The 56,444-nt window shown below is 68.0% G+C and carries 51 protein-coding genes, 1 tRNA gene, 1 pseudogene and 1 riboswitch (1 of these 54 running past the window's edge); of the genes and pseudogenes, 28 read left to right on the top strand and 25 right to left on the bottom strand.

Annotated features, from left to right (window positions below):
• The 7 genes from flhA to metF form a co-directional block, all read left to right on the top strand.
• On the top strand, window positions 1-1,484 hold the 3' portion of the coding sequence (gene flhA / locus FOZ70_RS02665; protein WP_021162676.1) for a flagellar biosynthesis protein FlhA. It extends 616 nt beyond the left edge of the window; 1,484 of the gene's 2,100 nt are visible here — the last part of the coding sequence; its start codon lies off the left edge, out of view; its stop codon occupies window positions 1,482-1,484.
• Entirely contained in the window at window positions 1,481-3,238 is a 1,758-nt protein-coding gene (gene flhF, locus FOZ70_RS02660) for a flagellar biosynthesis protein FlhF (protein WP_111998728.1), read from the top strand. Before flhA ends, flhF begins: the two co-directional genes overlap by 4 nt.
• The gene (locus FOZ70_RS02655) at window positions 3,231-4,049 is read left to right on the top strand and encodes a flagellar synthesis regulator FleN (protein ID WP_021163904.1); all 819 of its coding nucleotides are present in this window, start codon (window positions 3,231-3,233) and stop codon (window positions 4,047-4,049) included. Before flhF ends, FOZ70_RS02655 begins: the two co-directional genes overlap by 8 nt.
• A gap of 22 nt (window positions 4,050-4,071) precedes the next feature.
• Window positions 4,072-4,806: an RNA polymerase sigma factor FliA gene (locus FOZ70_RS02650; protein WP_006484033.1), complete on the top strand. Its 735-nt coding sequence runs from the start codon at window positions 4,072-4,074 to the stop codon at window positions 4,804-4,806.
• Window positions 4,807-4,905: 99 nt separating this feature from the next.
• Window positions 4,906-5,031, top strand: a riboswitch (S-adenosyl-L-homocysteine riboswitch).
• A gap of 32 nt (window positions 5,032-5,063) precedes the next feature.
• Window positions 5,064-6,482, top strand: a complete 1,419-nt coding sequence (ahcY, locus tag FOZ70_RS02645; RefSeq protein ID WP_027788633.1) for an adenosylhomocysteinase — start codon at window positions 5,064-5,066, stop codon at window positions 6,480-6,482.
• A gap of 162 nt (window positions 6,483-6,644) precedes the next feature.
• Complete coding sequence (locus FOZ70_RS02640) at window positions 6,645-6,998, top strand: phage holin family protein (protein ID WP_006477367.1); 354 nt, start codon at window positions 6,645-6,647, stop codon at window positions 6,996-6,998.
• Between the two features lie 25 nt (window positions 6,999-7,023).
• The gene (gene metF, locus FOZ70_RS02635; RefSeq protein WP_021164275.1) at window positions 7,024-7,854 is read left to right on the top strand and encodes a methylenetetrahydrofolate reductase [NAD(P)H]; all 831 of its coding nucleotides are present in this window, start codon (window positions 7,024-7,026) and stop codon (window positions 7,852-7,854) included.
• A gap of 89 nt (window positions 7,855-7,943) precedes the next feature.
• Here metF and FOZ70_RS02630 read toward each other — a convergent pair whose 3' ends face one another.
• Window positions 7,944-9,425, bottom strand: a complete 1,482-nt coding sequence (locus tag FOZ70_RS02630) for an amidase family protein (protein WP_059649939.1) — start codon at window positions 9,423-9,425, stop codon at window positions 7,944-7,946.
• A gap of 81 nt (window positions 9,426-9,506) precedes the next feature.
• Complete coding sequence (locus tag FOZ70_RS02625) at window positions 9,507-10,199, bottom strand: dienelactone hydrolase family protein (protein ID WP_027788631.1); 693 nt, start codon at window positions 10,197-10,199, stop codon at window positions 9,507-9,509.
• Between the two features lie 281 nt (window positions 10,200-10,480).
• Here FOZ70_RS02625 and FOZ70_RS02620 point away from each other — a divergent pair, with 281 nt between their 5' ends.
• Window positions 10,481-11,560, top strand: a complete 1,080-nt coding sequence (locus FOZ70_RS02620) for a nitronate monooxygenase (protein ID WP_193094105.1) — start codon at window positions 10,481-10,483, stop codon at window positions 11,558-11,560.
• A 415-nt stretch (window positions 11,561-11,975) separates the two neighbouring features.
• Complete coding sequence (locus tag FOZ70_RS02615) at window positions 11,976-13,118, top strand: branched-chain amino acid ABC transporter substrate-binding protein (RefSeq protein WP_027788629.1); 1,143 nt, start codon at window positions 11,976-11,978, stop codon at window positions 13,116-13,118.
• 104 nt (window positions 13,119-13,222) lie between these two features.
• On the opposite strand, the gene FOZ70_RS02610 is transcribed toward FOZ70_RS02615, so the two are convergent.
• Entirely contained in the window at window positions 13,223-14,440 is a 1,218-nt protein-coding gene (locus tag FOZ70_RS02610) for an MFS transporter (protein WP_219704894.1), read from the bottom strand.
• 240 nt (window positions 14,441-14,680) lie between these two features.
• On the opposite strand from FOZ70_RS02610, the gene FOZ70_RS02605 reads away from it, so the two are divergent.
• The 3 genes from FOZ70_RS02605 (at window position 14,681) to FOZ70_RS02595 (ending at window position 17,400) form a co-directional block, all read left to right on the top strand.
• Window positions 14,681-15,340: a pyridoxamine 5'-phosphate oxidase family protein gene (locus FOZ70_RS02605; RefSeq protein WP_021164269.1), complete on the top strand. Its 660-nt coding sequence runs from the start codon at window positions 14,681-14,683 to the stop codon at window positions 15,338-15,340.
• 365 nt (window positions 15,341-15,705) lie between these two features.
• Window positions 15,706-15,999, top strand: coding sequence for an H-NS histone family protein (locus FOZ70_RS02600; protein ID WP_006491875.1), 294 nt, complete (start codon window positions 15,706-15,708; stop codon window positions 15,997-15,999).
• A gap of 243 nt (window positions 16,000-16,242) precedes the next feature.
• Complete coding sequence (locus FOZ70_RS02595) at window positions 16,243-17,400, top strand: cation diffusion facilitator family transporter (protein WP_124590511.1); 1,158 nt, start codon at window positions 16,243-16,245, stop codon at window positions 17,398-17,400.
• A gap of 45 nt (window positions 17,401-17,445) precedes the next feature.
• On the opposite strand, the gene FOZ70_RS02590 is transcribed toward FOZ70_RS02595, so the two are convergent.
• The 3 genes from FOZ70_RS02590 to FOZ70_RS02580 form a co-directional block, all read right to left on the bottom strand.
• Entirely contained in the window at window positions 17,446-17,916 is a 471-nt protein-coding gene (locus tag FOZ70_RS02590; protein WP_006477376.1) for an Lrp/AsnC family transcriptional regulator, read from the bottom strand.
• A 79-nt stretch (window positions 17,917-17,995) separates the two neighbouring features.
• Window positions 17,996-18,655 (bottom strand): glycerol-3-phosphate ABC transporter permease UgpE, encoded by a 660-nt coding sequence (locus tag FOZ70_RS02585; protein WP_021158625.1) that lies wholly within the window; start codon window positions 18,653-18,655, stop codon window positions 17,996-17,998.
• On the bottom strand, window positions 18,652-19,296 hold the full coding sequence (locus tag FOZ70_RS02580; protein ID WP_124467899.1) for an MBL fold metallo-hydrolase: 645 nt from the start codon (window positions 19,294-19,296) through the stop codon (window positions 18,652-18,654). Before FOZ70_RS02580 ends, FOZ70_RS02585 begins: the two co-directional genes overlap by 4 nt.
• A gap of 657 nt (window positions 19,297-19,953) precedes the next feature.
• Between FOZ70_RS02580 and FOZ70_RS02575 the strand changes: the two genes are divergently transcribed.
• Window positions 19,954-20,565, top strand: coding sequence for a septal ring lytic transglycosylase RlpA family protein (locus tag FOZ70_RS02575; protein WP_027788623.1), 612 nt, complete (start codon window positions 19,954-19,956; stop codon window positions 20,563-20,565).
• Window positions 20,566-20,673: 108 nt separating this feature from the next.
• On the opposite strand, the gene rsmI is transcribed toward FOZ70_RS02575, so the two are convergent.
• Window positions 20,674-21,555 carry a 16S rRNA (cytidine(1402)-2'-O)-methyltransferase gene (gene rsmI / locus FOZ70_RS02570; RefSeq protein ID WP_048025325.1) on the bottom strand — a complete coding sequence of 294 codons (882 nt, stop codon included), beginning with the start codon at window positions 21,553-21,555 and terminating at the stop codon, window positions 20,674-20,676.
• Between the two features lie 46 nt (window positions 21,556-21,601).
• Between rsmI and FOZ70_RS02565 the strand changes: the two genes are divergently transcribed.
• The 5 genes from FOZ70_RS02565 (at window position 21,602) to FOZ70_RS02545 (ending at window position 24,057) form a co-directional block, all read left to right on the top strand.
• On the top strand, window positions 21,602-22,030 hold the full coding sequence (locus tag FOZ70_RS02565) for a YraN family protein (protein WP_042974155.1): 429 nt from the start codon (window positions 21,602-21,604) through the stop codon (window positions 22,028-22,030).
• A 126-nt stretch (window positions 22,031-22,156) separates the two neighbouring features.
• On the top strand, window positions 22,157-22,741 hold the full coding sequence (locus FOZ70_RS02560; protein ID WP_042974154.1) for an SIS domain-containing protein: 585 nt from the start codon (window positions 22,157-22,159) through the stop codon (window positions 22,739-22,741).
• A 17-nt stretch (window positions 22,742-22,758) separates the two neighbouring features.
• Entirely contained in the window at window positions 22,759-23,556 is a 798-nt protein-coding gene (locus tag FOZ70_RS02555; RefSeq protein WP_059678267.1) for a BON domain-containing protein, read from the top strand.
• Complete coding sequence (locus FOZ70_RS02550; RefSeq protein ID WP_060054122.1) at window positions 23,553-23,915, top strand: c-type cytochrome; 363 nt, start codon at window positions 23,553-23,555, stop codon at window positions 23,913-23,915. The genes FOZ70_RS02555 and FOZ70_RS02550 overlap by 4 nt, the downstream gene beginning before the upstream one ends.
• A gap of 66 nt (window positions 23,916-23,981) precedes the next feature.
• Window positions 23,982-24,057, top strand: a tRNA-Ala gene (locus FOZ70_RS02545).
• Window positions 24,058-24,179: 122 nt separating this feature from the next.
• On the opposite strand, the gene FOZ70_RS02540 is transcribed toward FOZ70_RS02545, so the two are convergent.
• The 3 genes from FOZ70_RS02540 to FOZ70_RS02530 all read right to left on the bottom strand — a co-directional run bounded on the left by FOZ70_RS02540 (window position 24,180) and on the right by FOZ70_RS02530 (window position 27,416).
• Window positions 24,180-24,491 carry a hypothetical protein gene (locus FOZ70_RS02540; RefSeq protein WP_060054120.1) on the bottom strand — a complete coding sequence of 104 codons (312 nt, stop codon included), beginning with the start codon at window positions 24,489-24,491 and terminating at the stop codon, window positions 24,180-24,182.
• Window positions 24,492-24,615: 124 nt separating this feature from the next.
• Window positions 24,616-26,013 (bottom strand): enolase C-terminal domain-like protein, encoded by a 1,398-nt coding sequence (locus FOZ70_RS02535; RefSeq protein ID WP_219704893.1) that lies wholly within the window; start codon window positions 26,011-26,013, stop codon window positions 24,616-24,618.
• Between the two features lie 62 nt (window positions 26,014-26,075).
• A complete protein-coding gene (locus tag FOZ70_RS02530; protein WP_059649924.1) occupies window positions 26,076-27,416 on the bottom strand; it encodes an MFS transporter in 1,341 nt (446 codons plus the stop codon).
• Between the two features lie 199 nt (window positions 27,417-27,615).
• On the opposite strand from FOZ70_RS02530, the pseudogene FOZ70_RS02525 reads away from it, so the two are divergent.
• The 3 genes and pseudogenes from FOZ70_RS02525 to FOZ70_RS02515 form a co-directional block, all read left to right on the top strand.
• Window positions 27,616-27,789, top strand: a pseudogene (locus FOZ70_RS02525) (glutathione S-transferase); the annotation flags it as partial.
• Window positions 27,790-27,912: 123 nt separating this feature from the next.
• Entirely contained in the window at window positions 27,913-28,539 is a 627-nt protein-coding gene (locus FOZ70_RS02520; protein WP_219704892.1) for a DUF2239 family protein, read from the top strand.
• 17 nt (window positions 28,540-28,556) lie between these two features.
• The gene (locus tag FOZ70_RS02515; RefSeq protein WP_219704891.1) at window positions 28,557-29,888 is read left to right on the top strand and encodes a carotenoid oxygenase family protein; all 1,332 of its coding nucleotides are present in this window, start codon (window positions 28,557-28,559) and stop codon (window positions 29,886-29,888) included.
• Window positions 29,889-29,907: 19 nt separating this feature from the next.
• Here FOZ70_RS02515 and FOZ70_RS02510 read toward each other — a convergent pair whose 3' ends face one another.
• The 4 genes from FOZ70_RS02510 to FOZ70_RS02495 are packed head-to-tail and all read right to left on the bottom strand — an operon-like array spanning window position 29,908 to window position 34,170.
• Complete coding sequence (locus FOZ70_RS02510) at window positions 29,908-31,074, bottom strand: ABC transporter permease (protein ID WP_193094101.1); 1,167 nt, start codon at window positions 31,072-31,074, stop codon at window positions 29,908-29,910.
• 8 nt (window positions 31,075-31,082) lie between these two features.
• Entirely contained in the window at window positions 31,083-32,237 is a 1,155-nt protein-coding gene (locus FOZ70_RS02505; protein ID WP_027788610.1) for an ABC transporter permease, read from the bottom strand.
• A 21-nt stretch (window positions 32,238-32,258) separates the two neighbouring features.
• A complete protein-coding gene (locus FOZ70_RS02500; protein WP_027788609.1) occupies window positions 32,259-32,957 on the bottom strand; it encodes an ABC transporter ATP-binding protein in 699 nt (232 codons plus the stop codon).
• Between the two features lie 7 nt (window positions 32,958-32,964).
• Entirely contained in the window at window positions 32,965-34,170 is a 1,206-nt protein-coding gene (locus FOZ70_RS02495; protein WP_219704890.1) for an efflux RND transporter periplasmic adaptor subunit, read from the bottom strand.
• 371 nt (window positions 34,171-34,541) lie between these two features.
• Between FOZ70_RS02495 and FOZ70_RS02490 the strand changes: the two genes are divergently transcribed.
• The gene (locus FOZ70_RS02490; protein ID WP_021158594.1) at window positions 34,542-34,775 is read left to right on the top strand and encodes a hypothetical protein; all 234 of its coding nucleotides are present in this window, start codon (window positions 34,542-34,544) and stop codon (window positions 34,773-34,775) included.
• A 79-nt stretch (window positions 34,776-34,854) separates the two neighbouring features.
• Here the strand turns inward: FOZ70_RS02490 and FOZ70_RS02485 are convergent, their stop codons facing one another.
• Window positions 34,855-35,625, bottom strand: coding sequence for a Mut7-C RNAse domain-containing protein (locus FOZ70_RS02485; protein WP_069253144.1), 771 nt, complete (start codon window positions 35,623-35,625; stop codon window positions 34,855-34,857).
• Window positions 35,626-35,634: 9 nt separating this feature from the next.
• Between FOZ70_RS02485 and FOZ70_RS02480 the strand changes: the two genes are divergently transcribed.
• Window positions 35,635-36,591 (top strand): NAD(P)-dependent oxidoreductase, encoded by a 957-nt coding sequence (locus tag FOZ70_RS02480; protein ID WP_346656380.1) that lies wholly within the window; start codon window positions 35,635-35,637, stop codon window positions 36,589-36,591.
• Between the two features lie 74 nt (window positions 36,592-36,665).
• Complete coding sequence (locus FOZ70_RS02475; protein ID WP_021158591.1) at window positions 36,666-37,307, top strand: LysE family translocator; 642 nt, start codon at window positions 36,666-36,668, stop codon at window positions 37,305-37,307.
• A gap of 75 nt (window positions 37,308-37,382) precedes the next feature.
• On the opposite strand, the gene FOZ70_RS02470 is transcribed toward FOZ70_RS02475, so the two are convergent.
• Window positions 37,383-38,678 (bottom strand): MFS transporter, encoded by a 1,296-nt coding sequence (locus tag FOZ70_RS02470; protein WP_219704889.1) that lies wholly within the window; start codon window positions 38,676-38,678, stop codon window positions 37,383-37,385.
• 97 nt (window positions 38,679-38,775) lie between these two features.
• Between FOZ70_RS02470 and FOZ70_RS02465 the strand changes: the two genes are divergently transcribed.
• Window positions 38,776-39,705, top strand: a complete 930-nt coding sequence (locus FOZ70_RS02465) for a LysR family transcriptional regulator (protein ID WP_219704888.1) — start codon at window positions 38,776-38,778, stop codon at window positions 39,703-39,705.
• A gap of 184 nt (window positions 39,706-39,889) precedes the next feature.
• Here FOZ70_RS02465 and FOZ70_RS02460 read toward each other — a convergent pair whose 3' ends face one another.
• From FOZ70_RS02460 to FOZ70_RS02430, 7 genes are all read right to left on the bottom strand, one after another.
• On the bottom strand, window positions 39,890-40,723 hold the full coding sequence (locus FOZ70_RS02460; protein ID WP_042974143.1) for an OmpW family outer membrane protein: 834 nt from the start codon (window positions 40,721-40,723) through the stop codon (window positions 39,890-39,892).
• Between the two features lie 18 nt (window positions 40,724-40,741).
• Window positions 40,742-41,992 carry a DUF2957 domain-containing protein gene (locus tag FOZ70_RS02455; protein ID WP_048025340.1) on the bottom strand — a complete coding sequence of 417 codons (1,251 nt, stop codon included), beginning with the start codon at window positions 41,990-41,992 and terminating at the stop codon, window positions 40,742-40,744.
• Between the two features lie 139 nt (window positions 41,993-42,131).
• Window positions 42,132-43,559, bottom strand: coding sequence for a DUF2957 domain-containing protein (locus FOZ70_RS02450; RefSeq protein ID WP_048025341.1), 1,428 nt, complete (start codon window positions 43,557-43,559; stop codon window positions 42,132-42,134).
• Window positions 43,560-43,996: 437 nt separating this feature from the next.
• Window positions 43,997-44,947, bottom strand: coding sequence for an N-acetyl-gamma-glutamyl-phosphate reductase (argC, locus tag FOZ70_RS02445; protein ID WP_021158583.1), 951 nt, complete (start codon window positions 44,945-44,947; stop codon window positions 43,997-43,999).
• Window positions 44,948-45,100: 153 nt separating this feature from the next.
• On the bottom strand, window positions 45,101-45,673 hold the full coding sequence (locus tag FOZ70_RS02440) for a flavodoxin family protein (RefSeq protein ID WP_021158582.1): 573 nt from the start codon (window positions 45,671-45,673) through the stop codon (window positions 45,101-45,103).
• A 245-nt stretch (window positions 45,674-45,918) separates the two neighbouring features.
• Window positions 45,919-46,539 (bottom strand): YbhB/YbcL family Raf kinase inhibitor-like protein, encoded by a 621-nt coding sequence (locus FOZ70_RS02435; RefSeq protein ID WP_219704887.1) that lies wholly within the window; start codon window positions 46,537-46,539, stop codon window positions 45,919-45,921.
• Window positions 46,540-46,779: 240 nt separating this feature from the next.
• Window positions 46,780-47,466 carry an orotate phosphoribosyltransferase gene (locus FOZ70_RS02430; protein WP_011546659.1) on the bottom strand — a complete coding sequence of 229 codons (687 nt, stop codon included), beginning with the start codon at window positions 47,464-47,466 and terminating at the stop codon, window positions 46,780-46,782.
• Window positions 47,467-47,924: 458 nt separating this feature from the next.
• Here FOZ70_RS02430 and FOZ70_RS02425 point away from each other — a divergent pair, with 458 nt between their 5' ends.
• Window positions 47,925-50,195 carry an NADP-dependent malic enzyme gene (locus FOZ70_RS02425; RefSeq protein WP_059493973.1) on the top strand — a complete coding sequence of 757 codons (2,271 nt, stop codon included), beginning with the start codon at window positions 47,925-47,927 and terminating at the stop codon, window positions 50,193-50,195.
• A gap of 144 nt (window positions 50,196-50,339) precedes the next feature.
• Here FOZ70_RS02425 and FOZ70_RS02420 read toward each other — a convergent pair whose 3' ends face one another.
• The gene (locus FOZ70_RS02420) at window positions 50,340-53,930 is read right to left on the bottom strand and encodes an indolepyruvate ferredoxin oxidoreductase family protein (protein WP_060054110.1); all 3,591 of its coding nucleotides are present in this window, start codon (window positions 53,928-53,930) and stop codon (window positions 50,340-50,342) included.
• Window positions 53,931-54,259: 329 nt separating this feature from the next.
• Here FOZ70_RS02420 and FOZ70_RS02415 point away from each other — a divergent pair, with 329 nt between their 5' ends.
• Complete coding sequence (locus FOZ70_RS02415) at window positions 54,260-54,454, top strand: hypothetical protein (protein WP_175890202.1); 195 nt, start codon at window positions 54,260-54,262, stop codon at window positions 54,452-54,454.
• Window positions 54,455-54,586: 132 nt separating this feature from the next.
• Here FOZ70_RS02415 and hppD read toward each other — a convergent pair whose 3' ends face one another.
• Window positions 54,587-55,684: a 4-hydroxyphenylpyruvate dioxygenase gene (gene hppD, locus FOZ70_RS02410; protein ID WP_021158576.1), complete on the bottom strand. Its 1,098-nt coding sequence runs from the start codon at window positions 55,682-55,684 to the stop codon at window positions 54,587-54,589.
• 212 nt (window positions 55,685-55,896) lie between these two features.
• Between hppD and FOZ70_RS02405 the strand changes: the two genes are divergently transcribed.
• Complete coding sequence (locus FOZ70_RS02405; RefSeq protein ID WP_021158575.1) at window positions 55,897-56,421, top strand: Lrp/AsnC family transcriptional regulator; 525 nt, start codon at window positions 55,897-55,899, stop codon at window positions 56,419-56,421.
• Window positions 56,422-56,444 lie beyond the last annotated feature (23 nt).

Here is a 56,444-nt window from a genome sequence, read left to right as displayed (position 1 = left end):
TGCGCGGCGACGCGATCGCCGGCCTGATCATCATGGCGATCAACGTGATCGGCGGGCTGATCGTCGGGATGGTCCAGCACGACATGACGTTCGCCGCGGCCGGCACGAACTACACGCTGCTGACGATCGGCGACGGCCTCGTCGCGCAGATCCCGTCGCTCGTGATCTCGACGGCGGCCGGCGTGATCGTGTCGCGCGTCGCGACCGACGAGGACATCGGCACGCAGATCACCGGCCAGCTGTTCACGAACCCGCGCGTGCTGAACATCACCGGCGCGATCATCGTGCTGATGGGGCTGATCCCGGGCATGCCGCACTTCGCGTTCCTCGCGCTCGGCGGCGGCGCGATCTGGCTGGCCCGCACGCAGACGAAGCGCGCGGCGGCCCGCAAGGCGGCCGGCGACCTGACCGACATCGCACCGCCCGCCGTGCTGCCGTCCGACAGCCACGAGGCGACCTGGGACGACGTGCAGCTGATCGACCCGCTCGGCCTCGAAGTCGGCTACCGGCTGATCCCGCTCGTCGACAAGAACAGCGACGGCGAACTGCTCAAGCGCATCAAGAGCATCCGCAAGAAATTCGCGCAGGAAATCGGCTTCCTGCCGCCCGTGATTCATATCCGCGACAACCTCGAGCTGCGGCCGAACGCGTACCGGATCGCGCTGAAGGGCGTCGAGATCGGCGTCGGCGAAGTGTTCCCGGGCCAGTGGCTCGCGATCAACCCCGGCCAGGTGACGGCCGCGCTGCCGGGCGCCGTCACGCAGGACCCCGCGTTCGGGCTGCCGGCCGTGTGGATCGACGTCGCGATGCGCGAACAGGCGCAGGTGTACGGCTACACGGTGGTCGACGCGAGCACGGTCGTCGCGACGCACCTGAACCATCTGGTCGTCCAGCACGCGGCCGAGCTGCTCGGCCGCCAGGAAGTGCAGGCGCTCGTCGAGCGCACCGGCAAGGACGCGCCGTCGCTCGTCGAGGACCTCGTGCCGAAGACGATCTCGCTGACGACGCTGCAGAAGGTGCTGCAGAACCTGCTCGAGGAAGGCGTGCCGATCCGCGACATGCGCACGATCCTCGAGGCCGTGTCCGAACACGCGGGCCGCGGCGACGCGTTCGAGATCACGGCCGCGGTGCGGCTCGCGCTCGGCCGCGCGATCACGCAGCAGTGGTATCCGGGCGCGGGCGAGATGCAGGTGATGGGCCTCGACGCGAATCTCGAACGCGTGCTGTCGCAGGCGCTCGCCACCGGCGCGAACCCGGGCCTCGAACCCGGCCTCGCGCACAACCTTCTGACCGGCACGCAGCAGGCGATGCTGCGTCAACAGAATCTCGGGCTGCCGCCCGTGCTGCTCGTGCAGCACGCGCTGCGCGCGATGCTCGCGCGTTTCCTGCGCCGCAGCCTGCCGCAATTGAAAGTGCTGTCGTACGCCGAAGTGCCGGACACACGCACGATCAAAGTCGTTAACGTCATCGGGGGTTCCGCTTGAACATTCGCAAATTCACCGGCGCAACGAGCCGCGACGCACTTCGTCTCGTGCGCGAGGCGCTCGGCGCCGACGCGGTCGTGCTGTCGAACCGCACGCTCGATGACGGCAGCGTGGAAATCGTCGCCCTCGCCGATTCGGACCTGGCCGCCGTGACGCCGCCGGCCGCGGCGCGCGCACGCATGACCGCGCCGCGCGTGCCGGAATCGGTGCCCGCCGCCGCGGTGCCGGGCATCGTGTCGCGCCCGGGCGCGGCGCTCGCCCGCCCGGCCGTCAATCCGTATGCGGCAGGCGAAGGCGGGTTGCCGGACGTGTTCTCGTCGATGTTCGGCGCAAGCGCCGATACGGACGCGAACTCGGACGACACGGCCGCGCCAGCTTCGACGCTCGATGCGGACCCGCTGGCCGGCATGCCGTCGGCAGCCGCTTCCGCTGCCGGTGCGCCGGCAGCGGCTTCCGAACCCGCACCGTGGCTGGTCGAGCACGCGAAGCGGCTGACCCAGCAGCGCGATGCGCTGATGGCGCGCACGCAGGCGGCGCCTGCCGCGCCGCAGCCGAGCCCGCCGGCCCCGCAGGCCGCCGCGAGCGCGACGCCACCCGGCTGGGCGCGCGACATCGTGCGCGACGCCGAGCGCCGGATGCCGGCCGCCGCGACCCGCGCGCCGGACCCGGGCGCTGCGCAGGCCGCGAAGGCGGCCGAGCGCACGCGCCTGTCCGCCGACGCCGCCGCCGCGGTGGCCGATGCGGTGAAGTCGCGCATCGAGCGGATCGTCAACGATACGGTGATGCAGGAGCTGGGCGAGCTGCGCGGGATGATGGAAGAGCAGTTCGACAGCCTGATGTGGCACGACCGCCAGCGTCGCAGCGCCGTGCATGGCGCGCTGACGAAGCACCTGTTCGCGGCCGGTTTCTCCGCGCAGCTCGTGCGGATGCTGGTCGACAACATGCCGTCCGGCGACGGCGCGCAGAGCTTCGAACAGGCGGCCGAATGGGCGCAGTCGGTGCTCGCGGCGAACCTGCCGGTGCTCGACAGCGAGGACGCGCTGATGGAGCGCGGCGGCGTGTTCGCGCTGATGGGGCCGACGGGCGTCGGCAAGACGACCACCACCGCGAAGCTGGCCGCGCGCTGCGTGATGCGCTTCGGCGCGAGCAAGGTCGCGCTGCTGACCACCGACAGCTACCGGATCGGCGGCCACGAACAACTGCGCATCTTCGGCAAGATCCTCGGCGTGCCCGTGCACGCGGTGAAGGATGCGGGCGATCTCGCGCTCGCGCTGTCCGAGCTGCGCAACAAGCACATCGTGCTGATCGACACGATCGGCATGAGCCAGCGCGACCGCGCGGTATCCGACCAGATCGCGATGCTGCACGGCGCGAACGCGCCGGTGCAGCGCCTGCTGCTGCTCAACGCGACGAGCCATGGCGACACGCTCAACGAAGTCGTGCAGGCGTACCGCAGCGCGGGCGAGCATCCGGACCTGGCCGGCTGCATCCTCACGAAGCTCGACGAGGCGACCCACCTCGGCGGCGTGCTCGACACGGTGATCCGCTACAAGCTGCCGATCCACTACGTGTCGACCGGCCAGAAGGTGCCGGAGAACCTGTACGTCGCATCGACCCGATTCCTGCTGAAGAGCGCGTTCTGTGTGCCGCGCGACGGCTCGCCCTTCGTGCCGCAAGACGAGGACATGCCGACGCTGCTTTCCGCACTGACCGCACGTTCCACCGCCGAGCTGCACGAGGTGCGATTTGGATAAACGAATCATCGACCAGGCCGAAGGGCTGCGGCGCCTGCTGGCCGGGCGCGCGTCGCGCATCGTCGCGGTGACGGGCGGGCCGGCGGGTGTCGGCTGCACGTCCACCGTCGTGAACCTCGCGGCGGCGCTCGCGTCGCTCGGCAAGGACGTGCTCGTCGTCGACGAGCGCGCCGACGTGCATTCGGCCAGCGCGACGCTCGCGGGCGCGTGGCTGCGTGACGGCGAGCGCACGCGGGTCGCGGCCGGCTTCGGCCTGTGCGCCGCCGCGCGGCTCGCGCGCGCCGGCTACACCGACGCGCAGCTCAGCGATTTCATCGACGGGCCGGCCGACATCGTCCTCGTCGACGCGCAGCTCGGCGCCGACGGTTCGTTCTCGGCGCTCGCCCGCGAAGCGCACGACGTGCTGGTCGTCACGCGGGTCGCCGCGCAGGCGATCACCGAGGCATACGCGTGCATGAAGCGGCTGCATTTCGCGCACGCGCTCGCGCAGTTCCGCGTGCTGACCAATCACGTCGGCAGCCACGCGGATGCGAAGGTCGCGTTCGACAACCTCGCGGGCGTCGCGAGCCGCTACCTGACGGTGTCGATCGACGACGCGGGCTGCGTGAGCGCCGATCCGCTCGTCGAGCATGCGCGCGAGCTGACGCGCGCCGCGGTCGACGCGTTCCCGTCGTCGGCCGCCGCGCGCGACTACCGGCAGATCGCCGCCGACCTGCTGTACTGGCCGATGCGCCCGCGTTCGGGTGCGGGCCGCGCCGTGCACGCGGGCGGCAAGCCGTCGTATGAGGCGGGCGCGGCACACGCCGCATGAGCGCCACCGGAAGGAGAGAGCCATGATGTACAACGCTCAAGGAAAGATGTCCCAGGCCGACGTGCTCGCGCAATATGCGCCGCTCGTGCGTCGCCTCGGGCTGCAGCTCGTCGCGAAAATGCCGGCGAGCGTCGACCTCGACGACCTGATCCAGGCCGGCATGATCGGCCTGATGGACGCGGCCGGCCGCTACAAGGAAGACCAGGGCGCGCAGTTCGAGACCTACGCGACGCAGCGCATCCGCGGCGCGATGCTCGACGAGCTGCGCAGCAACGACTGGCTGCCGCGCAGCCTGCGCAAGACGTCGCGCGAGGTCGAGCACGCGGTGCACCAGGTCGAGCAGCATCTCGGCCGCTCGGCGAGCGAGACCGAGATCGCGCAGCACCTGAACATGCCGCTCGACGAGTACCAGGGGATGCTGCAGGACCTGCACGGCAGCCAGCTGATCTACTACGAGGATTTCGACCGCGCGGCCGACGACGAGCCGTTCCTCGACCGCTACCGCGTCGACCACGCGGACCCGCTGTCGGCACTGCTCGACGAGCACCTGCGCGAAGCGCTCGTGGAGGCGATCGAGCGGCTGCCGGAGCGCGAGAAGCTGCTGATGTCGCTGTACTACGAACGGGGTCTGAATCTGCGCGAGATCGGCGCGGTGCTCGAAGTGAGCGAATCGCGCGTATGCCAGCTGCACAGCCAGGCCGTCGCGCGCCTGCGCGCGCGGCTGCGCGAACAGGCGTGGGTCGGCGCGGAATCCTGACCCTTTACCGTTCCCGACGGCCGCGCGCGTCGACGCCGCGCGTTTGGCATCTGCATCCGTGTGCGCATTCCGCGCGCCGATTTGCTACAATCCCCTCCGTTTTCCGAGGAGCGTTGCGACGGACCTCTGCGTCCGCCAGGCTCGGAAAGCTTCACCAAGCAGCCGTGCGGCGCGCGTATCGCGACCGTCGCACCGGCCCCGCTTCCTGAACGGCGCTCACGTCACCAATCTAGAAACTTTTTAGAAAGGAGGGCGTGATGAACGCCATTATCGATTCCAAAGCCTCCAACGATTTCGTCGTCGCCGACATGGCGCTGGCCGGCTGGGGCCGCAAGGAACTGAACATCGCCGAGACCGAAATGCCGGGCCTCGTGCAGATCCGCGACGAATACAAGGCGCAGCAGCCGCTGAAGGGCGCGCGCATCGCGGGTTCGCTGCACATGACGATCCAGACCGGCGTGCTGATCGAGACGCTGAAGGCGCTCGGCGCCGACGTCCGCTGGGCATCGTGCAACATCTTCTCGACGCAGGATCACGCGGCTGCCGCGATCGTCGAAGCCGGCACGCCGGTGTTCGCGTTCAAGGGCGAATCGCTCGACGAATACTGGGAGTTCTCGCACCGCATCTTCGAATGGCCGAACGGCGAATTCGCGAACATGATCCTGGACGACGGCGGCGACGCAACGCTGCTGCTGATCCTCGGCGCGAAGGCCGAGAAGGACCGTTCGGTGATCGCGAAGCCGACCAACGAGGAAGAAGTCGCGCTGTACAAGTCGATCGCGAAGCACCTCGACGCGGACCCGACCTGGTACTCGACGCGCCTCGCGCACATCAAGGGCGTGACCGAAGAAACCACGACCGGCGTGCACCGCCTGTACCAGATGGAAAAGGACGGCCGCCTGCCGTTCCCGGCGTTCAACGTGAACGACTCGGTCACGAAGTCGAAGTTCGACAACCTGTACGGCTGCCGTGAATCGCTGGTCGACGGCATCAAGCGTGCGACCGACGTGATGATCGCGGGCAAGGTCGCGGTCGTCGCGGGCTACGGCGACGTGGGCAAGGGCTGCGCGCAGTCGCTGCGCGGCCTGGGCGCGACCGTGTGGGTCACCGAAATCGATCCGATCTGCGCGCTGCAGGCGGCGATGGAAGGCTACCGCGTTGTGACGATGGAATACGCGGCCGACAAGGCCGACATCTTCGTGACGGCCACCGGCAACTACCACGTGATCAACCACGATCACATGAAGGCGATGCGCCACAACGCGATCGTCTGCAACATCGGCCACTTCGACTCGGAAATCGACGTCGCGTCGACCCGCCAGTACCAGTGGGAAAACATCAAGCCGCAGGTCGACCACATCATCTTCCCGGACGGCAAGCGCGTGATCCTGCTGGCGGAAGGCCGCCTCGTGAACCTCGGCTGCGCGACCGGCCACCCGTCGTTCGTGATGTCGAACTCGTTCGCGAACCAGACGCTCGCGCAGATCGAACTGTTCGTGCGCGGCAACGAGTACGAGAACAAGGTGTACGTGCTGCCGAAGCATCTCGATGAAAAGGTCGCGCGCCTGCACCTCGCGCGCATCGGCGCGAACCTGTCCGTGCTGTCCGACGAGCAGGCTTCGTATATCGGCGTGCAGAAGGACGGCCCGTTCAAGCCGAACCACTACCGCTACTGATCCGATGCGCCGCCGCCGCGGTGCCGTGCGCGCGTCGCCGACGCGCACCCGGTACCGCGGCACGGCGCGGGATCGCCGGCTGCCGCGGCGCGCCTTCGGGCACCCGCGGCGGCCGGCGGCGGCCACTGATCGTACCGATCGACAACCGAACCGGAGCACTCCATGAGCGTCATTCTCACCTGGGTCATCAACGCGCTCGCGCTGCTGATCATCACGTACCTCGTGCCGTCGATCCACATCAAGAGCTTCGGCACGGCGCTGATCATCGCGGTCGTGCTCGGCCTGATCAACACGGTGATCCGCCCGGTGCTGATCCTGCTGACGCTGCCCGTCACGATCGTCACGCTCGGGGTGTTCATCCTCGTCGTGAACGCGTTGTGCTTCTGGTTCGCGTCGTCGCTGCTGAAGGGCTTCGAGGTGTCGGGGTTCTGGTCCGCGTTCTTCGGTTCGATCCTGTACAGCATCGTGTCGTGGCTGCTGTCCGCCCTGATCTTCGGTCAGCGCGACATCGGCTGAGGCCTGAGCCTGTTCCCACCGAATCATGAAACCGATCGAACTCTCGTTTGAATTCTTCCCGCCGAAGACGGCGGAAGGCGTCGAGAAGCTGCGCGCCACGCGTGCGCAACTGATGCCGCTGAAGCCGAAATTCGTCTCCGTGACGTTCGGCGCCGGCGGCTCGACGCAGCAGGGCACGCTCGATACCGTGCTCGACATGCAGAAGGACGGCCTCGAGGCCGCGCCGCACCTGTCGTGCATCGGCTCGTCGCGCGACAGCCTGCGCGCGATCCTCGACCAGTACCGCTCGTACGGCATCCGGCACATCGTCGCGCTGCGCGGCGACCTGCCGTCCGGGATGGGCGCGGTCGGCGAGCTGCGCTATGCGTCCGAGCTCGTCAGCTTCATCCGCGCCGAGCATGGCGACTGGTTCCACATCGAGGTCGCCGGCTACCCGGAGTACCACCCGCAATCGCGCTCGCCGAAGGCCGATCTCGAGAATTTCGCGCGCAAGGTGAAGGCCGGCGCGAATTCCGCGATCACGCAGTACTTCTTCAACGCCGACGCGTATTTCCGCTTCGTCGACGATGCGCGCAAGCTGGGCGTGGACGTGCCGATCGTGCCGGGCATCATGCCGATCACGAACTTCTCGCAGCTGATGCGCTTCTCCGAGATGTGCGGTGCCGAAGTGCCGCGCTGGGTCGCACGCCGGCTCGAGAGCTTCGGCGACGATCGCGAGTCGATCCGCGCGTTCGGCGCGGACGTCGTCACGGGCCTGTGCCAGCGTCTGGTCGACGCGGGCGTGCCCGGGCTGCATTTCTATACGCTGAACACGGCGGCCGCGACGCGGACGATCTGTGAACGGCTCGACGTGTAGGCGCGCTCACGCGGCTGCACGCGTGAAAGCCCCGCCGGTTTCTGCCGGCGGGGCTTTTTTTCGAGGGTTGCGGAGCGGGGCCGCGTGCGTCAGCGCTGCGCCTGCATCAACGGCGGGCGGCGGTCGAACCACGGCCGCGCCTGTTCGAGCTGCCGTGCCAGCCTGAGCAGCAGCGCGTCGTCGGTGTGGCGCGCGGCGAACTGCACGCCGATCGGCAGCCCGCGCGCGTTCCAGTAGAGCGGCACCGACATCGCCGGCTGGCCGGTCAGGTTGAACAGCTCGGTGCAGCCGGCCCACGTGAACGCCTTTTCCGACGACCTCGCGAGCATTTCCTTCAGCAGCGGCTTCACCGGCAGCGCGGCGAGCACCTTCATCTGCGCCGATTCGAACGGCGTCGGCTGCAATTCGCCGATCTTCACCGGCGGCCCCGCGAGCGACGCGCACAGGATCGCGTCGTAACGCGACACGAGGCCGGAGACCTGCACGGTGAGCTGGCGCTGCCATTCGAGCACGTCCGGCAGGCGGGTGCGCGCGAGGCGCCGGCCGACCACGGCCATCGCCCACGTCGCGGCTTCGAATTCGCCGCGCTTCGGCGTGCGGCCGGTCAGCGCGCGTGCGCCGAGCACCATCTCCTCGGCGATCGTCGCCCACAGTGTGAGGAAGGTTTCGGCCGTGCGTGCGTAGTTGACGTTCAGCGTCGCCGGCTCGACGTGGTGGCCGAGCGATTCGAGCAGCGCGGCCGCGTCGTCGAGCGCCGCGCGGGTGTCGTCGGCGAGCGCCGGCGCGAGCATCGGGTCGAGCACGAGGCCGATCCGCAGCGGGCCGGGCGGCGTGTCGAGCTCGCCGAGGAACGTGCCGGGCGCGCCGGCCGGCAAGGTCTGGCCGGTCGTCACGTCGAGCAGCAGCGCGCTGTCGCGCACGCTGCGCGTGACCGCATGCTGGACCACCAGCTCGCCGTTCGACGGCCGGTCGACGAGGACCGGGTTGCGGGTCGGCTTCAGGCCGAACAGCCCGCAGCACGACGCCGGAATGCGGATCGAGCCGCCGCCGTCGGACGCATGCGCGAGCGGCACGATGCCGGCCGCGACGGCCGCGGCCGCGCCGCCGCTCGAGCCGCCGGGCGTGTGGTCGAGATTCCACGGATTGCGGCACGCGCCGAACAGTTCGGGTTCCGTGTACGGCATCTGGCCGATTTCCGACGTGTTGGTCTTGCCGAACACGTTGAGCCCGGCCGCGCGGCTTCGCGCGATCACCGGCGAATCGTCGTCCGGCACGAAATACCGGTAGTGCCGGCTGCCCATCGACAGCGGCAGCCCGGCCACCGCCGCGCCGAGATCCTTGACCAGATACGGCACGCCGGCGAACGGTGCGTCGGCGCCGCCGCCGTCCGGCGTGGCGGCCGCACGCTGGCGTGCGGCTTCGTAGTCCTGCAGCACGATCGCGTTGATCGCGCTGTTGACCGCTTCGGCCTGGCCGATCGCGGCGTCGAGCAGTTCGCGCGGGCTCGCCTTGCGTTCGCGTACCAGTGCGGCGAGGCCGATCGCGTCGTGCGCGAGATAGTCCGAGTGCATCGCAGTCACCCCCGTTGTGACGCGTGGCGATGTCGGCAGCATAACGCGGGCCCGCTGCGAGGGGCCCGCTGCCGGCCGTTTTTAGAGGTGCTCGGCGAGGAAGGTCAGCGTGCGGCCGTGCGCGAGCGCCGATGCGCGCTGGTTGTACGACGCGCGATCCGTGCAGTTGAAGCCGTGCTCGGCGCCCGGATAGACGTGGAACGACGCATGGCCGTGGCCGGCGAACGCGGCCTTCACCTGGTCGACGGCCGTGAGCGGGATGCCGTGGTCGTTTTCGGCGTAGTGGAACAGGATCGGCTGCGTGACCTTGCCGGCGAGGTCGAGCGCGTTCTGGATGCCGCCGCCGTAGTAAGCCACGGCCGCGTCGATCTTGCCGGTCGCGGCCGCGCGGTACGCGAGCTGGCCGCCGAAGCAGTAGCCGATCGCGGCGATCTTGCCGGCCACTTCGGGGCGCGCGCGCAACGCATCGGCGGCCGCGCCAATGTCCGCGACCGCGAGGCCCACGTCGGTCTTTTTCATCAGCTCGATGCCCTTGTCGCGGTCCGCGCCTTCATAGGTCAGCTCGACGCGCGGCTGCGTGCGCCAGAACACGTCCGGCGCGAGCGCGACGAAGCCGTCGGACGCGTACTGGTCGGCGACCGCGCGGATGTGCGAGTTCACGCCGAAGATCTCCTGGATGATGATGACGGCAGGGCCAGTGCCGCGCTTGGGCAGCGCGAGATAGCCGCCGAAGCTGTCGTTACCGGTCGGGATGTCGATCCATTGGGCAGTCACGTTCTGAACTCCTGGCGAACGGGGTGCGCGATGCGCGCCCCGGGGTGAAAGAGGCGGCCTAGTGTGCCACCGATCGTGTGACGGTGCAGGAAGCGCTCCCGGGGTGAGAGGGGCGGCCTCATGTGCCGCCGATCGTGTATCGGCGCAGCACGCGCGCCTGCTTCTCGCGCAGCGATCGTTTCGATCTCGATTATTCATTTTTCGGTGCGGCGCCGCTTCGATAGAGTCGATGTGCCAGCCTTTACAAAGCGCTTTCGCGCATCGTCATCGAAGGATTCGCCATGTCTGCCCGCCTGTTTTCCACGCCCTTTTCCGAACGCTTCGGCCTGCGCGTGCCGCTCGTGCAGGCGCCGATGGTCGGCGCGACCACGGCCGAGATGGTCGCCGCCGCATCGAACGCCGGCGCGCTCGGCAGTCTCGGCGCCGCCGCGTTCGCGCCCGAGCGCCTCGCGACCGAAGTCGAAGCCATCCGCGCGGCGACCGCCCGCCCGTTCGCGATCAACCTGTTCGTGCTGCCGGACGCGACGCCCGACGCGGCGACCGTCGCGCGTGCGCTGGCCGCGATCGACCCGCTGAACGCGGCGCTCGGATTGCCGCCGGGCACCGCGCCCGCGCGCTACGCGCCGGATTTCCGTGCGCAACTCGATGCGCTGGTGGCGCTGCGCGTGCCCGTTGCAAGCTTCACGTTCGGCGTGCTCGACGCGGCCGACGTCGCGCGCCTGAAGGCCGCCGGCACCTACGTGATCGGCACGGCGACGCACGTGGCCGAGGGGCTCGCATGGCAGGCGGCCGGCGCCGACGCGTTGTCCGCGCAGGGCGCCGAGGCGGGCGGCCATCGCGGCACGTTCATCGGTTCCGCCGACGACGCGCTGATCGGCACGTTCGCGCTCGTGCCGCAACTGGTCGACGCGACGGGCCTGCCCGTGCTCGCCGCCGGCGGCATCATGGACGGCCGCGGGATCGCGGCCGCGCTTGCGCTCGGCGCACAGGGCGCGCAGCTCGGAACCGCGTTCCTCACCTGCACGGAAAGCGCGATCGCGGCGGACTGGAAGGCGCGCCTGCTCGCGAGCACCGATACGTCGACGCAGGTCACGCGCGCGATCACCGGCCGCCACGCGCGCGGGCTGCGCAATACGCTGATGGCGCGGCTCGGCGAACGCGTGGCCGACGTCGCGCCGTACCCGGTGCAGAACGCGCTGACGCAGCCGCTGCGCCAGGCCGCCGCGCGCGCGAACGACGGCGACTACCTGTCGCTGTGGGCCGGGCAGGGCGCGCCGCTCGCGCGGCGGCGCGGCGATGCGCTGACGACGTCGCAGCTCGTCGCCGCGCTCGATGCCGAATGGCGTGCGGCGGCTGCCTGAATCGTTCATGCCGGACGACGAAACGCGCGCTGTCACGCGCGTTTCATTCAATGATCCCGGGCACAAAATACCGAATCGAAATGCCCCGGGAATACTTTGAAGCGACCTTTCGGCGAAGCCTCTGGAATTAGCGGAAACCCTTATCCGGCGGGGCTTGCAGCGATATTCGAGTAGTCGTTCCAAAGTGCGCATATCGGTAGTGTTACCACTACCCCAAAAAAGTCCCACAAATTAATTTGATCACCTACACTTGCGCGCAAGTACGGACGGGCGGCTGCTAAAAGCGGCGGTTTTCACGTGCTTGAGGCCAAGTGCATGAACGATGCATCCGGCGAATCGTCCAGTGATTGCAAACACAGGGATGGCAGCGGGGCACCGGGCGATGGCGTTTTTTGGGACCGAACTGGAGACTTACATGAATATCAAGATGCAAAAGCTGTTGCCGATCACCGCCGCAGCGATGCTGTGCGCTGCAGCTGCAAGCAACGCGTCAGCCGATCAAGTCGTCAAGATCGGCCACGTCGCGCCGTTGACGGGCGGCATTGCACACCTGGGCAAGGACAACGAAAACGGCGCGCGTCTCGCAGTCGAGGAGATCAACGCGAAGGGTCTCACGGTCGGCGGCCAGAAGATCACGCTGCAACTCGACCCGCAGGATGACGCGGCCGACCCGCGCCAGGCCACGCAGGTTGCGCAGAAGCTCGTCGACGACAAGGTCGTCGCGGTGGTCGGCCACCTGAACTCGGGCACGTCGATCCCGGCCTCGAAGATCTACAGCGATGCGGGCATCGTGCAGATCTCGCCGTCGGCCACGAACCCGGCCTACACGCAGCAGGGCTTCAAGACCACGTACCGCGTGGTGGCCACCGATGCGCAGCAGGGCCCGGCACTCGCGAACTACGCGCACTCGAAGGGCATCAAGAGCGTGGCGGTGGTCGACGATTCGACCGCGTACGGCCAGGGTCTCGCGAACGAGTTCGAGAAGAAGGCCAAGGCGCTCGGCCTGAAGGTGATGTCGCATGACGCGACGAACGACAAGGCGGTTGACTTCCGCGCGATTCTGACCAAGATCAAGGGCGAGAATCCGGACGCGATCATGTACGGCGGCATGGATGCCACCGGCGGCCCGTTCGCGAAACAGGCGAAGCAGCTCGGCCTGCGCGCGAAGATCTTCGCGGGCGACGGCGTGTGCACGGAAAAGCTGGCCGACCTGGCCGGCGACGCGACCGACAACGTGGTGTGCTCGGAAGCCGGTGCCTCGCTCGAGAAGATGGCGGGCGGCGCGGCGTTCAAGGCGAAGTACGAGAAGCGCTTCGGCCAGCCGATCCAGATCTACGCACCGTTCACGTATGACGCCGTGTACATCATCGTCGACGCGATGAAGCGCGCGAACTCGACGGATCCGGCGAAGATCCTCGCCGCGATGCCGGCGACGAACTACTCGGGCGTGATCGGCACGACGACCTTCGACTCGAAGGGCGACCTGCAGCACGGCGTGATCTCGCTGTACAACTACAAGGGCGGCAAGAAGTCGCTGCTCGACGAAGTGAAGATGTAACGCAACAGGCGGTCAACAGAAGGGGTGAAAGCGCGCATGCGGCAACGCATGCGCGTTTTCTTTTTGTTTCCCTTCGGCCGTTCGGCCCGGCGAGCGCCGTACCGTCAGATCTTCAGATGGGCGAGCACCTTCGGCGCGACCAGCGCGACGAGCGCCGCGCACAGCGCGACGACCGACAGGCCGATCGTCAGGTTCGCGGCCTGCGCGACCGCACCGATCACGACCGGGCCGAACAACAGCCCGAAATACGCGAGCCCCGCCACGTGCGCGAGCCCTTCGGCCGCGTGGATGCCTTTCACGCGCGCGGCGGCCGCGAACAGCACGGGCATCATGTTCGCGAGGCCGAGGCCCATCAGCGTGAAGCCGGTCAGCACCGCGACCGGGTTCGGCAGCAGCAGCGCGCCGATCATCCCCGCGCATGCGAGCGACGCGCTCGCGAATACGAGCTGCGGCGCGCCGAAGCGCGCACGCACGGCGTCGCCCGCGAAGCGCGCGATGGCCATCCCGCCCGAGAATGCCGCGTATGCTGCGCTCGCGAGCGCGGGGCTCGCCGCGACGACGTCGCGCATGTAGACCGTCGCCCAGTCGTACATCGCGCCTTCGGCGACCAGTGCAATCAGCGCGATGCCGCCGAGCATCCACAACGCGGGCGAGCGCCAGCGGTTGCCGCCGCCATGCGCGTGTTCGTGGTGCGGCACGTGCGGCAACACGGCCGGGCTGGCGGCCACGAGCACCGCGGCGCTCACGGCTGCCGCGAGCGCGAGATGCACGACCGGCGCCATGCCGGCCGACAGCAGCGCGCCGCCGGCGGCCGCGCCCGCCATCCCGCCGATGCTGAACATCCCGTGCAGCGACGACATGATCGGCTTGCCGAGCGCGATCTCGACGGCGCTGGCCTCGGCGTTCATTGCGACGTCGAGCGTGGCCATCGAGAAACCGAACAGCGCGAGCACCGCGAGCAGCATCCAGTAGTCGGGCACGACGAGGATCAGCGCCGCGCACGCGGACATCACGAGCCCGCCGGCGAGGCACGCGGTGCGTGAGCCGACGCGGGTGATCCAGCGCGCGATGGTCAGCATCGCGCCGATCGAGCCGCCGGCGACCGCGAACAGCGCGATCGACAGCAGGCCGGGGCTCAGCGCGAACTTGTCGCGCACGGTCGGCACGTGCACACCCCAGGACGCGTACATCATGCCGGCGACGAAGAACAGCGCCATCGACGCCGTGCGCGCGCGCTGGCGGGCCGGCAGCGGCAGCACGCGATGCGCGTCGGGCGGCGCGGCGAACGGGGACGACGATTCGGGGGAGGAGGATTCGGACACGGAAAGGCTCGTCAAAGGAAATGCGCGGACGCACGCGGCGCCCGTCGGACCCGTCCGATTCTATCGAACCGCTTACGATCCTGCCGGGCGATGGCCGCTTGGCCGATGTTCCGGCGGTCGCGGTGCCCTCCGGGATTCGCCGCATTGGCCGTTCGACCGATGCGCGGCGTGCCGCGCCCGCGGGTAACATCGAAGCGCATGGCGTGCCCGGCGCGCCGCCCTTCGACCGCAGGAGTCCTCTTGAACATCGATCCCGCTCTCGCCCTGCATCTGCTGCACCGCTGCGCGCTCGGCACGCTCGCCACCCATGCGCGCGATCCGCAGGGCTTCCCGTATCCGACGGTCGTTCCGTTTGCACCCGATGCAAGCCATCGTCCGGTGATCCTCGTGAGCGGCCTCGCGGAGCACACGCGCAACCTGGCCGCCGATCCGCGTGCGGGCTTCCTCGTGGTCGACGCGTCCGGCGGCGACGTGCTGAACGCCGAGCGCGCGACGCTGCTCGGCCGGTTCGTGCCGCTCGGCGACGATCCGCACGTCACCGCGCGCTACCTGCGCTACGAGCCGGACGCCGCGCGTTATCTGGCGCTCGGCGATTTCACGTTCTGGGCGCTCGACGTCGAGCGGCTGCGCTATATCGGCGGTTTCGGGCGCATGGGCTGGGTCGACGGCACGCATCTCGATGCGCTGCCGCCGCTCGCCTTCGACGAGGAACAGGCGTTATGGGACGCGTACGACGGCGGCGCGGCGCGCCGCGACGGGCTCGAATTGCTCGGCGTCGATCGTCACGGCGCCGACTGGCGACACGACGGCCGCCGCGTGCGCACGCCGTTCGATACGCCATTGGCCGACGCGGGCGCGTTGCACGAGCGGCTGATTGCGTGCGCGCGGGATGTGACGTGACGTCGCGGTGCGGGCTTGTCCGCGGTTTGTCCGTTTAGCGTGTGGCGCCGTCCGATTTTCGTAAAACTGTCGTCTGATGAAAGCTTCTATTTTTCCGAATGCAGGGTAATTGCGTATGTTGATAGGCCTAATAGCCAATGGCTAATGTCCTAATCTCTGTGTAGGAACGTAAAAATTTGAGAAAAGGCCGCGACCGGTCAAAATGACACGAGTGAATTTCAATTGATCTCGGGATTTTCATGAATCTCGCTTCTATCAAATCTTTTTTGTGCTAATCTCTGCCTTCGAAAATCCGAGGCACATATATTTCATGAATGGTGAGCTGGCTGCAGACCGGCGCCATTAGTCAGATAGAAAGGGAAACTATGTCTTCTTACAAGGACCTGCTGGCCCAGCGGGAGAAGCTGGAGAAGCAAATCGAAGAAGCGAAGTCGCGTGAATACGCTGAAGTGCTGAATGACGTGAAGCAGAAAATTGCCGACTACGGCTTTTCGCTCGCCGAACTCGGTCTCAGCCGCGCGAAGGCAGGCAAGGTTGGCCGTCCGCGCGCTGGCGTCGCCGCGAAATACCGCGATCCGGAAACGGGCGCGACGTGGTCGGGCCGCGGCAAGCCGCCGCGCTGGATCGCGGGCAAGAACCGCGAACAGTTTGCGATTTAAACGTTTGTTTAAGTCGCCTGCGCTTCAAAAGAGCCGCGTGTCCGTTCAGGAGCGCGGCTTTTTTGTTTTCAGCGGCCGCCGCGTGCATGGCGTTGTCATGAAAATGTAATGATAGAGGGTGCGAATGGAAATACGACCTGTTCGCATAAGCGATTGATTTGAATAAGAAATTTATGGATATTGGCGGGATTCGCGGGGCACCCTTGATAGAATTGCGTACCGCACACCGATATCTCATATTTCATGTCCACGTTTTCCGGCGACGCGCAGAGCGCAGATAAGCACGCGGTTGCACGCAAGAGTACGTTCGTCAGTATTGTGCTGAATGTCGTGCTTGCGACATTTCAGATCGTCGTCGGCACGATTGCGCATTCGCAAGCATTGATTGCCGACGGGGTGCATTCGATTTCCGATTTGATCTCGGATTTCGTCGTGCTGGTTGCGAATCGGCATAGCGGCGCATCGCCGGACGCCGACCACAATTACGGGCACAGCCGCTACGAGACCGTCGCGTCGCTGTTTCTCGGCGCAATCCTGATTGCAGTGGGCGTTGGCATGCTGTGGCGGGCCGGCGACCGTCTCGTTAATCTCGAAAATATTCCGGCGGTACATTTTTCCGCGCTGGTCGTCGCGCTGACGGTGCTCGTGTCGAAAGAGGCGCTGTTTCGCTACATGCTGCGCGAAGCGCGGCGCGTGCGCTCGGCGATGCTCGTCGCGAACGCGTGGCATGCGCGTTCGGATGCCGCCTCGTCGCTCGTCGTCGCGATCGGCATCGTCGGCAGCCTGGCCGGCGTGCGGCTGCTCGATCCGATCGCGGCGGCGATCGTCGGCTTCATGGTCGCGCGCATGGGCTGGACGTTCGGCTATGACGCGTTGCAGGATCTCTCCGACCGCGCGCTCGATACGACCGACACGGCCGAGATCCGCGCGCTGCTCGCCGCGACGCCGGGCGTGCGCGACGTGCACGACCTGCGCACGCGCAAGATGGGCGACGCGGCGCTCGTCGACGCGCACATCCTCGTCGATCCGATGATCTCCGTCTCCGAAGGGCATTACATTGCGGAAACCGCACGTGCACGCGTGCTGCGCGACCCGCGCGTGCTCGACGCGCTGATCCACGTCGACCCCGAGAACGATGCGGCGCGCCGTCCGGCGCTCGCGCTGCCGCCGCGCGGCGAGATCGCGGCGCGGCTCGAGGCCGCGCTCGCGCAGCGCGGGCTGCATGCGGCGGCGATCAACCTGCATTACCTGAGCACGGGGCTCGAGATCGACGTGACGCTGGCGTGCGATCCGCACGACACCGATGCGGCGCTGGCCGGCCGGCTCGACGTCGACGCGCTGAAGCGCGAGTTCGACGCGCGCCGGATCGGCTTCACGCGCACGATGCCCGCGCAGGCGTGACCTGCCGCCAGCGGGCCGCCCGCGCGGGCGTGTGCGTTACAGCCGTTACAGCGGCAGCTGCGTGTCGAACTTGATCTCGCGCAGCACGACACTCGTGCGCACTTGCGACACGGCGGGGATCTTGAAGATGCGTTCGTGCAGGAACACGTCGTAGGCCTTGATGTCCGGCGCGACGATCTTGAGGATGTAATCGGCCTCGCCGGTCGTGCTGTAGCACTCGGTGACTTCCGGGCAGGTCGCGATCTCGCGCTCGAACTGCTCGACGCCGCCTTCGTTGTGGCGGGTCAGGTGCACGTGCGCGAGCGCGCAGACGTGCAGGCCGAGCTTCTCGCGATCGAGCAGCGCCGTGTAGCGCTGGATCACGCCCGACTGTTCCATGTCCTTGATGCGGCGCCAGCACGGCGTGCTCGACAGGCCGACCTGGTCGGAAATTTCCTGCACGGAACGGCGCGCGTCGAGCTGCAACAGGCGAAGGATTTTTTGCGAAAAGGAATCGAGCGTCACCTGCGCCTCCATGCGGCAGCAACAACATGCTGAATGTTAGAGGGCCGGGAAAGGAAAGGCAATCTGGCGTCGCGTTGCTGAGCGAGATTCGCTAATTTGCTCGCGGATCCGTGGGGTTTTGTCCCGCCCCCGCGTTTTCCGACCGATCGGTGTCCGACACCGCGAGGCCCGCGAGCGCGGCCTGCTGGCGGCGCAGGTCGGCGAGCATGTTGCAGAACAGCGCGCCTTGCTCGATCGCGTCGTCGAGCGCGACGTGCGTGTGCGGATGGTCGTCGAACCAGTGCTTCGGAAAACGCGGCTTGATCGCCTTGCGGTACGGCAGGCCCGTCATCGCGAACGCGAGCGTCTTGATGTCGAGCGCCGACCACGAGAACGGGCAGCGCCCGGCGAAGCGCATCATGTACCAGAACATGAACGTGAAATCGAAGCCGGCCGGCATCGCGACGAACACCGGCTTGCCGGGCAGCGCCTCGACCCAGTCGACGTACGCGACGAGCGCCGCCTCGGGCGCCTGCAGGTCGCGGCGGCACGCGGCCCATGCGTCGGGCTCGGTCTTCCACCACGCTTCCTGCACCGGGTGCGCCTGCGCGCCCGGCAGCGTCTCGAGGTTGGCCGAGAAGGTCGCGATCAGCTGCTTGTCCTCGGTATAGGCGGCCGACGCGAAACTCAGCATCGAGTGCGGGCCGGGAATCGGGCCGTCGGCCTCGACGTCGGTGCTGACGTAGATTTCCGGGATGGCGGTCTGGTTCATCCGAATACCTTGTCGGACACGAACGGGTTCGTGCGGCGCTCGTCGCCGAACGTCGACACCGGGCCGTGGCCCGGCACGAACGTCACGTCGTCGCCGAGCGGCCACAGCTTCTCCTTGATCGAGCGGACGAGATCCTCATGATTGCCGCGCGGGAAATCGGTGCGGCCGATCGAACCGGCGAACAGCACGTCGCCGACGATCGCGACGCGATGCGCGCGGCTGAAGAACACGACGTGGCCGGGCGTGTGGCCCGGGCAGTGATAGACCTCGAGCGTCTCGTCGCCGAACTGCACGGTGTCGCCGTCGTTCAGCCAGCGATCCGGCTCGAAGGTTTCGGCGGCCGGAAAGCCGAAGCGCTCGCTCTGCATCGGCAGCTTGTCGATCCAGAAGCGCTCTTCTTCCTGCGGCCCTTCGATCGGCACGCCGTAGTGCGTCGCGAGCGTCTTCGCGCCCGCGCAGTGATCGATGTGCCCGTGCGTGAGCAGCACCTTCTCGACCTGCACGTTCTGCCGCGCGACTTCCTGCTGGATCCGGTCGAGGTCGCCGCCCGGATCGACGACGGCGGCGCGGCCCGTCTTCTCGCAGACGAGCAGCGAGCAGTTCTGCTGGAACGGCGTGACCGGAATGAGCGTGACTTTCATGGAGGCACCGGCGGCTAAAAGGAGCGATTGTACCGGTCGCGCGTGCCGCTTGCCGGCCGCGCGACGCGCGTTGCGGTGCGCGCCTCCGGGCATTCCCGGAGCATGTCGATTGTTACAGCCATAGTGAGAATCAATGGTCCGCCGGCGGTGCTTTTCAGGACAGCGTTTTGATTTATGTATAATGCGCTCCATTGCGCGTGAATTTCATGCCATTCGCTGGTGTTTCGGCCCCGTTGAAAAGGGGCGTCGGAAGCACCGTCAAGCATCAGCCGCCGGGGAGTCCGGCGGTGTATCCAGCACCGAGCATTCGGTGCTCACGTCTTGTCCGGCCGGGTGCTGCGCGCCCGCCTGCGGCCCTGCTGCCGCGCCGCCGGATGAGGCCTGTGCCGCCGTTCCTGTGCGTTGGTCGTTTCGACGCGCGCGAACGTGAAAGCCATGTTCGATGGCGGCATGTGGGGTCTGGTCAGGCTGTTGGGGACAGGTTGCGCCAGACGTGAAAGCTAATCAGGACGGTTGCGGCATAGACGAAAGCCGCGCCCATGCTAGCCGCCTGCTCGCATCCGAGCGGGGCGTGCACGCATTTGCCGTCCGGGCCGCGTGTCCGCGCTGTGAAGCAGCGTGACGAAGGAGCGGCCCGAACCAGAAGGCGACACGTCGATGAACGTACGATTTCCGACTCGTTTCGGGACCATTGCATTATTTTTCGCGTTGACGGGCTGTGCGGTGCCACCCAGCCAGACCACCGGTAGCGCGAACCAGAAGAACGCGGTCGACAAGACGGCCGGTGCCGCGAAGGCGGACAACGACAAGCAGCAACTGAATTTCGATTCCGCACTGGCGTCGATGCCGGCTGCCGACGCCAAGGACGCGAAGAAGTCGTCGCTGGCGGACGCCGAGCCGATCGACGGCAAGGATGTGTCCGACTTCCGCCAGACGGGCCGCGCATCGTGGTACGGGCGGGATTTCCACGGCCGCCGCACCGCGAACGGCGAGCGCTTCAACATGAACGCGCTCACCGCCGCGCACCGCACGCTGCCGCTGTCGTCGTACATCAAGGTGACGAACGCGTCGTCCGGCAAGTGGGTCGTCGTGAAGGTCAACGATCGCGGGCCGTTCAAGCGCGGCCGTGTGCTCGACCTGTCGTATGCCGCTGCCAAGATGATCGGCCTCGTGCACGCCGGCACGGGCCGCGTGAAGATCGAAGGGCTGTCGCCGCAGGAAGCGCGCGAAGCACGCGACGAAATGCTCGCGTCGGTCTCGACGAAGTAACGCGGCGGATCGACCGCTCATGCAAAAGGGCTGCCCGAGGGCAGCCCTTTGTCTTTCCTGCACGGCGCGACGTCGGCACCGGTGTCCCGGTGCCGGCCGGCTCGCGCGTCAGCTTTCATCCTTCAGCGCGAGCGCACGCGCATACAGCGTGTTGCGCGACGCGCCCGTCAGCGCGGCCGCGAGCTTCGCCGCGCTCTTCACCGGCACCTCTTCCAGCAGCAGCCTGAGCAGCGCGTCGTGCGCGGTGTCGTCGGCTTCGCCGCTCGTCGCCGGCGCGCCTTCGACGACCAGCACGAATTCGCCGCGCTGCCGGTTCGCATCGCCGGCGAGCCAGGTCTGTCCTTCGGCCAGGGTGCCCTGGAACAGTTGCTCGTGTAGCTTGGTGAGTTCGCGCGCAATCAGCAGCCGGCGCGCGGGGCCGAATGCGTCGGCGAGCGCGGCGACGGTTTCGGCGATCCGGTGCGGTGCTTCGTAGAACACCAGCGCATACGGGTGCGATACCAGCGCCTGCAGCGCGGTCGCACGCTGCCTGGCCTTCGGCGGCAGGAAGCCCGCGAACGTGAACGCGCCGGCCCAGTCGCCGGCCACGCTCAGCGCGGTCACCGCCGCGCTCGCGCCCGGCAGCGGGATCACCGCGAAGCCGGCGGCGCGCACCGCGTCGACGAGCCGTGCGCCTGGGTCCGAGATGCCGGGCGTGCCGGCGTCCGATACGTAGGCCACGCGTTCGCCGCCGCGCAGCAGTTCGATCACGCGCTGCGCGGCTTCGCGTTCGTTGTGCTCGTGCACGGCGACGAGCGGCTTCGACATCCCGTAGCGGGCGAGCAGCTGGCCCGTGTTGCGGGTGTCTTCGGCCGCGATGCGGTCGGCGAGGCCGAGCACGTGCAGCGCGCGCAGCGTGATGTCGGCGGTGTTGCCGATCGGCGTGGCAACCACGTAGAGCGCGGCTTCCGGGTAGTGCTGCGTTTGCGCGAGTTCGAGGAGGGCAGTCATGGCAGGCAATGCGCGCAATCGCGGCGCAAGCGGAACAAGGACGGCATTGTGCCACGCGGCGCCGGCGCGGCCGGGTGACGGGCGCGGTTTGCCGCGCGCCGGCGACAACTTTTCCGGCACGGCTCGATCCAGGCCGGTCGGCGCGGCGTTCGAGCAGCGTGCGCGGCAGTTTCTCGAACGCCGCGGCCTCGTGTTCGTCGCGGCGAACGTGACGATGCGCGGCGGCGAGCTCGATCTCGTGATGCGCGAGGCCGACGGCATGCTCGTGTTCGTCGAGGTGCGCGCGCGGCGCAGCGTCCGGCATGGCGGCGCGGCCGCGAGCGTCGGCTGGCGCAAGCGGCGGCGCCTGGTGGCGGCCGCGCTCCAGTTCTGGGCGCGCCACGGCGCCGGTGCCGCGTGCCGCTTCGACGTCGTCGCGTTCGAGGCCGGGCGGCTCGAGTGGCTGCGCGACGCATTTCGTGCCGACGATGCGTAGCCGCGAGCTGTGACGAGATGTAAAGAGTTCTTGCCGGACCCCCGGAGAGCGTGCCGGAGTACGGTAAACTCGCCGCACCCACGATGTCGCGCGATGCGTGCCGCGCGCCCAGTTCACCAGGAATCGATGTCAGTCGAACGTATTCAGCAACATTTCCACGACAGCGCCGCGCTTCACGCCGAAGCGGCCGACGCACTGTCGCTGCCGATCGCAGCCGCGGTCGATGCGATGTTCGCCGCGCTGGCGAACGGCAACAAGATCGTCGCGTGTGGTGACGGCCCGTCGGCCGCCGCCGCGCACTACCTCGCCGTGTCGCTCGTCGGCGGCTTCGAGCGCGAGCGTCCGGGCCTGCCCGCGATCGCGCTGGCCACCGATGCGTCGCAGGGCGGCCTCGCGGGGGCGGTGTCCGCCGAGCAACTGTTCGCCCAGCAGGTGCGCGTGCTCGGCCAGACCGGCGACATCCTGCTGGTGCTCGATCCGGGCGGCGCGTCGCCGCGCGTGCTGGCGGCGATCGACGAAGCGCACGAGCGCGAGATGACCGTCGTCGCGCTGACGGGTGGCGACGGCCATGCGGTCGCGGCCGCGCTGTCCGACACCGATATTCCGATCAACGTGCCCGCCGCCCGTGCGGCGCGCGTCCACGAAGTCCATCTGCTGACCATCCACTGCCTGTGCGACGGCATCGACGCGATGCTGCTGGGTGAGGATTGAACGAAGGAGAGCCGTCGATGAATCAAAGCCGCGTCAAACAGACGCTCGTCAGAACCACGCTGCTCGCCGCGCTGACGGCGGGCCTCGCCATGTCGCTGCAGGGTTGTGTGCTCGGGATCGTCGGCGCAGCGGCCGGCGGCGGCGCGCTGGTCGCGACCGACCGCCGTACGCTCGGCGCGCAGACGGAGGATCGTGAGATCCAGGTCAAGTCGCTCACGCAGATCAACAACGGGCTGCCCGACCAGTCACACGTGAACGTCACGGTGTTCAACCGCCGCGTGCTGCTGACGGGCGAGGTGCCGAACGATGCATCGAAGCAGCGCGCCGAGGAAATCGTGCGCGGCATCAACAACGTGAACGGCATCGTCAACGAGCTGTCGGTCGAGCCGGCGTCGTCGCTGTCGTCGCGCGCGAACGACTCGTACCTCGAGGGGCGCGTGAAGTCCGAGCTGATCGCGACGAAGGGCATCTCGGCGAACTACTACAAGGTGGTCAGCGAACGCGGCAACCTTTACCTGATGGGGCTCGTGACGGTCGACGAAGGCAATCGCGGCGCGGAAGCCGCCAGCCAGGTGCCCGGCGTCGAGAAGGTCGTGAAGGTGTTCCAGTACGTGAAGCCGCAGGACGCGCAGGCGCTGCAGGCGGCGTCGCCCGCGAGCGGCGCGTCCGGTGCGCAGGCCGCCGCGCCGGCGGATACCGCGACGGTGGGCGCCGTGCCCGACGCGTCGGTGCAGTCCACGCCGCTGCAGCCGCCCGCGCCGATCTCGAATTCGTCGAGCGTGCACCCGGGTAACCCGAAGGCACCGTCGCAATGAAGAGCATGCAGATGAAGCAATTGAAACTGTGGATGATGCAGGGCGCCGCAGCCGCGGCGCTCGTGGCGGGCACGCTGGGCGCCGCGCACGCGGGTGTCGGCGACGGCCTGAAGGTGGCGCGCGGCAATGCGTGCATGGGTTGCCACGCGGTCGACCGCAAGCTCGTCGGCCCGTCGTTCAAGGAAATCGCCGCCCGCTACAAGGCCGATCCGCAGGCCGTGGCAAAGCTGTCGAAGAAGGTGAAGGAGGGCGGCTCCGGCGTCTGGGGCGCGATTCCGATGCCTGCGCATCCGCGCATGAGCGACGCCGACGCGCGTTCGGTGGTCGAATGGGTACTGGCTGGGGCGCCGTCAAAGTAACGCTTCGGGGGTGACTCAACCCCTATTGCCAAGCGCAGAAATGCGTGTGTATGATGGTCGACTGTTGGGGCGGTAGCTCAGCTGGGAGAGCGTCGCGTTCGCAATGCGAAGGTCGGGAGTTCGATCCTCCTCCGCTCCACCAACGGAATTCGAAAGGCCCGATCGCAAGATCGGGCCTTTTGTTTTTGGGTTCCGCTGCGACGGTGGGCGTGGGCGGCACCGTCGGGTGCGCCGCTTTCGACGTGAGGCGCAAACTCGCCGCGCCTAGATCGCCAACTCGTAGATAAACCTGAACGCCGGCACCGACAGCGCGGCGAACGCCACCGTGATGGCCGCAAGGATCGCGATCCTCTTTCGCAGCAGCGCGAAGAGGGCGATCGACAGTCCGTAGAACACGCAGGTCAGAACGATGATCCACCAGAGCGCAGCGTAGCCTGCACCGCCTTCGAAATTCGATACGTTCTGCGTGATCCGGGTCGCGGCATAACCAGCGACGGTCATGCTCGCGGGCAGGCACAGCACCGAATACAGCACGAAGACGATGATCTGCCGCGGTGTCGGGTCGGGAGACGTCATGCTGGGCGCTTCATGTTGAGTGGGAGGGGCCCGAACCGTCCGCCAAGCGGGCCGGCTCAGACAGCCGGCAGGATGCGGGCGTTTCCGGTGTTTGGCAACCACCGCCCACCGCCCACCGTCAGGCTCACCCCCGCCCGAAACTCGGCCGCTTCGGATCGTAAGTCCACCCCGGCACGAGATACCGCATCGCGACCGCGTCGTCGCGCGCCGTCCCGCCGACCGCGTTGTACAACGCATGCGCGGCCTCGACCTGCGCCATGTCGATCTCGATCCCGAGCCCCGGCCGCTCCGGCACGGCCACCTGGCCGTCGACGATCTCGAGCGGCTCGCGCGTGAGCCGCGCATCGCCTTCCTGCCAGATCCAGTGCGTGTCGATCGCGGTGATCGTGCCGGGCGCGGCCGCCGCCGCATGCGTGAACATCGCGAGCGACACGTCGAAGTGGTTGTTCGAATGCGAGCCCCAGGTGAGCCCCCAGTCGCGGCACAGCTGCGCGAGCCGCACCGAGCCCTGCATCGTCCAGAAATGCGGATCGGCGAGCGGGATGTCGACCGCCTGCAGCCGCACCGCGTGATCCATCTGCCGCCAGTCGGTCGCGATCATGTTGGTCGCGGTCGGGATCCCCGTCGCACGGCGGAATTCGGCCATCACCTCGCGGCCTGAATAGCCGCCCTCCGGCCCGCACGGGTCCTCCGCATACGCAAGCAGGTGGCCTTGCCCGCGGCACAGCGCGACGGCCTCGTCGAGCGACCACGCGCCGTTCGGGTCGAGCGTCGCGCGGGCCTCCGGAAAGCGCGCCTTGATCGCGGCGATCGCTTCCATCTCGTCGGCGCCGGCCATCACGCCGCCCTTCAGCTTGAAATCGGCGAAGCCATAGCGCTCGACGGCGGCCTCCGCCTGCCGCGCGATCGCGGCCGGCGTGAGTGCTTCCTCGTTGCGCAGCCGGAACCACGCGTCCGACGCGTGCGTTTCGTCGCGATACGGCAAATCGGTGCGCCGTCGGTCGCCGAGGTAGAACAGGTAGGCGAGCATCGGCACCGCGTCGCGCTGCTGGCCTTCGCCGAGCAGCGCGGCGACGGGCACGTCGAGAAACTGCCCGAGCAGGTCGAGTAGCGCCGCCTCGATCGCGGTGATCACGTTGTCGAGCCGCAGGTTGATTTCGTGCGGCTGGCGCAGTACCGCCGCCTCGCCCGCCGACGTCACTTCGTGCCGGATCGTGCGGCCCGCACCCGGGCCCGTGCCGGACAGCGCCGCGCGCACTGCGTTGAGGGTGGCCTGATAGCGTCCGATCGACTGGCCGACCACGAGATCCGTCATGCGCTCGAGCGCGTGCCGGATGCCTTCGCCGCCCGGCACTTCGCCGACGCCCGTGTGCCCGCTGCTGTCGTCGAGGATCACGAGGTTGCGCGTGAAATACGGCGCGTGCGCGCCGCACAGGTTGAGCAGCATGCTGTCGCAGCCGGCAACGGGAATCACCCGCATGCGCGTGACGCGCGGGGTGCCGGCATGGCGGGATTCGGACATCGGTTCGCTCCTGGTTCCGGTGATGCACGGGCCGCCGGCTGAGCCGGCGCGGCCCGCGCTGTTCATCGAAGCTCGACGCGGCGAATCTCGCCGACGACGAACACGTAGCAGATCACCGCGACGAGCGCGTGCGCGACCACATAGACGAGCGCGCCGTTGAACGAGCCGCTGCGGTCGACGATGTAGCCGATCGCGATCGGCGTGGTGATGCTGGAGAGGTTGCCGCACGTGTTGAGCAGCGCACCGCTCAATCCCGCGATCTGGCGCGGCGCGGTGTCGGCGTTGACGGCCCAGCCGAGCGCGCCGAGTCCCTTGCCGAAGAACGACAGCGCCATGAACAGCACGACGAGCACGTGTGAATCGGTGTAGTTGCAGACGATCATCGACATCGACAGCAGCATGCCGAACACGATCGGCACCTTGCGCGCGACCGACAGCGAGCGGCCCTGCCTGAGCAGCGCATCGGACACGATGCCGCCGAGAATCCCGCCGAGGAACCCGCACACGGCCGGGATCGATGCAACGAGCCCCGCGTTGAGGATCGACATCCCGCGCGCCTGCACGAGATAGACGGGAAACCACGTGATGAAGAAATAGGTGAGCGCGTTGATGCAGTACTGCGCGACGTACACGCCGATCAGCATCCGGTTTCCGAGCAGCGCCTTGACGTGGCGCATCGACGGGCCGCCGTCGCGGCCGCCCGTCGCCTGGTCGATGTTGACGAGCGCACCGCCTTCGGCGAGGTAGTCGAGTTCCGCGCGGTTGATGGCCGGGTGGTCCTTCGGGTCGTACATCGTGCGGTTCCACACCAGGACGAACGCGAAGCCGAGCACGCCCATCACTGCGAACACCGACTGCCAGCCGAACGCGTGCACGAGCCAGCCCATCAGCGGCGCGAACACGACGGTCGCCGCGTACTGCGCGGCATTGAAGATCGCCGATGCGGTGCCGCGTTCGGCGGCCGGGAACCACGCGGACACGATCCGGCTGTTGGCCGGGAAGGAAGGCGCTTCGGCCGCGCCGACCAGGAAGCGCAGCCCGAACAGCAGCGCGAACGCGGCCGCGCCGCCGAAAAAGCCGATCGTGCCCTGCAGCAGCGTGAACAGCGACCAGAAGAAGATGCTGAACGCATAGACGATGCGCGATCCATAGCGGTCCAGCAGCCAGCCGCCCGGCAGCTGCGCGACCACGTACGACCAGCCGAATGCGGAGAAGATGAAGCCGATCTGCACGTGGCTCAGGTGCAGTGCGCGGGCGAGGCTCGGGCCGGCGATCGCGATCGCGGCGCGATCCGCGTAGTTGATCGTCGTGACCGCGAACAGGACGGCCAGCACCAGCCAGCGCACGCGGGTGCGCCGGGCCGTTGCCGACGCGGACGCCGGCAGCGCGTGAAGCGGATTCATGACTGTCTCCTCCGAAGGGCGGAAGGTGCCGTCGTGCGGCTGGCGCGTCGAAAGCGCGCGTTTCTGGGTGACGGTGCTGCCGGCCGGAGGCCGGACGCCGAGGCCCGTGCGGGCCCGAGCGGGGCGTCCGGATCATTCTGTCATGTCGATATTTGCGCTTTCATGCCAATTACTGACTTGATCGATTCAGCCTTTGAATCGATCGGCCGCGACGCGCGGGGCGCGGCTTGCCGACGATGCCGGCGTGCAATTCGCGCACGCAGTCGAGGAAGGGCTGCCGCTGCCGGCTTCGTCGGCGTTCGGCGGCCATGTGTCGCTCGACGACGTGCTCGCGAGCGTGCGCGGCGCGGCGACGCCGGCACTGAAGAACTGACCGCGCCACGCGGTCGCCCGCCCGGCGGGATACTGGCGATATTTTTACCCGGATGATATTGACATTCAATTTATACCCGGATGAAAATAGCGCCATTCCGATTCCTGCCTGCGGGCGACCACGATGACAACCTCCACGCTTCTTCCTTCGTACACGGTGTTCGACGGCCACCGGCGGCTCGCGACGGGCCCGCTCGCGTCGGTCGCGCTCGCGGCCCGGCAGGCCGGCGACGCGAGCGCCGGCACGATCCTGATCTTCGACGACGCGACCGGCCGCTCGATCGACCTCGACCTGCGCGGCACGCCGGACGAGATCCGCGCGCGCTTCGCGCCGCCGTCGGGCGACGACGCATCCGCAACCGTCGGCGAGCCGGCCGGCGCGGGCGAACCGCGCGGCCGCGGCCGGCCGAAGCTCGGTGTCGTGTCGCGCGAGGTCACGCTGCTGCCGCGTCACTGGGAATGGCTTGCCGCGCAGCCGGGCGGCGCGTCCGTCGCATTGCGCAAGCTCGTCGAGGACGCGCGGCGCACGCATGCGGCGGCCGATCGTCTGCGCGACGCGCAGGCGCGCGCCTACCACTTCATGTCGGCGATGGCGGGCGACCTGCCCGGCTTCGAGGAGGCCGCGCGCGCGCTGTATGCGAACGACCTGGCGCGGCTCGCCGAGCTGATCGCCGGCTGGCCGGACGACGTGCGCGACCATGCGCTCGCACTGGCGCGCGGCGATCTGCCGCCGTCCACCGACGACTGCTGAAAGGAGCTTCCGACGCAATGACCGTATTCGACCTGAACCGCGGCGCGATCGCGCCGGTGGCCGACGAGGCCGATCTCGTCGACCTGCGCGTGACCGGTGCCGTCCCGCACGATCTCGACGGCACGCTGCTGCGCAACGGCCCGAATCCGCCGGGCGGCCGCTTCGAAGGGAACGACGTGCTGTCGTGGTGGCCGGAAGCCGCGATGCTGCACGCGATCGCGTTCGAAGGCGGCCGCGCGACCGGCTACCGCAACCGCTGGGCGCGCACGCAGCGCTGGGCCGCCGTGCATGCACCCGGGCAGGCGCCGCATCTTCCCGACACCAATCCGAACGTGAACGTGCTGCAGCATGCGGGCGAATTGCTCGCGCTGGCCGAGGGCGGCGCGCCGCTCGCAATCACCGCCGCGCTCGATTCGCTCGGCGCGCCGGCGCGGCACGCGGGTTTCGGCGGCGGGATGACCGCGCATCCGAAGGTCGATCCGGTAACGGGCGAGCTGATTGCCTTTCGTGCGGACTGGCGTGCGCCGTGGCTGCGCTACGGCGTGGCCGACGCGCAGGGCGTGCAGCGCGTCGAGATCGAAATCGACCTGAACGCGCCGTCGATGATGCACGACCTCGCGATCACCGACACCCGCAGCCTGCTGCTCGACCTGAACGTCGGCTACGACTTCTCGCTGCTGAAGCAGGGCCACCGGATGCCGCTGCGCTGGCACGATGACCGGCCCGCGCGCATCGGCGTGATCCCGCGCCACGGCGGCGCGGTGCGCTGGTTCGGCATCGAGCCGTGCTTCATCCAGCACGTCGTGAACGCGTACGACTGCGACGCGTCGTGCATCGTGCTCGATGCGGTGCGTTATCCGTGGTTCCTGCGGCTCGACGCGCGCACGGGCCGCTTCGCCGACAACCCGGTCGGCGAGCTGTGGCGCTACGTGATCGATACGGCGAACGGGCTGATCGACGAAGGGCCGCTCGCCGACGGCGGCATCGAGATGCCGCGCATCAACGAAAGCCGCACGGGGCGCCGCTACCGCTACCTGTATGCGGTGGAACAGCCGAACAATGCGGAAATGCGCGGCGTGATGCGCTTCGACCACGCGAGCGGCACGACGACGCGCTATGCGGTGCCGGCCGGCGACCAGAACAGCGAGCCGGTGTTCGTGCCGCGCCCGGGCGGCGTCGACGAGGACGACGGCTGGCTGCTGGTGATGGTCTACCGCGCGGCGACGGATACCAGCGACGTCGTGATCCTCGATGCGCGCGCGATCGACGCGGGGCCGGTCGCGACCGTGCACCTGCCGCGCCGCGTGCCGGCCGGGTTCCACGGCGCGTGGGTGCCGCGCGAGCGTTGAACGTGCGCGGCGGCGCGCGTCACTGCGCGCGCAGCGCGTCGACGATCTTCAGCCGCGCGGCGCGCATCGCCGGCAGGAACCCACCGACGAGCCCCATCACGAGCGAGAACAGCAGCGTCTTCACGACGATCGCGGGCGTCAGCACGAAGCGGAACGACAGGTCCGCGAAGGTCTGGAAGTTGGTCGTCGAGAACGACGCGAACTGCATCAGCGACGCGCACGCGAGCCCCGCGACGCCGCCCACGAAGCCGAGCAGCAGCGCTTCCAGCAGGAACGCGGCGAGCACGTTCGTGCGCTTGAAGCCGAGCGCGCGCAGCGTGCCGATCTCGGCGACGCGGTTCGCGACCGATGCGTACATCGTGATCATCGCGCCGATCATCGCGGCGATCGAGAAGATCGTCGACAGCGTGATGCCGAGGATGTTGATGAACTTCGACAGCGCCTTCGACTGGTCGCCGTAGAAGGTCTGCTCGCGTTTCGCCTCGTCGGTCAGCCGCGGGTCGACGTCGATGTCGGCCTTGAAGCGCGCGAAGCCGTCGGCGCCCGGGATGCGCAGCACCATCGACGAATAGCTGGTGCGCCGGAACGACTGCATCAGCTGGTCGACGTCGCCCCAGATCTCCGAATCGAAGCCGCTGCCGCCCGCGTCGAAGATGCCGACGATGGTCCAGTCGCGCTGCGCGAAATGCAGGCTGTCGCCGAGCTGCGTGCCGCTGAAGCCTTTCGCGATCGCGCTGCCGACGATGATTTCCGACGAGCCGGCCGCGAACATGCGGCCGGCGGCGAGCGTCACGTGCGGGCGCAGCGCGAGGCCGGCCGGCGACACGCCGCGGATCACGACGTTCGACGGCTTGCCGGTCGACGTCTTCACCAGCGAGATCAGCACGACCGCTTCCTTCGACACGAGCGGCCGGCCGTCGGGGCCGGGTGCGACGGCCGGGTGCATCTCGAGCGCGTTGGCCTGCTGATGGTCGATCGAGCTCTGGATCTCGGTTTCGGCGCCCTTGCGGATCACCACCGCGTTGTCGGGTTCGCCGGTCGAGACGAGCGTCTTCGTGAGCCCCGCGTCGAGCATCTGCACCGTCGCGAACACGAAGATCACGAGCGCCATCCCGCCGGCGGTCAGCGCGGTGGTGAGCCGCCGGGTCCACAGGTTGCGCGCGATGTAGTTGAGCGGGATGGCCATGCGTGTCGTTACCCGATTGCCCGCAGGCCTTCGACCACGCGCACGCGCGCCGCCTGCCACGCCGGCACGATCGCGGCCGCGAAGCCGACCGCGACCGAGCACGCGGCCTGCAGCGCGACCGTCCCGGTCGACACCTTGAACACCGGGAAGATGCCGCCTGCCGCCTGCTTGAACAGGCTCGCGGCGGGCGGTGTCGCGAGGATCCCGAGCCCGCCGCCGGCCACCGCGATCACGACCGATTCGCCGAACACGATCAGCGCGAGGAACCCGGGGCCGAAGCCGAGCGCCTTCAACGTCGCGTATTCGGCCGTGCGTTCGCGCGCGCTCATCGCCATCGCGTTGGCCATCACGGCCATGATGATCAGGATCACCACGTACGACACCAGGCGGATCGCCGCGATGATCTGGTTCGACATCGCGACGAAGCCGAGCTGGAACGCCTGCTCGGTTTCGGTCAGCGTCTCGGCGAGCGAGTTCCTGAACACCGCGTCGACGTTGCGTGCGATCGCCGCGCCGTCGTCGGGGTTCGCAACGCCGAGCACGAATACGCCGACCTGGTCGGCCTGCTTCGGCGTGCGCTGCCGCACCGTCTCGTTCAGGTATTCCCAGTGAAACACCAGCTGGCGCGTGATCGTCGAATCGTCGCGGCCGTCGAGAATCCCGCGCACGACGAAGTCCCACGTACCCGGATAGATCGTGCCCTTCAGCGGGATCACGTCGCCGACCTTGAAGCCGAACTGATCCGCGAGCTGGCGCCCGACCAGGCAGCCGCGCCGGTCGCGGTTGTAGTCGGCGCGCTGCTGCCCGGGCACGATGAATTCCGGGTACAGGTCGAGGTAGTTGTCCGATACCGCGAAGCTCGCGAAGAAGTTCTTCGGGTCGCGGTAGATGCCGCCGAACCAGTTGGAGCGCACCACGGCCGTCACGCCTTCGACGCCGCGGATCCGGTTCTCGTAGCTCACGGGCAGCGGAAACACGAGCGAGATCGCGTTGCGCGTGACGAGCCGCCCGCTGGACGCAGCGGCCGCGCCCGCGTACCACGCGTCGACCACCGTATGCAGCAGCCCGAACGCGAGCACCGCGATGGTGAGCCCGAGCACGGTCAGCAGCGTGCGCAGCCGGTGCCGCAGCGCGTTGCGCGCGATCAGCTTCAGCACGTACATCGCGCGCGCTCCCGCAGCCGGTCAGCCGGCGTGCCCATCGATCAGCTCCCCTTTTTCCAGGTGCACGAGCGAGCGCGCGGCGCCGGCCGCGTGCGCGTCGTGAGTCACCATGATGATCGTCTTGCCGAGCTCGGCGTTCATCCGCTGCAGCATCGCGAGCACGTCGGTGGCCGACGCGCGGTCGAGGTCGCCGGTCGGCTCGTCGGCGACGATCAGCACGGGGTCGGTGATCAGCGCGCGCGCGATCGCGACGCGCTGCTGCTGGCCGCCCGACAGCTCGGACGGGTAGTGGCTCGTGCGGTCGCCGAGGTTCACCATGTCGAGCACGAGCTCGACGCGCTCGCGCCGCTCGCGGCGCGACAGGTGCGTGAGCATCAGCGGCAGCTCGACGTTCTCGAACGCGGTGAGCACCGGCATCAGGTTGTAGAACTGGAAGATGAAGCCGACGTTCGCCGCGCGCCATTCGGCCAGTTGCGCCTCCGCGAGCAGCGAGATGTCGAGCCCGCCCACGCGCAGCTCGCCGCTGTCGGGCCGGTCGATGCCGGCCACGAGGTTCAGCAGTGTGCTCTTGCCGGAGCCGGACGGTCCCATCAGCGCGACGAAGTCGCCTTCGCCGATGTCGAGCGTGATGTCGGTCAGCACCGGCACGATCTGGTTGCCGCGCCGGTACGACTTCGCGACGTGGCTGAGCTCGACGAGGGGCGGCGGGGCGTCGTTCACGCGTGCGTTACTTCTTCGCGACGGTCACTTTCGCGCCGTCCTTGAGCTTCGTGCCCGGCGCGAGCACGACCGTGTCGCCGGGCTTCACGCCGCGGATCGTGACGAGCTCGCCGATCCGCATGCCGGCGGTCACAGCCGTTGCATGCACGACGTCGTCCTTCACGACGAACACGACCGGCCGGCCGTCGCGCTCGACCACCGCGCTCGCCTGCACGGCCGTCACGGGCTGCCGGTCCTGTGCCGACACCGGCTTCGACAGGAACGCGATCTTCGCGCTCATGTCGGGCAGCACGCGCTCGTCGCGGTCGACGAAGCGCACCTTCACGAGCACGGTGGCCTTCGAGCGGTCGACGGTCGGCACGATGCGCGACACGCGGCCCGCGAAGCGCATGTCGGGCAGCGCATCGAGCTGGATCTCGCACGGCTGCTCGGCGCGGATCTTCGCGATGTTCGATTCGGCGACGTCGGCCTCGACCTCGAGCGTGTCCATGTCGGCGATCGTCACGACCGCCCCCTTGCTGTCCGACGCGGACGAGAACGGCGTGATGTTGTCGCCGACGTTCGCGTGTTTCGCGAGCACGATGCCGTCGAACGGCGCGCGGATCACCGTCTGGTCGACCGCGACCTGCGCGGCCTGCGCGTTGGCGTCGGCGGACGCGATCGCGGCCTCGCCGCTGCTGAGCGATGCGCGCGCCTTGTTCACGCGGGCCGTATCGATGTCGAGCTGCGCGGCCGGCACGGCGCCCTTCGGCGCAAGCGCCGCGGTGCGGCGCAGCGCGATTTCGGCGTCCTTCAGTTCGGCCTGCTGCACGCCGAGGTTCGCGCGGGCGACCTTCACCTGGGCGAGCGCCTGCGAGAGCGACGCCTCGACGTCGCGGCTTTCGAGCCGCGCGATGATTTCGTCCTTCTTCACGCGCGTGCCTTCCAGCACGCCGAGCCATTCGACGCGCCCCTGGCCCTTCGACGCGACCGCGGCCTTGCGCTGCGGCACGACGTAGCCGGTCGCATTGAGCTGCGTGTCGTTCTGGTACGGGTAGGCGGACGTGACGGTGGTGGTGTCGACGGCCGGCCGGCCGGTCAGCGCGAGGCCGGCGGCGATCGCGACGACCACGATCGCGGCGGCGGCCGCATAGCGGGGCCACCGGCGCGGGCGGGGCGCCGATGCGAGCGGACGCCGGTCGATTTTCAGTTTGTCCAGATTGTGATCGGGCAATTTGAGCGCCTCGAGACGGCGGCGGCCCCGTGTCGGTATCGGGGCCGGCTGCGATCCGGTTTCCGGGGAAAGGGACGGATGGACGCCAGTATAAGCGTCGCCCCGGCGGCGTGCGAGCGCGTTTGCGGCGCCGCGGCTGCGGCGGCCGAACCGGTCACGGACAGGGAAATACGGGTACGCCTCAGGGGAAACCCGAAGGGTGCAAGCAACGTGTCAACTCGTCGCGAATGCGGTGCGTTATGGAACCAGTGCGTCAGGTTTTGTCGCGACGGAACGGCGGAAGCCGGCCTCGCGGCCTGGGGCTCCGATGCGAATGCCTCGCATCTTTACTTACCGGTACGTTTGATTTTTTCTCCGCTAAAGGAAGAACAATGAAGAAGACGCTCGCTTCGATCATCGCTGCAGCATTCGCGCTCGCATCGGTTTCGGCATTCGCACAGGAAGCAGCATCGGCACCGGCTGGCGACACGTCGGCTGCCGCACCCGCCAAGAAGGATCACAGCAAGCCGAAGCACCAGCTGAAGCACCACGGTTCGAAGAAGGGCCAGGCGAAGGCTGCAGCCGCATCGGCCGCCGGCACGAACGACGCAGGCGCGCAGAACTGAGCGGCTTGCCGCCACGGCCGGCGTTGCCGGCCATCGGTCGGCCAACCCCGCATGCTCCGGCATGCGGGGTTTTGTTTTTTCAGGGGCTCGATTCCCCCGGTTCGTCGAGCCGGACGGGCGGCGGCGCGCGCATCGCGTCGACCACCGTGCGCATGCGCCGCCAGTGGGAGCCTTCCCAGAACACGCGCCGGCACACGTCGCACGCGGCGAAGCGCCGGTGCCGCTGCCGGACGCCGGCCGGCACGCGCGGCGCGGCGGCGGCCGCGTCGAGCGGATGCAGCGGTGCATTGCAGCGCAGGCATAACCGGAACGGGCGCATGTGCGGTGCCAGATCGAGCCGCTCGAACAGTTCGCGCAGCTGGTCGGCCGGCTGCAGCGCGTGCAGGTAGCAGCCGCGCTCGACCGCACGCCGCTTGAGCAGCTCGCGGTCGCGGGTCAGCACGATCCGGCCCTCGCGCGCGGCGAGCGCCGCCAGTTCGTCGTCGCGGTAGTGGTTGTCGTAGCAGGTGTCGAAGCCCGCGAGGCGCAGCAGTTGCGCGAGGCCGCCGAGATGCGCGTCGGCGACGAAGCGCCATTGCGCCGGCAGCGGCGCGGCGACTCCGCGGGCTGCCGGTTGCGCGCGCTCCGGAAAGGCTTCGACCCGGTCGCCGTCGTCGAGCGGCCGGTCGAGCGCGGCCGGCACGTCGTTGATGCACAGCCGGCCGATTTCGGTATGCGGGACGCCGAGCGCCTCGATCGCGTGCTTCACCGTCGCATCGCGCGCGCAGGCGTGCCCGAACGCGCGGTCGCGCTGCGCGCGCGGGAGAAAGGCGTTCAGTTCGTCGTGGAAGCGGAAGGTCGCGGTCGCCATGCGCGCAGTATGGCACCGCGCATGGTCGGCCGCGTGCCCTGCAGGCGCCCCGCATCTGTGTTTAACTCCCCGCTTCACGGAGCGAAGGAGCGGGAAATGGATCTCGGATTTATCGGGCTGGGCGAAATGGGGCAGGCAATCGCGACGAACCTGCTGAAGGCCGGACACACGGTGCGGGTCTGGAACCGGTCGCGCGAGCGCGCCGAGCCGCTGGCCGCGGTCGGCGCGCAGATCGTCGACACGCCGGCCGACGCGTTTCGCGGCGACGCGGTGTTCTCGATGCTGGCCGACGATGCCGCCGCGCGCGAGATCTTCGACGAAACGCTGCTCGCGCAGGCGCCGCGCGGCCTGATCCACGTCAACATGGCGACGGTGTCGGTCGCGCTGGCCGAATCGCTCGCGCACGCGCATGCGTCGCGCGGCATCCATTACGTCGCCGCGCCGGTGATGGGGCGCCCCGATGTCGCGGCCGCCGCGCGCCTGACGATCATGGCGGGCGGCCCGGCCGAGGCGATCGACCGCGTGCAGCCGCTGTTCGACGCGATCGGCCAGAAGACCTGGCGGTTCGGTTCGCTGCCGCAGCACGCGAACGTCGCGAAGATCGCCGCGAACTTCACGCTCGCGTCGGCGATCGAGACGCTCGGCGAGGCGTCCGCGCTGCTGGGCGCGCACGGCGTCGCGATGCGCGACTTCCTCGACGTGATCACCGGCAGCGTGTTTCCGGGGCCCGTCTATGAGGGTTACGGCTCGATGATCGCCGAGCGGCGCTACGAGCCTGCGCGCTTCAAGGCGCGCCTCGGGCTGAAGGACGTTCGCCTGGCGCTGGAAGCCGGCGACGCCGTGTCGGTGCCGCTGCCGGTGGCGAGCGTCGTGCGCGACAACCTGCTCGACGCGCTTGCGCACGGCGGCGGCGAACAGGATTTCGCTGTGCTCGGCGAAGTCGCGCTGCGTCGCGCGGGCCGCTGATCCGCCCGCGACAGAAGTCGGGCGCACCGGCATAATCGACGTTTCGTTTTCCTTGCATCGAGGCAGAGGCGGTCATGAACTTGCATACGTGGTGGCTTTTCGTGGCGACGGTGTTCGTCGTGTCGGCGATTCCGGGCCCGAACATGCTGCTGGTGATGACGCACGGCGCGCGCCACGGGCTGCGCCGTTCGGCATGGACGATGGCAGGCTGCCTCTCCGCGCTGGTGCTGATGTTGTCGGTGTCGGCGGCGGGCCTCGGGGCCGTGCTCGAGGCTTGGCCGGCGATGTTCAACACGTTGCGCTTCGCGGGCGCGGCCTACCTGATCTACCTCGGCGTGAAGGCGTGGCGCGCACGCGTGGACGACGAGCAGCCTGCCGCCGACGTCGAAACCGTGTCGCGCCAGGCCACGCCGGCATCGCGCGGGGTGCTGTTCCGCAACGGTTTCCTGGTCGCGGGCAGCAACCCGAAGGCGATCCTGTTCGCGGCCGCGCTGCTGCCGCAGTTCATCAACGCGGCCGAGCCGACGCTGCCGCAATTCGGCATTCTCGTCGTCACGTTCGCGGTGATCGAGGTGAGCTGGTATCTCGTCTACGCGTCGTTCGGCACGCGCATCGGCGCGACGCTGAAGAGCCAGAGCGTGGCGAAGATCTTCAACCGGCTGACGGGCGGGCTGTTCGTCGGCTTCGGTGCGATGATGGCGCTGGTCCGTCACTGATTTCGATCCGACGCCGGTACGCGGAACGCCCCGTCCCTCGCCAGAGGGCGGGGCGTTCCGCTTTTGGGGCTCGCCTCACGCGCGCGGGCGAGTCAACGCCGCTGCGCCGGCGTCGCGTCCGGCCGAGAGCCCGAAGACGGCGGCCGCGCCGGCGAACGCGAACCCGACGCCGCACACCTCGCTCCACCCGCCCCACGCCCACGCACTGCCGGCGAGCGCCGCGCCGAGCGCGCCGCCGATGAAGAACAGCCCGACGAACAGTCCGTTCAGGCGGCCGCGTGCGGCCGGGTTCAGCAGGTTGATCGCGCGGCGGCCGATCGTCTGGTCGACGATCACGCCCGCGTCGAGCAGCGCCGCGCCGCCGGCCAGCAGCGCGAGCGCGAGGCCGCGATGCGCGTGCGCGTCGAAGCCGAACCAGCCGGCACCCGCGATCCCGAGCAGGGCGAGCGCCACGAGCATCGCGCGGTGCGCGATCCGCTGCGCGGCCGGCCCCAGGCCGCGGTCGCCGGCACGGCCCGCGAGCGGCGTGACGATCGCGCCGCTCGCGCCGGCGAACGCGAACAGCGCGATCCCGTGCAGGTCGAGGCCGAACGGCGGCTGCGCGAGCCGCAGCCCGACCGCGGTCCAGAATGCGCTGAACGCGGCCATCGCGAGCGCGGCCGACAGCGCATGCCGGCGCAGCACCGGCTCGTCGGCCAGCAGGCGCCCCATCGACGCGAGCAGCGCGCGATAGCCGGCCGTGATCGACGGCGTGCGCGACGGCAGGCGCAGGGCCAGCACGACGGCGATGGCAGCGTTCGCAAGCGCGGCCAGCAGATAGAAGCCGCGCCAGCCGGCCGAGCCCGCAATCAGGCTCGCGAGCGGCCGCGACAGCAGGATGCCGAGCATCAGCCCGCTCATCACGTTGCCGACCGCGCGGCCGCGCTGCGCCTCGGGCGCCATCGCCGCGGCCATCGGCACGAGCATCTGGATCACGCTCGACGCGGCACCGGCCACGAGGGTGGCTAGCAGGAACACGGTGCCCGACCGCGTGAACGCGGGCAGCGCGAGTGCAGCCGCGCATGCGGCCAGCGTCGCGACGATCAGGCGGCGGTTCTCGAGCAGGTCGACGAGCGGCACGAGCAGCACGAGCCCGGCCGCGTAGCCGAGCTGCGGCAGCATCGCGACGAGGCCGGCAAGGCCGGGCGGCAGATGCAGATCGGCGCTGATCGGGCCCGTCAGCGGTTGCGCGGCGAACAGGTCCATCACGATCACGCCGACCGTCGCGGCGAAGAACAGCGTCATGCCCGCGCTCAACGCGGGCGGCGTGCCGGCGGGCGCGCTTTCGGGCGTCCGGACGGCGGCGGGGCAAGGGTTGGCGGGGCAGTTCATCGGAAGCCTGGCGAGTGGGTCGAAGGAGTCCCCATCGTAGGTGCCCGATGTTTATGCGACAATTGAAATATCTCTAACATGATTATGCGAGTTTGTTTTGAATACGCGTGATCTCCAGGCGTTCGTCGCGGTGGTCGACAGCGGGTCGATGGTCGCCGCGGCCGCGAAGCTCCACCTGACGCAGCCGGGCCTGACGCGGCGCGTGCAGAATCTCGAAACGCTGCTCGGCATGCCGCTGCTCGAACGGCAAAGCAAGCCGCTGAAGCCGACTGCCGCCGGGCGCGACGTCTACGCGCTCGCGCGCAACGTGCTGGGCGCGGTCGACGAGCTGATGGCGGCGGGCGCGCCGGACAGCGAGCCGTCCGGCGAGCTGCGCATCGGCGTGCCGCCGTTCCTGTCCGAGCTGGCGCTCGAGCAGCCGATCGACCGGCTGCGCGACGCGTTCGGGCGCCTCACGCTGCGCGTGACGGCCGGCTGGTCGCCGGCGCTGATGCAGGGCATCGAGCGCGGCACGCTCGACGTCGCGGCCGTGATGGTGCCGGCGAGTTCGGTACTGCCCGATACGTTCACGTCGACGCTGCTCGGCACCCAGCCGACGGTGCTCGTCGCCGCGCGCGACTTTCCGCTGCCCGACGGCCCGTTGTCGATCGACACGCTGTCGCGTTTTCCGTGGGTGCTGAGCCAGGACGGCTGCGGGATGCGTTCGGCGCTGAGCCGCACGCTCGGCGCGGCCGGGCTGCCGTTCGACGTCGCGGTCGAGGCATTCGGCTCGGAGTTGCAGCTGTCGCTCGTCGCGCGCGGCGCGGGCATCGGCATCGCCGCGCCGAACGCGCTGGCGCGCAGCGCGCACCGCGACGCGCTGAGGGTGGTGGAAACGGCGGGACTGGAGACGCGGATCAACGTGTGGATCGTGCACGGCGCGCTGCCGGGCCGGCTGGTGCGGCCCGTCGCGCTGCTGCGCGATGCGCTCGGCGAAGTGCTCGACCGGGAAAACATGGTGGGGTCAGATGCAGTGAAGGCGATCTAGAGTCGGTATTCGAGGGAAAGTCCGTATTTTCTCTACGGAAATGTTGCATTGCGGAAACCGATTCGCTAGAATTGCACCTGTCTCCTCCATGTCTCCTCTGATATGGATTCAGCCCGCCTCTTAGGCGGGCTTTTTTTTGCCTGCGATTTTGCCGCGGCATGCCATGCGTCGTCCGTCGCGACGCTCAGAACTTGTACGTCATCCCGACGTAGCTGATGATCGGGTCGGCCTTCAGGTCCGATTTCGATTCCGAGAGCACCGTGCCGTCGGCCGCCTTGATCGTCACCGTCGACGTCGTCTTCAGCGGGATGTACGTCACCGACGCGATCAGCCCGAAATGCTCGGTCATGTTGTACTGCAGGCCGGCGTTGAACACCGGCTGCCATGACGACGACGCCTTCGCCTCCACCGATGTCGTACCCGGCTTGCCCGCGCCCGCCGCGAGAATCGCGCCGAGGTTGTCCTGGGTCTGCTTGATGAAGTTCGTGTTGAGCTGAAGGTCGCTGAACCAGTTGTACGACACGCCGAGGCCGAGGAACGGCCGGAACTTCGCGGTGGCCTGCCCGAAGTAGTACTGCAGCAGCACGGCCGGGCTCCACTGCCGCACGCTTTTCACGATCGGGTTGACCGACGCGAGCCCGATGTTCTGCGTGCCGAGCGCGCCGGCCGGGCCGGGCGGCTTGATCGTGCCCTGGCCCGACACCTTGAACACCGGCGGCACGCCGGCCACCGACGTGACCGCGATGTGGTCGGTCAGGAAGTGGCTGACCGTCAGGCCGACGGTGTCGGCGCCGCTCGTGTGCAGCCCGGTGCCCGGCGACGTGAACGACGGCGGCAGCCGCAGCGGCGTGTTGATCGGTGTCGGTGCGACGTTGGTCGTCATCGGCGTGCTGCTCTGCTGCGGCATCACGTGGAACCAGCCCAGCGTGACGACGTTGCTGCCGGCGCTCTGCGCGTGCGCCGCGAGCGGCGCCAGCACGGCGGCGCCGGCCGCCGCGCAGCGTAGGGTTCTCTTCATCACGGCATTCCCCTCCGCTTACTGGACGAACGCGCCGATCGTGAAATACGGCGTCGATCCTGCGTTGTCGAGGAACCCGAACACGCCACCCGTGAAGATGAACTTGCCGGTCGGCGTCGTGCTGCTGGCACCCGTGTGGATCGTCGTGACCGTGCCAGGCACCTTCTGCGTGTAGTCGAGATCGAGCGCGGTCGCGAGCGAGGCCTGCGACGCGTTGAACGGATCGAGCAGCGTCGCCTGGTTGTTCGCCAGCGCCGTGGTGCGGTAGTCGAACTGGCTGTCCACGCCGATGTACTCGCCGTTCTGCGAGCCGACCGCGACCGTCGTCTGCGGCGCGAGGATCGAGATGCTCGACTCGTCGTCGGCGGTGAGGCCCGGCACCCCGTTGCTGTCGGGCGTCGGGTTCGGGTTCGCCACCCCGGTGCGCACGAGGATCGGCACGAGCTGGTTGCGCAGCTTGCCGACGATCATGAAGGCCTTGCCCTGCGGCGTCGCCGACAGCGTCGGTTTCAGCTGGCTCGCATAGTTGTTCGACTGGAATGCGCCGCTGCCGTCCGCCGACTGCACGAAGTTCGTGCCTCGCTGCGTGCACGCGCCGCCGGCGAACTGGCCGGTCGAGTCGCACTTGGTCCAGGTGCCGTCGGCGTTGATCGTCACCTTCGCGTCGATCGATGCCGGCGCGAAGTTCTGCGACGGCACTTCACCGAAGCCCGTGTGACTGTACGTGCCCGCCACCTTCGTGATGTCGGTTTCGATCGACGAGAAGCCGATGAACGGGTAGTACGGGAATTTCGTGTCGGGCACCGCGGCCTGGCCGAGCACGCCGTTGAACTGGATCTCCTTGCCGGGAATCGTGCCGCCCGCGACGCCCATGCCGACGAAGATGCGCGCCGGGCGCGACGGATCGAGGCTCGCGCCGTTCAGGCGGAATGCGCACTGGTTCAGCTTGTTGGTCGGCAGCAGCGTTTCCTGCGTGAGCGTGCCGCTGTCGACGGTGCCCGCGCGGGTCGGCACGACGGTGCCGGTCGTTTGCGGAACCGGCGATTCGACGTAGGTGACCTGCCAGGTCATCTTGGTCGTGTCGAGCTGGACCTTGGCGAGTTCGCCGCTGCCCGCGCCGCCCGTAAACACGGTGGTGTAGTCGAGCGACGCAGGGCAGAGCCGGTCTTCGACGAGCGGGGGCGGATTGTCGCCGCCGCTGCCGCTGCCGCCGCAGGCAGAAAGAAGGGGGGCGGCAAGGGCCGCCGCCAGAATGAGGTTGCGCTTCATGTTGCTCCTCCAGATTTGTCTTGTGCGGCGGCCAGCTCCCTGTCGGCCGCTTCTGTTGCTTGTGCTCGTCCTGCCTGCGCCGTGCCGCGCGCTCGTGCGTCACGCGACGGCGGCTAGCCCGCCGTCGCGTCCTCGTCCGCTACTTGCTGATCTGCGCGCCCACGCCGAAGTACGGTGTCGACGAAGTCGTCGAGTTCGCCGACGTCGACGTGACGCCGCCGTTCACCGTGCCCTGGATCAGCGCCGCGTACAGCCCGCCCGTCGCGATCACCACGCCAGTTGCGGACGGGTAGGACGCGCCGCTCGGCGGTGTCGTCGTCGCGTTCAGCAGGCCCGGCGTCGCCTGGCCGTAGTCGAGCGTGAAGCCGTCTTCCTCGACCTGCGTGCTCGGGTTGATGAACGACGCGTTGCTGCCGCGGATCAGGGCCGCCGTGTACTTGAAGTTCGAGTCCGCGCCCGCGTAGCCGCCGTCGATCGCGCCCGACTGGATCGCCGTTGCCGCGCCGAGCACCGCGATGCCCGATTCGTCGTCGACCTGCGCGTCGGTATGCAGCGGCGGCGTGCCGAGGTTCACGTTGCCCGTGCGTACGATCACCGGCACCGTCGCGCCGTTGAGCTGGCCGATGACCATATGCGCGGTGGCCGACTTGCCGGTCGCGCCGACGATCGGCAATTGCGTCTGCGGCAGCGTCTGCGGCGCCTTCGTGCTGTCGAAGTAGCCGCCGTTCGCGCTCGTCTTCCACGGGTCGCCGGTCGTCTGGCAGCCGCCCGAGCCGCTCGACGTGCACGCGCCGTTCGCATCGAACGTCTCGCTCGAGTTCGTGCCTTTCGTCGCGTAGTCGCCCGACGGCACCAGGTGGTAGATCAGCGCGTTGTACGTGCCCGGCAGCTTCGACAGGTCGGTCGTCGTGTTCGCGAAGCCGAGGAACGGATAGAAGTCGAAGTGACGGTTCGGCACCTTGCCGACGTCCTTGGCCACCACGATCGGCCCGATGGCGATCGTCAGCCCGTCGTACTGGATCGTCGCACCGGGAATGCCACCGCCCGCGACGCCCATGCCGACCAGCAGCATCGGCGGGTTCGCCTGGTTGAAGTCGGCGGCCGTCGAATACGTGGCGCCGCTCGGCGCCTTGCCCGTGCCCGGCGTCAGGATGAACGCGCAGCGCGTCTGCTCGGCGGTCGGCAGCGTGCCGGTCGGCGGGTGCATGACCGCACCGGTGATCGTCGTGCCGGCGCGGCTCGGCGTGACCGTGCCGGTCGCGAGCGGAATCGGCGATTCGAGCCACTTGAGCGTGTAGGTCATCGCCACGGCGTCGATGTTGACGCTGACGATCTCGCCACTACCGGCGCCGCCGAGGTACGTGCTCTTCACGATGTCCGCGTTGGCCGGGCACAGCGCGCCGTTGACGGGCTGCGAAGGCGGCGGCCCTTGCGTGCCGCAGCTCGATCCGGAACATTGGGGCGCATTGATCGGCGCGGGTGCGCCGCCGTCCCCCCCACCACAGGCAACCAGGAAAGGGGCAATGGCAAAGGCCGTTGCCACCCCCTTCGATAAGGCGTGCGACATGCCGCTGTCTCCAATCGTTTAATTGTGCGAGCTAATGTCGCTGCCTGGATTTTTGCTGTCAATTGATGAACCCGTCTAAAAAAGGCGATTGAAACGGGCATCGTGTTTTGAATCCTTGTCCGACAGGGTATTCAGTAAGAATTAAAACGTGCGACAGGCTGCCTGAAGCTGCCGGAGTGGGGAATGTGCGACGCCGGACAGGCCGGCGAGGAGCCTTCCCGCGTATAACGGCAGCGTTTAAAGCAGCCGGTATCCGGTTTATCCCTATTCGGGATTGACTGGATAAAGAGGGGGCGGAATTAATTCACTGGTAATCGCGCAATCGAAAGCTTGTAAATATTTGTAAATGCGCGATCGGTAATTTTTTTATATATTGCGTGATACCGGTAAATAAAAAGCCGGCCAGTGGCCGGCTTTGCATTGCATGCGATGTTGAATCAGCGTTTGAGACCCGCATCCTCGGCCGCGCCGATGTTCAGGTTCATGCACTGGATCGCGGCGCCCGATGCGCCCTTGCCGAGGTTGTCGAGGCGCGCGACCGTGACGAAGCGCTCTTCGTTGCCGAACACGAACAGGTCGACACGGTTCGTGTCGTTGTTCGCCTGCACGTCGAAGAAGCCGCCGTCGAGGTTCGCGTCCGCATCGAACGGCGCGACGCGCACGAAGGCTTCGTCCGCGTAGTACTCGGCGAACACGCGCTGCACGTCCTGCGGCGTCGCGCGTTTCGCGAGCTGCCCGGGCGTGAAGTAGGTCGTCACCGCGAGGCCCTTCAGGAACGGGCCGACGATCGGCGTGAAGATCGGCGGGTTCGCGAGGCCCGTGTGCGCGGCCATTTCCGGCAGGTGCTTGTGCGTGAGGCCGAGCGCGTACGGGCGCGGGCTCGCGAGCTTGCCGCCCGGCGCCGCGCTTTCGTAGTCGGCGATCATCGACTTGCCGCCGCCGCTGTAGCCGGTGATCGAGTAGCTGTGCGCGGCGAACGTCGGTGCGACGATGCCCGCATCGACGAGCGGCCGCATCGCGAGCACGAAGGCCGATGCATGGCAGCCCGGCACCGCGATGCGCTTCGACGTGCGAATCTTCTCGCGCTGCGCGCGGGTCAGTTCCGGCAGGCCGTAGGCCCAGTCGGCGCTGGTGCGGAATGCGGTGCTCGCGTCGATCAGCGTCGTGTTCGGGTTCTCGACGAGCGACGCCGATTCGCGCGACGCGACATCCGGCAGGCACAGGAATGTGACGTCCGACGCGTTGATCAGGCGGCGGCGCTCTTCGACGTCCTTGCGCTTCGCTTCATCGATGCGCAGGATCTCGATGTCGCTGCGTGCCGACAGGTATTCGAAGATCTTGAGGCCGGTCGTGCCTTCCTGGCCGTCGACAAAAACTTTGGTGCTCATTTCGCTCTCACTGAATGAAACGGGGCCCGCGCCCTGAATCCGCCATTTTAAGACGTCATCCGGCGGGCCTGCATCGCGCGGGTCGAAAAAAAGACGGCCGGCGGGCCGTCTTGTGTCCCTTTGACGCTTACCGGCGCGCTCGCCGGCGCGTGTTCAGCCGCGGCCGGCAACCCAGCGGGCCGTCGCTTCCGCAACCCGCCGGCCGAATGCCTTCCCGGTTTCGAGGTCGCCCGGCAGCGGGCCTTCGTCGGGCGTCGCATCCGCCGGCGACTGCGCGAGCAGGCCCGTCGAGCCGCCCAGGTAGTTGATGTCGTTGCGCGTGGCCGCCTTCGAGTTGGCCGGCATCAGGCTCGTGCCGACCCACACCATCCCATGCTGCATCGACAGCGTGACGAAGTATTGAATCGTCGAGAACTTGTCGCCGTTCATGGTCGCGGAGTTCGTGAAGCCCGCGGCGATCTTGTCCTTCCATTTCTGCGTGAACCACGCTTTCGACGTTGCATCGGCGAATTGCTTGAACTGCGCCGACGGGCCGCCCATGTAGGTCGGTGCCCCGAAGACGATCGCGTCGGCCGCGTCGAGCGCGGCCCAGCCCGCGTCGTCGACGTCGCCGACCGCGAGCAGGCGCACGGTCGCACCGGCGTCCTGCGCGCCCGCGTGAACGGCCTCGGCCAGTTTCTGCGTGTGACCGTAGCCGCTGTGATAGACGATGACGATGTTCGACATGAGGCGTTCTCCGGAAAGGAACGGGAACGGCGGCCGCAACGGCACGCCGCGTCACGCGCCGCCGGCCGGCGACGCGACGGATGCGCGGCATGGCGCCGCGACCGGTGACGACGAGTCTAGCAAGCCGAAATGACGGGAAAACACGCGGGCGCGGAATACGCCCGGAGTACGCCAGTTTGCGGCGGCAGGCGATCGCGGCGGCGCGCGGCAGGGGGCGATGCCCGTTGCCGGGTGCCCGTCACCCGTTATTGCCCGTAGTTGACCGTGAGTTGCGCGGTGCCGATCGCCAGCGTGCCGATCTCGTGCTCGAACATCGGTGCGGGGCGCCCCTGCGCGACGCGCAGGTCGTCGCCCTTCAGCGCGTAGACGGTGACCACGTAGCGGTGCGGCTTGCCGGGCGGCGGGCACGGGCCGCCGTAACCGTCTATTCCGAAGTCGTTGCGCGCTTCGCTTGCACCGATGCGCCGCAGGAAGCCGGACGCGCTCGCGTCGGCGGGCAGGCTCGTGACCGTCGCGGGAATGCCCGCCACGGCCCAGTGCCACCAGCCGTGCCCCGGCGCGTCGGGATCGAAGATCGTGATCGCGTAGCCGCGCGTGCCGGGCGGCGGGTTGTGCCACGCGAGCTGCGGCGAGTGGTTGCCGCCCTTGCAGTCGCCGCGGTCGAACACGTTCGCGGCACGGACGCGCCCGCCCGGCGTCAGGTCGTCGCTCGTCACGGTGAACGCGCCTTCTGCATGCGCGGGCAAGGCGGTGAACGCGGCGGCATAAAGGAGGGCGAGGTGGGCGAAGAGAGCGAGGAGGGCGGCAAGGAACGGCGACGGGCGACCCGATGGCGCAGGCGGAGTGATCCGGCGATCCACACGCATATGGCGCTTCTCCCGTCACGTGGGCCGGACCGATGCTTCCGGCGTTGTTGGCGTTGTGCGTTGCCCGCGCAGCTGATGGCGACGATGGATCAAGTCTAGCATTAGGGTTCGATGAGCGATGCACACCGCGACCCATCGCCGCGATCGTTTGCTGCGCGAATCGGCGGACGAAAAAAAACCGCCCGCGATGAAGCGGGCGGCTTGTTCAGCCAGGACGCCGGCCTGCGGGCCGGCGCGGCGTCATTCCTTCGGGGCCGTCGCGCCGCCGTGCGCCGCCGACCACTCGGCCGGTGCGTGCAGGAATTTCTCGACTTCGTCGAGCGTCTTCGTCTCGAAGTAGCCCGAAGCCTTCGCGACGCGCAGCACGTCCCACCACGTGGCGAGCGCGTGCAGGTCGACGTCGATGTCCTTCAGCACCGACACGCTTTCCTTGAAGATGTCGTAGTGGAACAGCACGAAGCAGTGGTTCACCGTCGCGCCCGCGGTGCGCAGCGCGTTGACGAAGTTGATCTTGCTGCGGCTGTCGGTCGTCAGGTCTTCCACGAGCAGCACGCGCGAGCCTTCTTCCAGATGGCCTTCGATCTGCGCGTTGCGGCCGAAACCCTTCGGTTTCTTGCGCACGTACTGCATCGGCACCATCATCCGGTCCGCGATCCAGGCCGCGAACGGGATGCCGGCCGTCTCGCCGCCCGCCACCGCGTCGATCTGCTCGAAGCCGATGTCGCGCGTGATCGTCGTTTCAGCCATTTCCATCAGCGCGCGGCGCACGCGCGGATACGAAATCAGCTTGCGGCAGTCGATATAGACGGGGCTCGCCCAGCCGGACGTGAAGATGAACGGTTTTTCTGCGTTGAAGTGCACTGCCTGCACTTCGAGCAGGATTTTGGCGGTCGTATCCGAGATCGACTGACGATCGTAGCCTGTCATGGGCATTCCTTGGGTGATGAGCGAAGAGCGGGCGCGGGCCCGGTGGCGCAGCAAGGGGAACCTGCCCTGGGGGCCGGGGCGCGATCGGAGGGCCAATCGCATCGCTGCGCGCGTAGCCCGCTATTTTACCCGATTCAGACCGGTTTTCGGCGGAATTCGCGCGGGTTCACCGCTCGGCTCGCCACCGGCGAAACAAACGGGGCGGGACCGCTTGCGCTGATGCGGAGGATGCGGCGCTGCACCAACGGAGGTCATTTAGGGGGTGTACACTAGGCGACCCTTAGAAATCGTTCAGTACTTTGTACTTTCCTCTTGCCATCCGCCAAGGTTCGATGGCGTGCCGACCCGGCGCGCTGCGTGCCGTCTCGCAGTCGACCATCCCCTCGATTCAAGCAGACGCGGCCCAAGGTGCTGTGGACTGAACCGTCAATATTTCGCATGTCTCTCGCAGGTCAATCATGGACGAACAACTGAAGCAGGCCGCACTGGCTTATCACCAGAACCCGAAACCCGGCAAGATTTCGGTCACCCCGACCAAGCCGCTGTCGAACCAGCTCGACCTGTCGCTCGCGTATTCGCCGGGCGTCGCCGCTGCGTGCGAAGCGATCCACGCCGATCCGCTCGATGCGCAGAAGTACACGTCGCGCGGCAACCTCGTCGGCGTCATCACGAACGGTACGGCCGTGCTGGGCCTCGGCAACATCGGCCCGCTGGCCGCGAAGCCGGTGATGGAAGGCAAGGGCTGCCTCTTCAAGAAATTCGCGGGCATCGACGTGTTCGACATCGAACTGTCGGAATCCGACCCGGACAAGCTCGTCGAGGCGATCGCGATGCTCGAGCCGACGCTCGGCGGCATCAACCTCGAGGACATCAAGGCGCCGGAATGCTTCTACATCGAGCAGAAGCTGCGCGAGCGCATGAAGATCCCCGTCTTCCACGACGATCAGCACGGCACCGCGATCATCGCGTCGGCCGCGATCCTGAACGGCCTGAAGGTCGTCGGCAAGAAGCTCGCCGAAGTGAAGCTCGTGTGCTCGGGCGCGGGCGCCGCGGCGATCGCGTGTCTGGACCTGCTGGTCAACCTCGGCCTGACGAAGTCGAACATCCTCGTCGCCGATTCGAAGGGCGTGATCTACGAAGGGCGCGGCAATCTCGATCCGTCGAAGCAGCGCTATGCGGCGACCACCGACGCACGCACGCTCGCCGACGCGATCGTCGGCGCGGACGTGTTCCTCGGCTGCTCGAGCGCGGGCGTGCTGAAGCAGGACATGGTCAAGACGATGGGCGACAAGCCGCTGATCCTGGCGCTCGCGAACCCGGAACCGGAAATCCGCCCGGAAGACGCGAAGGCCGTGCGCCCGGACGCGATCGTCGCGACCGGCCGTTCGGACTACCCGAACCAGGTCAACAACGTGCTGTGCTTCCCGTTCATCTTCCGCGGCGCGCTCGACGTCGGCGCGACGACGATCACGGAAGAAATGAAGCTCGCGTGCGTGCGCGCGATCGCCGAACTGGCGGAAGAAACCGACCAGAGCGAGGAAGTCGCGAAGGCGTATGAAGGCCACTCGCTCGAATTCGGGCCGGACTACCTGATTCCGAAGCCGTTCGATCCGCGCCTGATCATCAAGATCGCGCCGGCCGTTGCGCAAGCCGCGATGGATTCGGGCGTCGCCACGCGTCCGATCCAGGACATGGACGCCTACCGCGAGCAGCTCGGCGCGACCGTCTACCGCACCGGCATGGTGATGCGCCCGGTGTTCGCGGCCGCGAAGCAGAAGCAGGCGCGCATCGTGTTCGCCGAAGGTGAAGACGAGCGCGTGCTGCGCGCCGCGCAGTTCGTGCTGCAGGAAAAGATCGCGAAGCCGATCATCGTCGGCCGTCCGTCGGTCGTCGACATGCGCCTGCAGAAGATCGGCTCGAAGCTCAAGGCCGGCACCGATTTCGAAATCGTCGATCCGGAAGACGATGCGCGCTACCACCGCTACTGGCAGGCGTATCAGGAGATCGGCGCGCGCGACGGCGTGACGCCGGAAGTCGCGAAGGCCGCGATGCGCAAGTTCAACACGCTGATCGGCGCGATGCTCGTGCACCTGGGCGATGCGGACGGGATGATCTGCGGGATGATCGACACGTTCCACAGCCACCTGAAGTTCATCGAGCAGGTGCTGGGCCGCGCGAAGGGCGCCGAGCACTTCGCCGCGATGAACCTGCTGATGCTGCCGGGCCGCAACCTGTTCGTGTGCGACACGTACGTGAACGAGCTGCCGAGCGCCGAACAGCTCGCCGACATGACGATCCAGGCCGCGGCCGAGATCGAGCGCTTCGGCATCGCGCCGAAGGCCGCGCTGCTGTCGAACTCGAACTTCGGCAGCGCGCCGTCGGCGTCGTCGCGCCGGATGGGCGAGGCTCGCAAGCTGATCGTCGAACGTGCGCCGAACCTGGAAGTCGACGGCGAAATGCACGGCGACGCGGCGCTGTCGGAACTGATCCGCAAGCAGGCGTTCCCCGGCACGACGCTGTCGGGTGAAGCGAACCTGCTGATCATGCCGAACGTCGAAGCGGCGAACATCGCGTACAACCTGCTGAAGATGGTCGGCGGCGAAGGCGTGACGGTCGGTCCGTTCCTGCTCGGCGCGGCGAAGCCGGTCCACATCCTGACGCCGGCTGCGACCGTGCGCCGGATCATCAACATGACGGCCGTTGCCGCCGCGAACGTGAACACGAAGTAAGTCCACGCGCGCGTGTGCCGCGCGTCACGCGCGGCGCAAGGAAAAACGCCACGGAACCTGCGTTCCGTGGCGTTTTTTTTATTGCGAATCGCCGGCCGAGGCGGGCGCTCGAACCGCGAATGCCCGCGCCCGTCGGCCGGCGCGTTACGCGACCTGCTGGTGCGACTGGCCGCCTGCCGGCGCTCGCCACTTCGCGAGCAGCGTGCTCCACTTCTGGCGTACCGCGCGCAGGTTGTTCTCCTTCACGTGGCCGTAGCCGCGAATGCCGTCCGGCAGCGCCGCTAGCTCGAGGGCGAGCGGGCGGTTGGCTGCGTTCAGCCTGGCCAGCACTTCGTCGATCAGCGCTTCGTACTCGCCGATCAGCGCGCGTTCGGAGCGGCGTTCCTCGGTGCGGCCGAACGGGTCGAGCCCCGTGCCGCGCAGGAACTTCGCCTTCGCGAGCCAGCGGAAGGCCGTCAGCATCCACGGGCCGTACGCCTTCTTCACCAGGTGGCCGTGTGCGTCCGTCTTCGCGAACAGCGGCGGCGCGAGGTGGAATTTCAGCTTCCAGTCGCCTTCGAACTGCGCGGACAGGCGCGCGAGGAACGCGGGATCGGACTGCAACCGCGCGACCTCGTATTCGTCCTTGTACGCCATCAGCTTGAACAGGTTGCGGGCGACTGCCTCGGTCAGCTGCTCCTGCGCCGTGTCGCCGTCCGCCAGTGCGCGCTCGGCGGCGCGCACCTTGTCGACGAACGCCGCATAGCGCGCCGCATACGCGGCGTTCTGGTACGCGGTGAGGAATTCCACGCGCTTCGCGATCAGTGCGTCGACTGCCTTCTTCGTGTGCAGCGCGATCACCGTGGCGCCTTGCGCGGGGCGTGCATCGCCGGCCGCGGCCTGCTTCACGCTGGCCAGGTCGTACGCGGCGCGGCGGCCCCAGTCGAATGCCGCACGGTTCTTCTCGACCGACACCGCATTCAGCTCGATCGCGCGTTCGAGCGACGCGAGCGTGAGCGGCAGCCAGCCTTTCTGCCACGCGTAGCCGAGCACGAACGGGTTCGTGTAGATCGCGTCGCCGAGCAGCGCGACCGCGAAGCGGTTCGCGTCGATGAAGTCGACCGCTTCACCGGCCGCCGCGCGGATGTCGTTCTCGGCGGACAGGCCCGGGAACGCCCAGTTCGGGTTCTTGATGAACTCGGCGGTCGGCGTCTGCGCGCTGTTGACGACCACGCGCGTCGTGTCGTGCCGCATCCGCGACGTGCACTCGTCGCCGGCCGTGACGATCGCGTCGCAGCCGATCACGAGGTCGGCTTCGCCCATCGCGATCCGCGTCGCGTGGATGTCGGTTGGCGCGTGCGAGATCTGCACGTGGCTCATCACGGCGCCGCCCTTCTGCGCGAGGCCGGTGACGTCGAGCACGGTCACGCCCTTGTTCTCCAGGTGCGCGGCCATCCCGAGCAGCGCGCCGATCGTGACGACGCCCGTGCCGCCGACGCCCGTGACGAGCACGCCGTATGCGCGGTCGATGTCCGGCAGCGTCGGTTCGGGAATGGGCGGCAGTGCGTTGCCGTCGACCGACACGGCTTTCGGCTTCTTCAACTGGCCGCCCTCGACCGTGACGAAGCTCGGGCAGAAGCCCTTCACGCACGAGAAGTCCTTGTTGCAGCTCGACTGGTTGATCTGGCGCTTCGTGCCGAATTCGGTTTCCAGCGGCTCGACCGACAGGCAGTTCGACTGCACCGAGCAGTCGCCGCAGCCTTCGCACACCGCGTCGTTGATCACGACGCGCTTGGCCGGGTCCGGATAGGTGCCGCGCTTGCGGCGGCGGCGCTTCTCGGTCGCGCAGGTCTGGTCGTAGATCAGGATCGTCGTGCCTTCGATCTCGCGCAGCTCGCGCTGCACGTCGTCGAGCTGGTCGCGATGATGGATCGGCACGCCCGGCGCGAGCAGCGCCTTCTGGCTGTCGTACTTCTCCGGTTCGTCGGTGACGATCACGATCTTCTTCGCGCCTTCCGACGCGAGCTGGTGCGTGATCTGCGGCACCGTCAGCACGCCGTCGACCGGCTGGCCGCCCGTCATCGCGACGGCGTCGTTGTAGAGGATCTTGTAGGTGATGTTCGCTTTCGACGAGATCGCCGCGCGCACCGCCAGCAGGCCCGAGTGGAAATAGGTGCCGTCGCCGAGGTTCGCGAACACGTGCTTCTCGTCCGTGAACGGCGCCTGGCCGATCCACGGCACGCCTTCGCCGCCCATCTGGCTGAAGGTGCTCGTGTTGCGGTCCATCCACACGGTCATGTAATGGCAGCCGATGCCGGCGATCGCACGCGAACCTTCCGGCACGTTGGTCGACGTGTTGTGCGGGCAGCCCGAGCAGAACCACGGCTTGCGCTCGGTCTGCACGTGCGGCTTCGCCAGCGCCATTTCCTTCGCGTTGATTACCGCGAGCCGCGCGGCGATGCGCGCGCGCACGTCGGACGGCAGCTCGAACTTCTCGAGGCGCGTCGCGATCGCCTTCGCGATGATCGCGGGCGACAGCTCGTAGTGCGCGGGCAGCAGCCAGTTGCCCATCGGCACCGACCATTCGCCGCCGGCGCCGTCCTTTTCGTCGAACTTGCCGAACACGCGCGGCCGCTGGCCGTCGGGCCAGTTGTACAGCTCTTCCTTGATCGCGTATTCGAGGATCTGGCGCTTTTCCTCGACGACGAGGATTTCGTCGAGGCCGCGTGCGAACGCCTGGGCGCCCTGCGCTTCGAGCGGCCACACGCAGCCGACCTTGTAGAGCCGGATGCCGATCCGCGCGCAGGTTTCGTCGTCGAGGCCGAGGTCAGTTAGCGCCTGGCGCACGTCGAGGTAAGCCTTGCCGCCGGTCATGATCCCGAAGCGCGCGTTCGGCGAATCGATTTCGATCCGGTCGAGCTTGTTCGCGCGTACATAGGCGAGCGCCGCGTACCACTTGTAGTCGAGCAGCCGCGCTTCCTGCACGAGCGGCGGGTCGGGCCAGCGGATGTTCAGGCCGCCTTCCGGCAGGATGAAGTCGGTCGGCAGCACGATCTCGGTGCGATGCGGGTCGATGTCGACCGATGCCGACGATTCGACCACGTCCGTCACGCACTTGAGCGCGACCCACAGGCCCGAGTAGCGGCTCATCGCCCAGCCGTGCAGGCCGAAATCGAGATATTCCTGCACGTTGGACGGGAACAGCACCGGCAGCCCGCAGGCCTTGAAGATGTGTTCGGACTGGTGCGCGAGCGTCGACGATTTCGCCGCGTGGTCGTCGCCGGCGAGCACCAGCACGCCGCCGTGCTGCGACGAGCCGGCCGAGTTCGCGTGCTTGAAGACATCGCCGGTGCGGTCGACGCCCGGGCCCTTGCCGTACCACATGCCGAACACGCCGTCGTGCTTCGCGCCGGGGTACAGGTTCACCTGCTGCGAGCCCCACACGGCGGTGGCGGCGAGATCTTCGTTGAGGCCGGGCTGGAAGACGATCTGGTGGGCGGCCAGATGCTGCTTGGCTTTCCAGAGCGACAGATCGAGGCCGCCGAGCGGCGAGCCGCGGTAGCCGGAGATGAAGCCGGCCGTATTGAGACCGGCGGCGCGGTCGCGTTCCTGCTGGAGCATCGGCAGGCGCACGAGGGCCTGGATGCCGCTCATGTACGCGCGACCGCGCTCAAGTGTGTATTTGTCGTCAAGCGTGACGGACTTCAGCGCGGCTTCTAGCGACGCGCGTTGGTCTGCGTCTAGCGGGGCATTCATTAACTGTCTCCTCCACCCGGTCTGGGATCACCAAAACTTCGGTTGCGTCGGCATCTTTTGGATGCGTCGGCAGTGGCCGGCATGTTCGCCGGTTTTAAGCGATGGTAGCACTGGGGCAAACCCGCCGCCCATCGGTTGGAATGCGGGGAGAGCCGCGTCGGCGCACCGTAAAAAAGGGCTGAATCATGCGTTACATCATGTAAAAGCATGTAAGGCCACGTTCATCTGCGCGCAAATGCCGTTAATCTTGTCGGCCTGCCGGAGGTGCCCGGTCGCGTCGGTCTGTTTCGACGCATCGGGGAGGCGCCGGCAGTTTTACAGGAGGTGCAATGAATACACGTCATATCCAGAGTTTCCTGATCGTGTCTGCCGCGTTTTTCTCGATGACCGGCCCGGTGCACGCGCGAGGCGCGAGCGCACTGGCGGCAGCCGGCGCGCAGATGCAACAGATCGCGCCGGCCCAGGACGCCGTCGCGCTGCCGTCGGCCGAGCGCGCCGTCGCGTCGAAGGCGAACACGCGTTGATCCGTTCGCGCGGCCGTCGGGCCGCGCCGGAATGCAAAAAGGGCGGGAATCCTCGGATTCCCGCCCTTTTTCTTTGTGCCGCCGGATCGGGCAGGTTGCCGGGTTGCCCCGGGCAGCCGCCCGCCGGATGCGTCAGGCCTTGTCCTGCACGACGCCGCGACGGATCTGGTCGAGCTCGATCGATTCGAACAGCGCCTTGAAGTTGCCTTCGCCGAAGCCCTGGTTGCCCTTGCGCTGGATGATCTCGAAGAAGATCGGCCCGATCTGGTTCTCGGTGAAGATCTGCAGCAGCAGGTCGTCGCGCGCGCCGTCGATCAGGATCTTGCGCTTCTTCAGTTCATCCAGCGATTCGCCGTGGTTTGGCACGCGGCGGTCGACCAGTTCGTAATACGTGTCGATCGTGTCGAGCAGCTTCACTTCCTTGCTGCGCAGGCCGTCGACCGCCTGGTAGATGTCGCTGGCGCCGAGCGCGATGTGCTGGATGCCTTCGCCGTGGTACGCGTCGAGGTATTCCTGGATCTGGCCGGCCGTATCCGAGCCTTCCTCGTTGATCGGGATGCGGATCTTGCCGCACGGCGACGTCATCGCCTTCGACTTCACGCCCGTCACCTTGCCTTCGATGTCGAAGTAGCGCACTTCGCGGAAGTTGAACAGGCGCTCGTAGAACTCGGCCCATTCCTGCATGCGGCCGCGATGCACGTTGTGCGTCAGGTGGTCGATATAGGTGAGGCCGTGGCCGACCGGGTTCGGGTTCGCACCGGCGATCGGCTCGAAGTCGACGTCGTAGATGCTGATGTCGCCGATTGCGCCCGGCTGCGCGCCGTTCTTGCCGCGCCAGCGGTCGACGAAGTAGATCAGCGAATCGCCGATGCCCTTGATCGCCGGGATGTTCAGCTCCATCGGGCCCGTCTTGTTGTCGAAGCCCCATGCGCCGAGTTCGAGCGCGCGCTTGTAGGCCTTCGCGGCATCCTGCACGCGGAAAGCGATCGCGCAGATCGACGGGCCGTGCAGGCGCGCGAAGCGTTGGGCGAACGAATCGGGTTCGGCGTTGATGATGAAGTTGATGTCGCCCTGGCGGTACACCGTCACGTCCTTGTGGCGGTGGCGCGCGATCGCGGTGAAACCCATCCGTTCGAACAGCTGTCCGAGCGCTTTCGGGTCCGGTGCCGTGTATTCGATGAATTCGAAGCCGTCGGTGCCGACGGGGTTGTCCCAGTTCGGGATCTGCATGGCGTGTCTCCTGTGGGGGCGATCGGCCGCGGCGGCGTGCGCCTGTCCGGCCTGGGTCGATGTCGAACGTGGCACACGCGGCGGCGTGCGCGACGAATCGGTACGTGCGACAGAGTGTAGCGGGCAGTCGCGAGCGTAAACTTGCGAACTTGATCGCCCGAACCTACGATGGCGCAATTTCCAGTCTTGAAATAATCATTGGAGGGCAGAAGATGGCGCACGCCGAATTGGATGCCATCGACCGGCGGATTCTCGCGATTCTTCAGGAGAACGGGCGCCTGTCGAACCAGGAGATCGCCGAGCGCGTGAACCTGTCGCCGAGCCCATGCCTGCGGCGGATCAGGCGGCTCGAGGAGATCGGCGTGATCACCGGTTATGTCGCGCTGCTGAATCCGCAGAAGCTCGGGCTCGACCTGCTCGCGTACGTGAGCGTGCGGCTCGAGAAACGCGGCGGCCTGGCACCGGTGCGGGTCGACGAAACGTCGGCGCGCGCGGGCGCAACGCATGCGGAGCTGTTTCGCGCGGCCGTGCAGACCTGGCCGGAAGTGGTCGCGTGCCACGCGATGACGGGGGATATGGATTACCTGCTGCGCGTGCAGGTCGAGGACATGGCGCATTTCTCCCGCTTCGTGCAGGAGCATTTGCTGCATCACCCGTCGGTGATCGACGTGAAGACGAGCTTTTCGCTCGAATGCTTCAAGGAGACGACGGCGTTGCCGATTCGGTCGGTGCGCTAGCGCGCGGGCGGGGGAGGGAGGGG

Source organism: Burkholderia sp. COPS, from assembly GCF_019425585.1.
GTDB lineage: Bacteria > Pseudomonadota > Gammaproteobacteria > Burkholderiales > Burkholderiaceae > Burkholderia > Burkholderia cepacia.
The sequence above is the reverse complement of the archived record's forward strand: the minus strand, read 5'-3'. Positions and strand labels throughout refer to the sequence as shown.

Bases quoted from the DNA above. Each gene is read 5' to 3' on its own strand.
- FOZ70_RS02650 (WP_006484033.1), top strand. From the start codon at position 4,072: ATGATGTACAACGCTCAAGGAAAGATGTCCCAGGCCGACGTGCTCGCG.
- ahcY (WP_027788633.1), top strand. From the start codon at position 5,064: ATGAACGCCATTATCGATTCCAAAGCCTCCAACGATTTCGTCGTCGCC.
- FOZ70_RS02640 (WP_006477367.1), top strand. From the start codon at position 6,645: ATGAGCGTCATTCTCACCTGGGTCATCAACGCGCTCGCGCTGCTGATC.
- metF (WP_021164275.1), top strand. From the start codon at position 7,024: ATGAAACCGATCGAACTCTCGTTTGAATTCTTCCCGCCGAAGACGGCG.
- FOZ70_RS02630 (WP_059649939.1), bottom strand. From the start codon at position 9,425: ATGCACTCGGACTATCTCGCGCACGACGCGATCGGCCTCGCCGCACTG.
- FOZ70_RS02620 (WP_193094105.1), top strand. From the start codon at position 10,481: ATGTCTGCCCGCCTGTTTTCCACGCCCTTTTCCGAACGCTTCGGCCTG.
- FOZ70_RS02615 (WP_027788629.1), top strand. From the start codon at position 11,976: ATGAATATCAAGATGCAAAAGCTGTTGCCGATCACCGCCGCAGCGATG.
- FOZ70_RS02600 (WP_006491875.1), top strand. From the start codon at position 15,706: ATGTCTTCTTACAAGGACCTGCTGGCCCAGCGGGAGAAGCTGGAGAAG.
- FOZ70_RS02595 (WP_124590511.1), top strand. From the start codon at position 16,243: ATGTCCACGTTTTCCGGCGACGCGCAGAGCGCAGATAAGCACGCGGTT.
- FOZ70_RS02590 (WP_006477376.1), bottom strand. From the start codon at position 17,916: ATGGAGGCGCAGGTGACGCTCGATTCCTTTTCGCAAAAAATCCTTCGC.
- FOZ70_RS02585 (WP_021158625.1), bottom strand. From the start codon at position 18,655: ATGAACCAGACCGCCATCCCGGAAATCTACGTCAGCACCGACGTCGAG.
- FOZ70_RS02580 (WP_124467899.1), bottom strand. From the start codon at position 19,296: ATGAAAGTCACGCTCATTCCGGTCACGCCGTTCCAGCAGAACTGCTCG.
- FOZ70_RS02575 (WP_027788623.1), top strand. From the start codon at position 19,954: ATGAACGTACGATTTCCGACTCGTTTCGGGACCATTGCATTATTTTTC.
- rsmI (WP_048025325.1), bottom strand. From the start codon at position 21,555: ATGACTGCCCTCCTCGAACTCGCGCAAACGCAGCACTACCCGGAAGCC.
- FOZ70_RS02560 (WP_042974154.1), top strand. From the start codon at position 22,157: ATGTCAGTCGAACGTATTCAGCAACATTTCCACGACAGCGCCGCGCTT.
- FOZ70_RS02555 (WP_059678267.1), top strand. From the start codon at position 22,759: ATGAATCAAAGCCGCGTCAAACAGACGCTCGTCAGAACCACGCTGCTC.
- FOZ70_RS02550 (WP_060054122.1), top strand. From the start codon at position 23,553: ATGAAGAGCATGCAGATGAAGCAATTGAAACTGTGGATGATGCAGGGC.
- FOZ70_RS02540 (WP_060054120.1), bottom strand. From the start codon at position 24,491: ATGACGTCTCCCGACCCGACACCGCGGCAGATCATCGTCTTCGTGCTG.
- FOZ70_RS02535 (WP_219704893.1), bottom strand. From the start codon at position 26,013: ATGTCCGAATCCCGCCATGCCGGCACCCCGCGCGTCACGCGCATGCGG.
- FOZ70_RS02530 (WP_059649924.1), bottom strand. From the start codon at position 27,416: ATGAATCCGCTTCACGCGCTGCCGGCGTCCGCGTCGGCAACGGCCCGG.
- FOZ70_RS02520 (WP_219704892.1), top strand. From the start codon at position 27,913: ATGACAACCTCCACGCTTCTTCCTTCGTACACGGTGTTCGACGGCCAC.
- FOZ70_RS02515 (WP_219704891.1), top strand. From the start codon at position 28,557: ATGACCGTATTCGACCTGAACCGCGGCGCGATCGCGCCGGTGGCCGAC.
- FOZ70_RS02510 (WP_193094101.1), bottom strand. From the start codon at position 31,074: ATGGCCATCCCGCTCAACTACATCGCGCGCAACCTGTGGACCCGGCGG.
- FOZ70_RS02505 (WP_027788610.1), bottom strand. From the start codon at position 32,237: ATGTACGTGCTGAAGCTGATCGCGCGCAACGCGCTGCGGCACCGGCTG.
- FOZ70_RS02490 (WP_021158594.1), top strand. From the start codon at position 34,542: ATGAAGAAGACGCTCGCTTCGATCATCGCTGCAGCATTCGCGCTCGCA.
- FOZ70_RS02485 (WP_069253144.1), bottom strand. From the start codon at position 35,625: ATGGCGACCGCGACCTTCCGCTTCCACGACGAACTGAACGCCTTTCTC.
- FOZ70_RS02480 (WP_346656380.1), top strand. From the start codon at position 35,635: ATGGCACCGCGCATGGTCGGCCGCGTGCCCTGCAGGCGCCCCGCATCT.
- FOZ70_RS02475 (WP_021158591.1), top strand. From the start codon at position 36,666: ATGAACTTGCATACGTGGTGGCTTTTCGTGGCGACGGTGTTCGTCGTG.
- FOZ70_RS02470 (WP_219704889.1), bottom strand. From the start codon at position 38,678: ATGAACTGCCCCGCCAACCCTTGCCCCGCCGCCGTCCGGACGCCCGAA.
- FOZ70_RS02460 (WP_042974143.1), bottom strand. From the start codon at position 40,723: ATGAAGAGAACCCTACGCTGCGCGGCGGCCGGCGCCGCCGTGCTGGCG.
- FOZ70_RS02455 (WP_048025340.1), bottom strand. From the start codon at position 41,992: ATGAAGCGCAACCTCATTCTGGCGGCGGCCCTTGCCGCCCCCCTTCTT.
- FOZ70_RS02450 (WP_048025341.1), bottom strand. From the start codon at position 43,559: ATGTCGCACGCCTTATCGAAGGGGGTGGCAACGGCCTTTGCCATTGCC.
- argC (WP_021158583.1), bottom strand. From the start codon at position 44,947: ATGAGCACCAAAGTTTTTGTCGACGGCCAGGAAGGCACGACCGGCCTC.
- FOZ70_RS02440 (WP_021158582.1), bottom strand. From the start codon at position 45,673: ATGTCGAACATCGTCATCGTCTATCACAGCGGCTACGGTCACACGCAG.
- FOZ70_RS02435 (WP_219704887.1), bottom strand. From the start codon at position 46,539: ATGCGTGTGGATCGCCGGATCACTCCGCCTGCGCCATCGGGTCGCCCG.
- FOZ70_RS02430 (WP_011546659.1), bottom strand. From the start codon at position 47,466: ATGACAGGCTACGATCGTCAGTCGATCTCGGATACGACCGCCAAAATC.
- FOZ70_RS02425 (WP_059493973.1), top strand. From the start codon at position 47,925: ATGGACGAACAACTGAAGCAGGCCGCACTGGCTTATCACCAGAACCCG.
- FOZ70_RS02420 (WP_060054110.1), bottom strand. From the start codon at position 53,930: ATGAATGCCCCGCTAGACGCAGACCAACGCGCGTCGCTAGAAGCCGCG.
- FOZ70_RS02415 (WP_175890202.1), top strand. From the start codon at position 54,260: ATGAATACACGTCATATCCAGAGTTTCCTGATCGTGTCTGCCGCGTTT.
- hppD (WP_021158576.1), bottom strand. From the start codon at position 55,684: ATGCAGATCCCGAACTGGGACAACCCCGTCGGCACCGACGGCTTCGAA.
- FOZ70_RS02405 (WP_021158575.1), top strand. From the start codon at position 55,897: ATGGCGCACGCCGAATTGGATGCCATCGACCGGCGGATTCTCGCGATT.